Annotated in this window: 32 protein-coding genes; 16 read left to right on the top strand and 16 right to left on the bottom strand. The window is 56.4% G+C overall.

From position 1 onward, the window contains the following. The 8 genes from PMI17_RS25455 to PMI17_RS22295 form a co-directional block, all read right to left on the bottom strand. Nucleotides 1-6,022: Ig-like domain-containing protein (locus PMI17_RS25455; protein ID WP_036622064.1), on the bottom strand; the 6,022-nt coding region annotated here is incomplete at its 3' end. A 235-nt stretch (nucleotides 6,023-6,257) separates the two neighbouring features. Next, the gene (locus tag PMI17_RS22270) at nucleotides 6,258-8,309 is read right to left on the bottom strand and encodes a pyridoxamine 5'-phosphate oxidase family protein (RefSeq protein ID WP_007893067.1); all 2,052 of its coding nucleotides are present in this window, start codon (nucleotides 8,307-8,309) and stop codon (nucleotides 6,258-6,260) included. Between the two features lie 9 nt (nucleotides 8,310-8,318). Then, nucleotides 8,319-8,936, bottom strand: a complete 618-nt coding sequence (locus tag PMI17_RS22275) for a glutathione S-transferase family protein (RefSeq protein ID WP_007893070.1) — start codon at nucleotides 8,934-8,936, stop codon at nucleotides 8,319-8,321. A 138-nt stretch (nucleotides 8,937-9,074) separates the two neighbouring features. Next, complete coding sequence (locus PMI17_RS22280; RefSeq protein ID WP_007893072.1) at nucleotides 9,075-9,587, bottom strand: ferritin-like domain-containing protein; 513 nt, start codon at nucleotides 9,585-9,587, stop codon at nucleotides 9,075-9,077. 70 nt (nucleotides 9,588-9,657) lie between these two features. Then, nucleotides 9,658-9,840, bottom strand: coding sequence for a general stress protein (locus PMI17_RS25025; protein WP_007893075.1), 183 nt, complete (start codon nucleotides 9,838-9,840; stop codon nucleotides 9,658-9,660). 356 nt (nucleotides 9,841-10,196) lie between these two features. Continuing rightward, nucleotides 10,197-11,603 carry an MFS transporter gene (locus PMI17_RS22285; RefSeq protein WP_007893076.1) on the bottom strand — a complete coding sequence of 469 codons (1,407 nt, stop codon included), beginning with the start codon at nucleotides 11,601-11,603 and terminating at the stop codon, nucleotides 10,197-10,199. A 160-nt stretch (nucleotides 11,604-11,763) separates the two neighbouring features. Further along, nucleotides 11,764-12,852, bottom strand: a complete 1,089-nt coding sequence (locus PMI17_RS22290) for a tartrate dehydrogenase (protein ID WP_007893079.1) — start codon at nucleotides 12,850-12,852, stop codon at nucleotides 11,764-11,766. Between the two features lie 14 nt (nucleotides 12,853-12,866). After that, on the bottom strand, nucleotides 12,867-14,177 hold the full coding sequence (locus tag PMI17_RS22295) for an MFS transporter (RefSeq protein WP_007893082.1): 1,311 nt from the start codon (nucleotides 14,175-14,177) through the stop codon (nucleotides 12,867-12,869). Nucleotides 14,178-14,308: 131 nt separating this feature from the next. Here PMI17_RS22295 and PMI17_RS22300 point away from each other — a divergent pair, with 131 nt between their 5' ends. From PMI17_RS22300 to PMI17_RS22355, 12 genes are all read left to right on the top strand, one after another. Then, a complete protein-coding gene (locus tag PMI17_RS22300; protein WP_007893084.1) occupies nucleotides 14,309-15,217 on the top strand; it encodes a LysR family transcriptional regulator in 909 nt (302 codons plus the stop codon). 224 nt (nucleotides 15,218-15,441) lie between these two features. Continuing rightward, nucleotides 15,442-16,401 (top strand): LysR family transcriptional regulator, encoded by a 960-nt coding sequence (locus tag PMI17_RS22305; protein WP_193372792.1) that lies wholly within the window; start codon nucleotides 15,442-15,444, stop codon nucleotides 16,399-16,401. A gap of 351 nt (nucleotides 16,402-16,752) precedes the next feature. After that, entirely contained in the window at nucleotides 16,753-18,207 is a 1,455-nt protein-coding gene (locus PMI17_RS22310; protein WP_036622067.1) for an NAD(P)-binding domain-containing protein, read from the top strand. Beyond that, nucleotides 18,204-18,686 (top strand): CMD domain-containing protein, encoded by a 483-nt coding sequence (locus PMI17_RS22315; protein ID WP_007893093.1) that lies wholly within the window; start codon nucleotides 18,204-18,206, stop codon nucleotides 18,684-18,686. The genes PMI17_RS22310 and PMI17_RS22315 overlap by 4 nt, the downstream gene beginning before the upstream one ends. Then, on the top strand, nucleotides 18,683-19,249 hold the full coding sequence (locus PMI17_RS22320; protein ID WP_007893095.1) for a peroxidase-related enzyme: 567 nt from the start codon (nucleotides 18,683-18,685) through the stop codon (nucleotides 19,247-19,249). Before PMI17_RS22315 ends, PMI17_RS22320 begins: the two co-directional genes overlap by 4 nt. 10 nt (nucleotides 19,250-19,259) lie before the next feature. Beyond that, complete coding sequence (locus tag PMI17_RS22325; RefSeq protein ID WP_007893096.1) at nucleotides 19,260-19,997, top strand: amino acid ABC transporter ATP-binding protein; 738 nt, start codon at nucleotides 19,260-19,262, stop codon at nucleotides 19,995-19,997. A 20-nt stretch (nucleotides 19,998-20,017) separates the two neighbouring features. Beyond that, a complete protein-coding gene (locus tag PMI17_RS22330) occupies nucleotides 20,018-20,833 on the top strand; it encodes a transporter substrate-binding domain-containing protein (RefSeq protein ID WP_007893098.1) in 816 nt (271 codons plus the stop codon). 87 nt (nucleotides 20,834-20,920) lie between these two features. Continuing rightward, the gene (locus tag PMI17_RS22335) at nucleotides 20,921-21,607 is read left to right on the top strand and encodes an amino acid ABC transporter permease (RefSeq protein ID WP_191322179.1); all 687 of its coding nucleotides are present in this window, start codon (nucleotides 20,921-20,923) and stop codon (nucleotides 21,605-21,607) included. Between the two features lie 15 nt (nucleotides 21,608-21,622). Then, on the top strand, nucleotides 21,623-22,315 hold the full coding sequence (locus PMI17_RS22340; protein WP_007893102.1) for an amino acid ABC transporter permease: 693 nt from the start codon (nucleotides 21,623-21,625) through the stop codon (nucleotides 22,313-22,315). A 174-nt stretch (nucleotides 22,316-22,489) separates the two neighbouring features. Then, entirely contained in the window at nucleotides 22,490-23,020 is a 531-nt protein-coding gene (locus tag PMI17_RS22345) for a helix-turn-helix domain-containing protein (protein WP_036622070.1), read from the top strand. A gap of 30 nt (nucleotides 23,021-23,050) precedes the next feature. After that, nucleotides 23,051-24,316, top strand: coding sequence for a beta-ketoacyl-ACP synthase II (fabF, locus tag PMI17_RS22350; RefSeq protein WP_007893108.1), 1,266 nt, complete (start codon nucleotides 23,051-23,053; stop codon nucleotides 24,314-24,316). Between the two features lie 58 nt (nucleotides 24,317-24,374). After that, complete coding sequence (locus tag PMI17_RS22355) at nucleotides 24,375-24,797, top strand: MarR family winged helix-turn-helix transcriptional regulator (protein WP_157178898.1); 423 nt, start codon at nucleotides 24,375-24,377, stop codon at nucleotides 24,795-24,797. Here PMI17_RS22355 and PMI17_RS22360 read toward each other — a convergent pair. From PMI17_RS22360 to PMI17_RS22375, 4 genes are all read right to left on the bottom strand, one after another. After that, nucleotides 24,794-25,216 (bottom strand): ester cyclase, encoded by a 423-nt coding sequence (locus tag PMI17_RS22360; RefSeq protein ID WP_007893114.1) that lies wholly within the window; start codon nucleotides 25,214-25,216, stop codon nucleotides 24,794-24,796. The two genes, PMI17_RS22355 and PMI17_RS22360, sit on opposite strands and share 4 nt — an antisense overlap. 296 nt (nucleotides 25,217-25,512) lie before the next feature. Next, nucleotides 25,513-26,577 (bottom strand): mannonate dehydratase, encoded by a 1,065-nt coding sequence (uxuA, locus tag PMI17_RS22365; RefSeq protein ID WP_036622076.1) that lies wholly within the window; start codon nucleotides 26,575-26,577, stop codon nucleotides 25,513-25,515. Nucleotides 26,578-26,706: 129 nt separating this feature from the next. Further along, nucleotides 26,707-27,411, bottom strand: coding sequence for a response regulator transcription factor (locus PMI17_RS22370; RefSeq protein ID WP_007893117.1), 705 nt, complete (start codon nucleotides 27,409-27,411; stop codon nucleotides 26,707-26,709). Continuing rightward, nucleotides 27,408-30,551 carry a transporter substrate-binding domain-containing protein gene (locus PMI17_RS22375; protein WP_238541561.1) on the bottom strand — a complete coding sequence of 1,048 codons (3,144 nt, stop codon included), beginning with the start codon at nucleotides 30,549-30,551 and terminating at the stop codon, nucleotides 27,408-27,410. The genes PMI17_RS22370 and PMI17_RS22375 overlap by 4 nt, the downstream gene beginning before the upstream one ends. 485 nt (nucleotides 30,552-31,036) lie before the next feature. Between PMI17_RS22375 and PMI17_RS22380 the strand changes: the two genes are divergently transcribed. Beyond that, nucleotides 31,037-31,993 carry a sensor domain-containing diguanylate cyclase gene (locus PMI17_RS22380; protein WP_007893121.1) on the top strand — a complete coding sequence of 319 codons (957 nt, stop codon included), beginning with the start codon at nucleotides 31,037-31,039 and terminating at the stop codon, nucleotides 31,991-31,993. 128 nt (nucleotides 31,994-32,121) lie between these two features. Here PMI17_RS22380 and PMI17_RS22385 read toward each other — a convergent pair whose 3' ends face one another. After that, nucleotides 32,122-33,990 (bottom strand): amidohydrolase, encoded by a 1,869-nt coding sequence (locus PMI17_RS22385; protein WP_007893128.1) that lies wholly within the window; start codon nucleotides 33,988-33,990, stop codon nucleotides 32,122-32,124. Between the two features lie 147 nt (nucleotides 33,991-34,137). Here PMI17_RS22385 and PMI17_RS22390 point away from each other — a divergent pair, with 147 nt between their 5' ends. Continuing rightward, nucleotides 34,138-35,046, top strand: coding sequence for a LysR family transcriptional regulator (locus PMI17_RS22390; protein ID WP_007893132.1), 909 nt, complete (start codon nucleotides 34,138-34,140; stop codon nucleotides 35,044-35,046). Here PMI17_RS22390 and PMI17_RS22395 read toward each other — a convergent pair whose 3' ends face one another. After that, nucleotides 35,047-36,636 (bottom strand): MFS transporter, encoded by a 1,590-nt coding sequence (locus PMI17_RS22395; protein WP_036622072.1) that lies wholly within the window; start codon nucleotides 36,634-36,636, stop codon nucleotides 35,047-35,049. 217 nt (nucleotides 36,637-36,853) lie between these two features. On the opposite strand from PMI17_RS22395, the gene PMI17_RS22400 reads away from it, so the two are divergent. After that, nucleotides 36,854-37,672, top strand: a complete 819-nt coding sequence (locus tag PMI17_RS22400; RefSeq protein ID WP_007893136.1) for an alpha/beta fold hydrolase — start codon at nucleotides 36,854-36,856, stop codon at nucleotides 37,670-37,672. Nucleotides 37,673-37,922: 250 nt separating this feature from the next. Here PMI17_RS22400 and treF read toward each other — a convergent pair whose 3' ends face one another. Continuing rightward, on the bottom strand, nucleotides 37,923-39,581 hold the full coding sequence (treF, locus tag PMI17_RS22405; RefSeq protein ID WP_052013369.1) for an alpha,alpha-trehalase TreF: 1,659 nt from the start codon (nucleotides 39,579-39,581) through the stop codon (nucleotides 37,923-37,925). Nucleotides 39,582-39,997: 416 nt separating this feature from the next. Further along, a complete protein-coding gene (locus PMI17_RS22410) occupies nucleotides 39,998-40,852 on the bottom strand; it encodes an SDR family oxidoreductase (RefSeq protein WP_007893140.1) in 855 nt (284 codons plus the stop codon). A gap of 101 nt (nucleotides 40,853-40,953) precedes the next feature. Here PMI17_RS22410 and PMI17_RS22415 point away from each other — a divergent pair, with 101 nt between their 5' ends. Further along, nucleotides 40,954-41,319: a helix-turn-helix domain-containing protein gene (locus PMI17_RS22415; protein ID WP_007893142.1), complete on the top strand. Its 366-nt coding sequence runs from the start codon at nucleotides 40,954-40,956 to the stop codon at nucleotides 41,317-41,319. The last annotated feature ends 75 nt before the right edge of the window (nucleotides 41,320-41,394 follow it).

Below are 41,394 nucleotides of genomic sequence, written 5' to 3' on the forward strand. Positions count from 1 at the left end.
TTCCCCCCGCCATATCGGCTTGTGCGATAGACAGCGGTTGGGCAGCGGGCTGCTGAACGTCAGCTTCCTCACTGAACAGCGCAGGCTCCGCAGAACTCAGCAGATCGGCGGCTGAAATATTCAGCAGCGATGCCTCAGATTCCGCAGGGGCAGTCTGAACATTAAAGCTATTAGGGTAACTCTCCAGATAGAGGCTTTTTACCACAATAGAGTGCGGACCATCTTGCAGCTCAGGGACAACAAACGACCACGAGCCGTCCAGCAGGGTCTGTACCGAACCGATAGGTTTACCATTGTCCAAAATTTCCAACAGGATATCTTGTCCAGCAAAACCTTTCAGCGTAGGGGTTGAGTCAGAAGAAATCTGACCGTTTCCAATCAGAATTTCACCCTGTTGATCATCATAGACGCCGCATGAGATTGCCATATCATACGGTGACGCCAGCTCGAAGCTAAAATCAATGCTCTCAACCTGACCTTCACCAGTGACTTTCACCAGATTATTGCCCGATTTCAACGGCTCGGTGACATCGAAGTTCCAGCGACCGTACTCATTGGTTAGCGCCGTTCCATGTGTCTTACCGTTGATAGTGATGGTGACGACCGAACCTACTGCTGCAATACCGCTAAACGACGGTGTGTTGTCGTAAATCGCTGTGCTATGACCAATAGCAAAACGCTCAACACCCTCGTTGTAGGTACTCACACCTTCCAGCACCAAAATACGCGAGAATTCGGCTGGCACCACGGTGAAGGTAAATGCCTCACCGTGATATTTTTCGTTCGATCCCGCCGTGATATTGTGTTTACCCAGCGACAGCGCAGTTTCAACCTGGTACGTCCATGAACCGGTGGCACTAGCGCGCGTTTCACCAATTTGAACGCCATTATCGAAGATCTTCACCAGCGCATTGCTATCGGCTTTTCCTGCCAGGAACGGGGCATTGTCATCACTTTCACCGTTGGCTTTGATAAAGCCAGACTTAAAGAAGTTATCGTAGGCACTGGTAACTTCATACGTCGTGCCTTTCGGTAGTGGATTTTCTGGATCAGGTGCCACTACGGTGAAGACAAAGGCGGGGCCATAATGCTCGGCATCAGGTCCTGCACTGATTTCATGCCTACCCAGCGACAATGCGGGTTGAGGTTTGAACGACCAGAAGCCAGACGCTTCAGCGGTTGTTTCACCGATCTTCACGCCATTATCGAAGATATGGACCAGCGCATAGCGCGATGCCTGCCCTGAAAAACGCGGAGTTGCGTCATCACTCTCGCCGTTCTGTGGAATACGTCCTGATATCAGCTCGCTATCGTAGGCATTGCTGACTTCGTAAATGATCTGGATCGGTAATGGGTTTTCTGGATCTGGCGCAACCACGGTGAAGCTAAAGGCTGGGCCTTGATGTTCAACATCGGGTCCTGCAGTGATGTCATGTTTACCCAGCGTTAACGCAATTTCTGGTTCGAACGTCCATATGCCAGACACATCAGCGCGTACTTCACCGATCTTATTACCATTATCAAAGATCTGGACCATGGCATAGCGTGTAGCCTGGCCGTAAAGGCGCGGGGTTGCGTCATCTGTCTCGCCATTAGCAAGAACGTGGCCCCGCTCCAGTACGTCATCGCTCGCCCTGATAACGGTGTAAGTCACCTCTGGCTCAACCGGCGGTTCAACGACAGTAGGTTCGGTGATGTCGAAGGTGTACGTCTCGCTGGTATTACCTTCTTCAGCGACGGCCACGATGTGATGTGGGCCGATACTCAGCGGCTCGGTAAAGGTAAAGGTCCAGCTGCCGTCGGCTAAGGTCCTGGTTTCACCGATGAATTTGTCATTTTCATACAGTTTGATCACCACATTTTTTGGGCCGCCGCCGCGCAGATCGGGCGTGGTATCGGCGGTTGAATTCCAGCTCGACTCCTCACCGGAGTTGGCATAAACAGCATTCGCACTCACCGGTACTTTCACCACCAGCACAAACGTATCGCTATCCTGACCATTGTCGGCTTTCGCCACAAAGTTATGTGAACCTTGTCCCAGATAGTCATGAACGATGAATGACCAGGTGCCAAGATTGGATGTTCTCGCCACCCCGATTTTTACATCATTGTCATAAATGGTAATCAGGCTGTTAGGCTCAGCGAAGCCGGCAAGCGCTGGCTTGTCATCCTGAATAACATCATGCTCTTTCAGATAGCCGGTTTTGTTTCCAACCTTGGCAAAACCGTAATCAATTTTGGTTTCACGCACAGGCTGAGGTTCTGGCTCAGGCTCAGGCTCAGGTTCTGGCTCTGGTTCCGGCTCTGGTTCCGGCTCAGGCTCAGGTTCTGGCTCTGGCTCGGGTTCTGGTTCAGGTTCTGGCTCAGGCTCTGGTTCAGGCTGAGGTTCCACTGGTGCATCGATATACAGCGTAAATGGATTACTTTCGCTGCCGTCTTCACTTTTCACCGTGATGATATGCTCGCCGCCGCCCAGTTCCTGCTCGAAGTTCCAGCGTCCGCCCCAGCTTGATAAGACCGAGCCGATCTCAACCCCGTTATCGAAAATAAAGATCAGCGTATTTGGCTTCGCGGTACCGTTAAAGTGTGGTGCCGTGTCTTTGACGGTGTCATTGTTGCCGACTTCACGGTCATAGCCGAAGCTGTCATCAAATGCGCGATCGATGGTGACATCTGGCGTCTTCACCGGTGCGGTGATGTAAATCGTAAACGGATCGCTTACGCTGCCGTCTTCGGTTTTCACCGTGATGATGTGTTTGCCCGCGCCGAGTTCCTGCTCGAAGTTCCAGCGTCCGCCCCAGCTCGATACCACTGAGCCGATAGGAACCCCGTTATCGAACACAGTGATTACCGTATTCGGTGCCGCTTTGCCGTTAAAGTGCGGCGCGGTGTCACTGACGGTGGCGTTGTCGCCCACTTCGCGGTCATAACCGACGCTATCATCGAATGCGCGATCGATAGTGACGGGCGTCGCGGCGACGGTGAAATCATAGGCTTCACTCTCGCTGCCTTCGCCTGCCTTGAAGGTGATGCTGTGCGCGCCGCCTTTCAGCTCGGCGGTGTAGCTCCAGTAGCCCCAGGCATTAGACACCGCGGTACCAATAGGCTGACCGTGGTCATACACGGTGATTTTCGCATTCGGTCCCGCTTGCCCGCTAAAGCTTGGCGACGTGTCATTGATGGTGGCGTGGCGAGCAAAGTTTTGGCTGTAGCCTAACGAGTCGTCGTAAGCATCATCAACGGTGATCGGCTGGCTATCCGGCGTCACCACCGTGAAGTCAAACGGATCGGTTTGGTTATCTTCGCCTGACTTGAAGACGATCTTGTGCGCGCCGCTGTTCAGGAGAGCGGTATAAGACCAGTATCCGGTGTGATCGGGTGTAATGACGCCAATCGGCTGACCGTTGTCATATACAGTGATTTTCTTACCCGGCTCGGCGTGACCCACAAAACGCGGCGTTGAGTCGTTGATGGTGGTGTTGCGTTCAAAATCACGTTGGTAACCCTGCGAGTCGTCATACGCGTGGGTGATGGTAATCGGCATCACTTCCACGGTGAAATTAAACGCATCACTCTCGCTGCCTTCGCCGGCTTTAAAGGTGAAGCTATGCGCACCTGCCTTCAGCTCAGGTGTGAACACCCACTTACCGTTGTGATCGGACATGGTGAAGCCGATAGGCTGACCGTTGTCATATACATTGATTCTGAGATTCGCGCCTGATGTGCCGTTAAAGCGCGGCGTGGTGTCATTGGTGATGCCGTTCTCCGTCACCAGCTGCCAGACAGAATGCGCGTTGTCATACACCTCGTCCACGATGATCGGCTGGCTTTCAGCTAATACGATGGTGAAGCTAAACACCTTGCTCGCGTTACCCTGAGCATCCTTAAAGCTGATGTTATGCAGACCGCTGCCCAGTTCCGGCGTGTAGATCCACTCGCCGCGGGCGTTGGAAGTCATGCTGCCGATCGGCTCGCCGTTATCATACACGGTGATCAGCACATTCGGGCTGGCCTTGCCGTTAAAGCGCGGCGTGGTGTCGTTGGTGGTGCCGTTCTCCGCAATGCGCTCCCACACATAATTACTGCTCTGATATACCTCTTCGATGGTGATTTGCGCATCGATGGTGAAGCTGAACACCTTGCTCTGGTTGCCCTGCGCGTCTTTGAAGCTGATGTGGTGCTCACCGCCGCCCAGCTCCGGCGTGAAGACCCACTCGCCGCGAGCGTTAGAGGTGGTGCTGCCGATCGGCTGACCGTTGTCATACACGGTGACCAGCACATTCGGGCTGGCCTTGCCGTTAAAGCGCGGCGTGGTGTCGTTGGTGCTGCCGTTCTCACTGATGCGCTCCCAGACATAATTGGTGTCCTGGTTTACCGCTTCGATAGTGATGTTCGCGTCGATGGTGAAGCTGAACACCTTGCTGCCGTTGCCCTGCGCATCCTTAAAGCTGATGTTGTGCAAACCGCCGCTCAGCTCTGGCGTGAAGACCCATTCGCCACGGGCGTTAGAGGTGGTGCTGCCGATTGGCTCACCGTTGTCATACACGGTGATCAGCACATTCGGGCTGGCCTTGCCGTTAAAGCGCGGCGTGGTATCGATAGTGGTGCCGTTCTCAGCAATAGATTCCCAGACATAATTGATGTTCTGGTTCACTTCTTCGATGGTGATTTGCGCATCGATGGTAAAGCTGAACACCTTGCTCTCGTTGCCCTTAGCATCTTTAAAGCTGATGTTGTGCATGCCGCCGCTCAGTTCCGGCGTGAACACCCATTCGCCACGCGCGTTAGCGGTGGTGACGCCGATGGGCTTACCGTTGTCATACACGGTGATCTGCACATTCGGGCTCGACTTGCCGTTAAAGCGCGGCGTGGTGTCGTTGGTGGTGCCGTTCTCGGTAATCAGCTCCCAGACATAATTGGTGTTCTGGTTGACCGCTTCGATGGTGATATTCGCGTCGATGGTGAAGCTGAATACCTTGCTCTCGCTGCCTTCGCCGGCTTTGAAGCTGATGTGGTGCTCGCCGCCGTCCAGTTCCGGTGTGAACACCCACTCGCCGCGCGCATTAGAGGTGGTGACGCCGATCGGCTCACCGTTGTCATACACGGTGATCTGCACATTGGCGCCCGCTTTGCCATTAAAGCGCGGCGTGGTGTCGATGGTAGTGCCGTTCTCAGCAATGCGCTCCCAGACATAATTAGTGTTCTGGTTCACCTGTTCAATGGTGATCAGCTGGGTTTCCGGGCCTTCAATCACCGGATCTACTGGCTCAACAATCACCGGCTCTTCCGGTTCTGCGCTGCCGATGATTTCGAAATTAAACGGTTTGGTGGTATTGCCGTTGCCAGCGTCAAAGGTGAGGGAGTATTCGCCCAGGCCCAGCGTCGGGAAGAACTCCCAGATACCCTGGTCGTCAGAGGTGATGGTGGCTATTGGTTTGCCATGATCGTAGACGGTGATAGTGATATTTGGATCGGCAAGGCCCACAAAGCGCGGGGTGGTATCCTCGATTTCATCGCCGGGCACAAGGGGGATGCTTTTCTCATCCCTATCAAAGGCCTGCCCCTTCAACTCAATAATCTGCGAATCTCTAGCCAGTACGACATAATCGAACGAATCACTTGAGGTCTCTGAGCTGAAAACCAGGTGGCGCGGTCCAATCTCTAAAGGCGGATTGGGGGTGAAATGCCAGTTGCCCTCAATATTCGCGACCGCCTGGCCAATTTGTTTATCACCATCGAAAATGGTAATTAAGGTGCCGGGATCGGCGGTGCCGACAAAACGTGGCGCGGCGTTTTTATAGATGCCGTCAGGTAAAATCTGTCCTCCTTTTTCATCGTCAGCCACATACCAGATGGAAACAGGTTTGGTTTCAGCCGTTGAGGCGTTGATAATGACAGTCTGTTCTGCTGCTGGTGACGGTGCTGCATGCGCGCTGACATGGGCCGGCGCAGCGCTTAAAACGGAAACCGTTGCGTTCTCGTGACTGGAACGATGCACGCTATTTTTTTTGGATTCTTCCATGGTGTTCATTCTCAAATACTCAGCTACATCCTATACGCAGCTAACGGCGCCATAATAAGGGCCGCGAAAAAAGTATTTATGAGACGTGGCTCAAAGCCACTTTGCATCGCCTTTATTATTTGACGTTAAATTAATTAACATTAAAAACAATCAGTTGCGTATGATTCGGAGAGTTAAACTTTTCGTTAATATTTCACTGCGCACACGCTGTCTTGATGGCGGTGGATTGCCCCCCTCACAACGCCAAATGAATCGCCTGTTCGTCACCTTCCTGCTGCGCGGGCTGCGCACAGCAAATCAGCACTTCATCTTCTGCCACGCGGGCGCTGGGCGGCGCTTTATAGGTCACTGCGCCCTGCAACAGTTTGGTTTTACAGCTGCCGCAGTGTCCGGCACGGCAGCTGTAGGCCGGGCTCAGGCCGCGCGCTTCGGCCAGCTCCAGCAGTGAACCGGCTTGCGGCGTCCAGCGCGCTTCCTTCATCGAGTCCATAAACTTCACCGGTACCGATTCAGTCGCCACCGGCGGCAGCGGCTGTGCTTCTGCAACGCCATCGCGGCTACGCTGCAACGATGACGGCCCAAAAGCTTCGGCGTGAATGCGGCGATCGGCAATGTTGTAGGCGCGCAGCCCGTCGTACAGCGCCTGCGTGAATTGCGGCGGCCCGCACAGATAGAAGTCGTAGTCATTGAACGGCAGCAGCTGCGACAGCAGCGCCATATCGATGCGTCCGGCGACGTCGTAATCCAGATCCTGCTGCGCATCTGCCGTTTGGCTCAGCACGCGCACCAGCTTGAGCGCGCCCTGCGCCTGCGCCAGCAGCCGATCGATTTCGCGCACGAAAGGGCGCTCGGCTTTGCTGCGCGCCGACTGCAGCAGAAACGTCGGCCGCATCCGCTGTTTGCGCTGCCCCTCAAACACCAGATGGCGCAGCATCGCCAGCATTGGCGTAATCCCCACGCCCGCAGCAAGCAGCACCGCCGGACGCGTTTCGCTGGTATCAATAGTGAAATCACCCGCTGGTGCGCGCGTTTCCACTATGTCGCCAACCGCAAGCTGCTGGTGCAGATAGCTCGACACCGCACCCTCACGCTTAACGCTGATGCGATAAAAACCGTCGGCGGGCGCGACTGATAAGGTATAGGCGCGCATTAGCGGCTTGTCAGCGCCCGGCGGCTGGACGCGAATCGGCAGATGTTGGCCGGCCAGATGCGGCAGCAAACCGGCACCATCAGCCGGCATTAAATGAAACGAGCGGATGGTGGCGCTCTCATCGACAATTTTCGTCACCCGGAACGGCCGCCAGCGCGTTGCCAGCTCCGCCGCACGCAAACGCTCGGCGGCAGTTTGCCAGTCACCGGTCATCAGTGAAGCGGGCGCGCTGCCATCGGCTGGCGTTTGCCAGCGCAGGGCGAGGGCGGCACGACGGCGCACGATGCGGCGCGCGCGAAACGTCCACAGCCGCTCAGCCCCCTGAAAAGCGGCGATCTCCGGCGAGTCGAGTATCACCGCCGCTTCGCCGCTCATCTGCAGCGTGTCGCCGCTGGCGTAATCAATAAACAGCAATCCTGCCTGGCCATTCTGATGGATATTGCCGAGCGTGGAGAAGAACAGGTTGCCGTTGAAATCGGGAATGGTCAGCAGGCCATCATCGCCGACGCGCACGAAGCCGGGCTTGCCGCCACGATGCGAGGCATCCACCTGGCGATGCGGTTGATCGTTGTAGGTCGCCACGTAAAAGGTATCCGCTGCGGCGATGCTGGCGCGCGCCTCATCATCCAGCGCGTTGAGCGTTTCCACGGCGCCGTGATAAGGCGCGGCGGGATCGCGTGCAAACTGAAAATCACGCAGCTGAATATAGCGCGGACAGTTGCCAAAACTCTGCTCTACCTGCACGCGAAAACCGCCGCCAATCGCCTGCAGCACGCCATTCATGCGGTTACGCCGCCGCGTGTGCAGCTCAATACCGAGCAGCCCGATCGGCGCTGCATCCTGCATGCCGGCCGCCGCCGGATCGCTGGCATCGGCGTGCACGGCGATATCCAGCGTGGTGGCGTTGGGCGAGAAGATAAAACCGGGCTGGCCTTCCAGCAGCGTGGCCCAGGCATCGCCGTGCGCATCCACGCTGCCCGCGATAATAAACGGCAGCTGCGCGTAGAAATCACGATGCTGATCGGGCATGTGATCGCGCACCACCCGCTGGCCCACTTCCGCCATGCGATCCGCCACGCCCGCCTGCTGCTGCAGCGCAATTTCACCCGCATGCCACACTGACAGTTTCTCGCCCATGATCGTCTCCTAAGCCTGGCTGCGCAGGCCCGCAGCGGTTTGCGGGAAGGGCACAAAGCCCGGTAGCGCTTCAATGCGGCGCAGTAAAGCGTTCACCGCCGGGTAGCCTGAGAGATCGACGTTGCCTTCCGGCGCACCGGCAATGTAGCTGTACTGCGCGATGTCGGCGATGGTCGGACCATCGCCCACCAGCCATTCACGCCCTTCAAGGTGCTGCTCAATGCGTGACAGCACCAGATGGGCGCGGGCGATGACTTCTTCTGGATTGAATGGCCGACCAAACACGGTAATTAAGCGTGCCGCCGCCGGGCCAAAGGCGATATCACCGGCCGCCACGGTAAGCCAGCGCTGCACCGCCGCCGCACCGCGCGCATCTTCCGGCAGCCACTCGCTGCGCCCGGTTTTCTTCGCCAGATAGACCAGAATGGCGTTGGAGTCGGCAATATACACGCCGTCATCTTCCAGCACCGGCACCTGGCCGAACGGGTTCATGGCGAGGAACGCGGGCGTGTGGTGCTCGCCCGCTTTGAGATCGACATCCACAACTTCATGCGGCACATCCAGCAGCGACAGGAACAGACGAGCGCGGTGCGCATGACCAGAGAGGGGGAAGTGATAGAGTTTCATGATGCGATTCCTTAGGTGATGCTCGGGATGATCCCGAGCCTGACCATAAGGTTCGCACAGACAATTGCGGGGCAGAATAGCCGGATTAGCGAAGTCATTGTTGCGAAAAATGGAAGAGTCTCGACGGTTTGATGAGCGCTATTTCTTGGCCTCAACGCCCGGCGTGGCGTCACGAATTAAATACTGCTCTGTTACCTGCGGCAGATGCGTCAAGGTCCAATCCGCCATCGCGATTTCCTGGTCGCGAATACGGTTAAAGATCTCGGCACTTTGGTGATCGTTAAGATGCTGCGCCGCCGCAATCAGCGAGGTGTAGCTGGCGATCTCAAGGTGTTCAAACACGTTGCCGCTGATGGCGCCTTTCACCACTTCATCTTCCACCATGACACCGCCGATGGACTGGCCGAAGGCCGAGATTTTGCCGGCGATATCTTTCAATACCGATTGTGAAGTGGAGTAGCGGTCAATAACGCTCTGTACTAATACCTGGTGTTCACGGGTTTCAACCAGATGTTGTTCGATACGTAATTTAAGATCCGGATAGTGTTCAAGGCGCGACGCCATTTTTTCCAGCATCTTTTCGGCCTGTTTTTCCATCGCATGGGCATCTCTCACCCAATCGAGAAAGTGTGCTTCGCTGTTATTACTCATCGTATGGCTCCTTACTTAAAATAAAGGGAGCTGCAGCTAACGCGGATATTTATCGCTAGCCGCAGTGACATTACTCAGGGGATTTATCCACGACGCGACGGCTTTTTTTACCGCCTTTTCGTCCCGCTTCTATCGCGCGCTCGGGATTATTTCGGAAATTACCGCCGCTAAGCTGGCCGCCTTTTTTACCCGCCTCGCGGGCTCTTTCGGGGTCCATAGCAAAATTGCCAGAACCGCCACGTGGTGTTGTCATAATCAATGCCTCAAATAAGTTAGATAACTATTATTTCAGTTACCACTTAAGGCTAGTCGTTAAAGCCTAACGCACAAGGTAGGCTAATTAGGAGTTATCTTATTAGTGTTGAAAAGGCTCGCTTATTTCTCGTTATTTAATTTATTATTTTGTCGGAATGATAAATATATTCCCCTGGCTTAATTATGCGTAACATAATTACCCGTATCGCTTATATTTAATTTAATTTTCAAGCTGATGAAATTAAACACCATTAAGGTTATTTTTTTACTATACGGAGAGATGATTACTATTTGGATTATTAGCCCTTCTCTTCAAAGGGCTATGAACCATTTATTTACTTATACTGGGCAACTTTATTTCACCAGCACCTGTGCACCGGCATTTTTCTCCAGTCGACACACATCAACTAGCGAAAGCAGCACTAATAACGCGACGCCGGCGAAAGCGATGTGAATGTCGCTTTGCGCAATGGCCGTATGATCGTGCCACAGCATGGCGCCGCGCAGGAACAGCGCGGCCAACGCGATACCCGCGCTCATGCTGAACTGGAAGAAGATGCTGAATACCACCGACGCATCGCTCATTTTGGCCTGCGGCACATCGGCGAAGCCGAGGCTGTTGTAGCAGCTGAACTGTAGCGAACGCGACAGCCCGCCAATAAACAGAATCGCCGCAATTGCGAAATAGCCGAGTGACGGATTGAGCAGCAGGCAGCCCAGCATCGCCGCCAGACTGATGACGCCGTTAACCATCAGCACCCGACGAAAACCCCAGCGCTTCATCAGCCAGGTGGTCGCCGGCTTCATCGCCAGATTACCGGCAAACACCCACAGCACCATCGCGCCCGCCTGCGCCGCGCTCCAGCCAAAACCGAGCTGGAACAGCAGCGGCAGCAAAAACGGCACAGCATTGATGGAGGCGCGGAAGAACGATCCGCCCATCACCGCGTTGCGGAAAGTGGCAATTTTCAGCGCGCTAAAGGGCAGCAGCGGCTGCGCATGGCGGAAGCTGTGACGATAAGCCAGCCAGCTGCTCAGCACGCCGAGCAGCAGCAGCGGCACGCCGAGGTTGAGATGCATCTGCCCCAGCGCTTCCAGCGCGATAATCAGTGAGGTGCAGGCGGTGGCGGTCAGCACGAAGCCCTGCACATCAAAGCGGCGCGGTTGCTCGGTTTTGAACTGCGGCACCAGATAGCCGGTCGCGATCAGCGCGAGGATGCCGAGCGGAATGTTGAGCCAGAAAATCCACGGCCAGTGACCATACGTGACAATCAGTCCGCCAAGCGGCGGGCCGAGCACCGGCGCAATCAGCCCCGGCCAGGTGATAAACGCGATGGTTTTCACCATCTCTTTTTTCTCGGTAACGCGCAGCACCACCATGCGCCCGACCGGCACCATCATCGCACCACCAATGCCTTGCAGAATGCGGCTGAGCGTGAACATCGCCAGCGTGTCGCTCAGGCCACATAGAATGGAAGCGAGCGTAAAAATCAGAATGGCGCTGGCAAACACCGTACGTGCGCCGAAGCGCTCCGCCAACCAGCCGCTCATCGGGATGAAAACTGCCACCGCCAGTAAGTACGCACTCACACCCACGTTGAGCGCCACCGGGCTTGCAGCGAAATCACGCGCCATCTGTGGAATGGCGGTGGTGATCACCGTGGCATCCAGGTTTTCCATAAAGAAGGTCACGGCGACCAGCAAAGCTAACATCATGGTGCGATTCACGTTCGGACGGGCTTCTCTGCCTGAGTGCGTCATGCGGGATCCTGCAAAAAACAACGGTAGGCAGAGACTGTTAATGAAAAATGCTTAGGGTGCAAATCAAATCACAGCATGCACCCGTCGTAGCGGCGCCATTCATTGCGCGATAAATCGCGCCGCTACGGAGGGTGCGATGGTTGGACCCGCACTGGGCAAATCAGATGGCTTCTGCCACGCTGGCTTTGGACGTAATAAACTGCACTACCGCACGCGTCACCTCGGCGGTGTTGGCCGTGCCGCCGACATCCGGGGTCAAAATGCCTTTGGCGCAGACAAACTCGATGCCTTGCATAATCAGCGCCGCCGCGTCGCGCTCGCCGAGATGCTCCAGCATCTGCACTGCGGTCCAGAAGGTGGCGATCGGGTTGGCAATGCCTTTGCCGGTGATATCAAACGCTGAGCCGTGAATCGGTTCGAACATCGATGGGAAGCGACGCTCGGGATCGATATTGGCGGTCGGCGCCACGCCGAGACTGCCCGCCAGCGCGCCAGCCAGATCCGACAAAATATCGGCGTGCAGGTTGGTGGCCACGATGGTGTCGAGGCTTTGTGGATGCAGCGTCATGCGGTGCGTCATGGCATCAACCAGCATTTTGTCCCACTGCACGTCCGGGAACTCCAGCGCCACTTCGGCGGCAATCTCATCCCACATCACCATGCCGTGACGCTGGGCGTTGGATTTGGTCACCACGGTGAGCAGTTTACGCGGGCGCGACTGCGCCAGTTTAAAGGCATAACGCATGATGCGCGTTACGCCGACGCGGGTGAAAATCGCCACCTCGGTGCCGACCTCTTCCGGCAACCCGCGGTGCGCGCGCCCGCCGTTGCCGGAATATTCGCCCTCTGAGTTCTCCCGCACGATGACCCAATCAAGATCGCCAGGACCGCGATTGCGTAGCGGTGACGTCACACCTGGCAGGATTTTGGTGGGGCGCACGTTGGCGTACTGGTCAAAGCCCTGACAGATCGGCAGACGCAAACCCCACAGCGTGATGTGATCCGGCACGTCTGGTGCGCCAACTGCTCCGAAGTAAATCGCATCGAACTTCTTCAGCGTTTGCAGGCCCTCTTCCGGCATCATCACGCCGTGTTGTTTGTAGTAATCCGAACCCCAATCAAAGGTCTCGACATCGAACTTCAGCTGCGGATCCTGGCGCGTCAGCGCGTGCAAGACTTCCACACCGGCAGAGATCACTTCCGGGCCAATACCGTCTGCGGGAATTGCGGCAATCGAATAGTTACGCATGTTGTTTCTCCAGATTAATGAGTATGAGGATGAGGAAGCTCGGCCGTTTGCGGCTTATTGCCGCTGGTAGAGAGCAGCAGAACCACGATGGCGGAGATCGCCAGCAGTCCCGCCACGAAATAGAGGCCCCAGCTGTAGCTGCCGGTTTGCTGGCGAATCACGCCAATCATCATCGGGCCGACAAAACCGCCGAGGTTGCCAATCGAGTTGATGGTGGCGATGCCCGCCGCCGCCGCTGGACCGCTGAGGAACAGCGTTGGCATGCTCCACAGCGGCGGTTTGGCGGCGCTGATGCCGACGGTCACCAGCGTCAGGGCGATAATCACCGTAAACAGCGTGCTGACGTTGCCGGCATAAATCAGTCCGGCCGCCGCCAGTAAACAAGCGCCGATCACGTGCCAGCTGCGCTCTTTGGTGCGATCCGAATGGCGTGCCCACAGGATCATGCCGATCACGCCGATTACCGCCGGGAAGGCGTTGAGGAAACCGATCTGCATTGAGGATGCGCCAAAGCTGCGGATGATTTGCGGCGACCAGATGCCCAGCGTGTACAAGCCCGCTGAGGTGCCGAAATAGACCAGCGCCAGCGCTAAAACGCGCTTATCGGCCAGTCCGCGCCATGCGCTGCTGTGGCTTTGACTGGCGGCGCGCGCCTGTTCTTCCGCCCGCATAGTGTTTTCCAGCCAGGCGCGCTCCTCATCGTTCAGCCACTTCGCTTTTGCCGGACGATCGGTGAGGTAGAACAGCACCACAATGCCGAACAGCAGCGCCGGAATGGCTTCCAGCACAAACATCCATTGCCAGCCGGCGTAGCCCAGCAGGCCGTGCATCTCCAGCAGCGCAGCAGAGATTGGCGAACCGAGCGCCGTTGAAAGCGGTGCGGCAGCCATAAAGATGGCGGTGACCTGCGCGCGTTTCGCCGCCGGGAACCAGTAGCTGAGATAGAGAATGATGCCGGGGAAAAAGCCGGCTTCAGCCACGCCGAGCAGGAAGCGCAGCACATAGAAGCTGGTGGTGCCCTGCACGAAGGCCATGCAGCCGGAGACTAATCCCCAGGTGATCATCACGCGGGCGATCCAGATGCGTGCGCCAACTTTATGCAGAATTAAATTCGACGGTACTTCAAACAGGAAATAACCGAGGAAGAAAATTCCGGCGCCAAAACCAAATACCGTGGGCGAGAAACCTAAATCCTGATTCATGGTTAATGCAGCAAAACCAATATTGACACGATCGAGAAAGGCGATGAAGTAGAGCAGCATGATGAAGGGCACAATGCGTAACGTCACTTTACGCATCACCCTTTTTTCGAGGTGAGAGTTCATATTAAAGTGCTCCAGATTGTGTAGGGGTAGTATTATTTTTTTGTCTTCGCGTTCAGTATGCAGTTTTGCTTTGGCGGATCATCAGGCGGGGATTATATAAAGTATTTGCATAATCAACGGGCGAGGGAAATGTGGATATAAATCAATTGCGTTGTTTTGTCGCCGTGGGTAAAGAACTCCATTTTGGGCGCGCTGCCCAAAGAATGGAAATGATGCCTGCGTCACTTTCTCGCTTCATCCGTTTACTGGAAGAAGACCTTGGCGTGCGCTTGTTAAATCGTTCGACGCGGAATGTTTCATTAACCGCCGAAGGTGCAATATTTTTTGATGAGGCCAGCAAATTAATCGATCAATTTGATGCGCTGGCGCAGCGATTTAAAGTGGGATTAAAAGATGAACGTCGGACATTACGCATTGGCGCCATCGATAGCGCCGCACGCGGATTAGTTCCGGCTTTACTCAACTTATTTGTGCCGCTGCATCCGCACAGTGATATTCATATTATTGAAGACAAAACCATTAATTTAATCCCGAAATTAAAATCGGGCTGGCTGGATATGATTTTTATTCGCGAACCGCAAAGTATCGATGCGTCTTTAGCGGTGCGCTTTATTACCCGTGAAAGCTGCGTGCTGGCGGTGCCAATTCAGCATGCGCTGGCGCAGCGCGAACGGGTGGCGGTGGCTGATTTTCAGCATGAAGCGATGATTATTCCCGATCGCCGCACGCGCCCGCACAGCCACGATCTGACGATGAGTTTGTTCAAACTGGCGGGATTTACGCCGCACATCGCGCAGTTCGCCGAAGAGAAACAAACCATTTTGAGTTTGGTGTCGGCCGGTTTGGGATTGGCCGTGGTGCCCGCGTCGTACCGCACGATGAATAGCGACAGCGTGCGCTATATTGCGCTGGTTTTACCGGAACAGATTAAAGGTTTGCCGCTGAGCATTGCCTGGCAGAAGGGCAACGAAGACGCATTTTTACTCGAGATGCTGCGGCTGCTACATGAGAATGAATGTGAGTTGACGGAGAAGTTGTGATTTCCCTCACCCTAACCCTCTCCCAGAAGGAGAGGGAATGATTAGGTGGGAGAAAATGCTGAATTCCGCAGAGGACGGTTCCCTCTCCCGCCTGCGGGAGAGGGCTAGGGTGAGGGACAAAGCGCACTGTCCACCCAGTGGCTAATTCCCGCGACTCTCTCTATGATGAAAACTTTCCCGCGCCAATGTCGGGAGTGATCAATGAGTTAGGGAAAAATCGCGCGATGACCATTTTAAACGACCTGGATTTGCGGCAGCTGGAAGCTTTCTCGGCGGTGATCTCTGCCGGGAGCGTCACGGCGGCGGCGAAGGCGCTCAATCGCTCGCAGCCGGCGGTATCGCGCTTGATTCAGGAACTGGAACAGTCGCTCGGTTATCCGCTGTTTATCCGCAACGGCCCGCGCATTCATCCCTCGGAAGAGGCGTTGCAGCTGCATCAATACGTGCAGAAAGCGCTGCTCTCGTTGCAGCAAATCCGCCTGCGCGCGCAGGAGATCGCTCACCAACAGCATCGTCCGCTGAGTATTGCCGCCACGCCCGCGCTGGCGGCGGGGTTGCTGCCGCAGGCGCTGGCCGCACTTAATTTGCAGAACAAAGTGCAGATCATCAGTGAATCCGCGGTCAATACCGCGCATGCAGTGATCACCGCGGAGGCCGATCTCGGTTTGTGCAGCTTGCCGCTGGAGCATCATGCGGTGGAGCTGCACTGGATTGGGCAGTCGCAGTGCGTCGTGGCGCTGCCGGAGAACGATGAGCTGGCGGCGCAAACGCGGCTGTCGCTCAGCAGCCTGGCGGGACGCCGTTTGATTGCGCCGTGGAGCCCGCAGCGTCTACGCGGGCGCTATGAAAAAGCGCTGAAAAAGGTCAAAACGCCGCTGCATGAAACCATCGAGACTAACTCCTCCGCCAATATTCTCGGCTGCGTGCGCGCCGGATTGGGCGTAGCGATTCTTGAGCCGGTGACCGGTTGGGGCATGCCGCTGGCCGGTGTGGCGATTCGTCCATTGGAGGAGGATATTCCGTACTACTTTGGCGTGATCACGCCGCAAGGGCGACAAATATCCACCGCTGCACAGGCCTTGGTGGAGGCCTTAGCCGACGCTGCGGCTCATCTGCTACCGGGCTTTGAACGCCTGCCTGCCAGCGAGCATCCGCGCATTATGCGCCTGATTAATCAGGATTAAACCTCTCACCCAAATCATATTTTGTAGCGGCGCAATTTATTGCGCGATAAATCGCGCCGCTACGGAAGGTGCGTGATTTAGGTCATTAGCCAGCGTATGAAAAATCTCCTCTTAAGGCCTTATAACATTTTCGGCATAAGATATAAGAAATCCATTGGTCAAAAGCTGAGCGAGATTGTTGACTCCGTTTTAGGGCAAGAGGATTATGCGAAACCTTAGCTCTTACTATGTGATTTGGTGATTAATACCCACTAACTATGTGTTATCAGGATAATGAGAATGCATAGTCACCAACGCACTTTAGTGGTTTCGCCCGTTTGCTGGCCGCCGCTTATTTCAGGGAAAACGTGTATGACTTATGCCGCCGATGGCCTTGCCGCGCTGGAAGCACAGTTGCAGCAGGATCTGGAATATCTTGAACTGCCCGCGAAATCCTGGGTGCCAGCGCGCACCCAGGATGGCGCACCGGTGCGTGATGTGGTGGTGATCGGTGCAGGCATGTGTGGCCTGGCGGCGCTGGCTAAACTGCAGCTTACCGGCATCAGCAACGTGGTGGCCTATGACGCCGCGCCCGCCGGGCTGGAAGGTCCGTGGGTGACCTTTGCGCGCATGGAAACGTTGCGTTCACCGAAGTCACTGCATGGCCCGGCGCTCGGCATGGCGCAGCTGACGTTCCGCGCGTGGTTCACTGCGCAGTGGGGCAAAGAAGCCTGGCAGGAGCTGGATAAAATTCCCAAAGCGCAGTGGATGGATTATCTGATTTGGTATCGCAAGGTGCTGAATCTGCCGGTGCGCAACAATGTGCGCGTCACCAATATTACCTTCGAAGGTGAGTTAATCGCGCTCGATCTCAGCGGTGCCGAAACCGGCCGGGTTTACACCCGCCGTTTGGTGCTGGCTACCGGACGCTCTGGCCTTGGCGGTTTTGCCGTGCCGGACTTCCTGCAGGGTATCGAGCGTACATTCTGGGCGCACTCTGCTGACGACATTGATTTCGCTGCTTTGCAGGGCAAACGCATTGCGGTGATTGGCGCTGGTGCATCGTCGATGGATAACGCCGCCACCGCGCTGGAAAACGGCGCGGCTGCCGTGGATCTGCTGATTCGCCGCCCACAGATGCCACGCATCAACAAAATGACCGGCATTGGCAGCCTGGGCGTGGTGCACGGGATGCATCAACTGCCGGACGCATGGAAATGGAAGTTTGTGGATTACACCGCGACCACGCAAACGCCGCCGCCGCGTTCTTCGACACTGCGCGTTTCACGTCATGCTAATGCCCGCTTCTTCCTCAACTGCGGCATCAAAGCGGTAAAACAGCAGTCCGATGAGTTGCTGATCGAAACCACTCAGGGCCCGCTGCGCTACGACTTTTTGATTGCCGCGACCGGCTTTAGCAACGATTTCCACGGACGCCCAGAGTTTGCCGCCATCGCACCGCATATCCGCAGCTGGCGCGACGGGCGTTACCAGCCAGAAATGGGCGCGCCGCGCGCCAATCTGCTTGAAGCGCCGGATCTCGGTCCCGCCTTTGAGTTCCGCGAATTGACGCCAGGCGCGTGTCCCGGACTGGCGCATATTCACTGCTTCAACGATGCCGCCATGCTGACGCACGGCAAAGTCTCCGGCGATATTCCGGCGGTGAGCGCCGGTGCCGATCGTCTGGTGCGCGGCATCAGCGCGTCGCTGTTTGCCGAAGACGTCGAGCAGCATTACGCCAACTTACAGGCTTTTGACACCCCTGAATTGCAGGGCGATGAATGGGTGGATTCCACGCCCTTACTCAACCAGGAGAACGCGCAGTGAGTGACGCAATTGATCGCGCAGTCGGCTTAAACGCTGAAGATGCGCTGTACGGTACGCGCCGCCTGCGCCCGGAATTTGTAGATGGCGCAGAACAGTGCCGTGTATCGGTGCTGGCACCTAATGATGATCAGGGCTTAGCGCCGGATGTGCGTTTTGCGCTGGCGCAGCGCATGGCGAAGCTGAATGGCGATGCCGAGCTGCAACGCGATTACCAGGCGCAACTGGCGGCGTTGCAGCCATCAGACGCGCTGCTGGCGCTGGCGGCCGGTGCCAGCGATCTTGCCGAACCGCTGGCGACTATCGCGCGGCATGCCGATCTCGTCACGCAGCAGCCAATGAACGCCACCGAGCAGCACATTCGCCTGCTGGAACAGGCAGGATTGAGCAATCCGCAGATTGTGGCGCTCTCTGAACTGATCGCTTTTGTTAACTTCCAGACGCGCGTTGCGGCCGGATTACGTTTGTTGAGGTCTGCATGATTCCGTCGGTTAATCTCAAGCCGCTGCACTGGCACCCTTATATCGCGCCGGTCGAAGTGGCAGATGCCACGCCCGCGCAGCTCGATGCGATGAAAGTGACGCCATCGAACAAGAAGATCTCCGAGTATGTGCGCACGCTGGCGCACGATCCCGACAGCTACGTAGCGCGCACCGTGCTGTTTAACGCCATTATGTATGTTGAGGGCGGGCTGGATCGTGCGGATCGTGAACTCGGCGCGCTGGGCGCGTCGATCGTCAACGGCTGCAAATATTGCGCGGTGGTGCACGCACGCCGCCATGCGCAGCTGGCAGAAAGTGATGCGGTAGTCAGTGCGATTTACTTCGATCGTGCCGATGTGCTCGGCGAGCGTGATGCGGCGATCTACCGTTTTGCCCGTCGTCTTTCCGTCACGCCGTCAGAGGCCAGCGCCGAGGATATGGCGGCACTGCGCGCGGTCGGCATGAACGATCAGGAGATTATCGATCTGATCCACGCCATCGCCATTTTCGGCTGGGCCAACCGTCTGATGCATGTGCTTGGCCATGCTGACCTGAATAAATAGGGGCTGCTGCATGTTAGAACTCAACGATATTAAGCTCGCTTACGGCAGCACGCCGATTCTGAAAGGCGTCGATCTGTCGGTAAAACGTGGCGATGTGGTGTCGATCATCGGGCCAAGCGGCACCGGTAAAACCACGCTGCTGCGCTGCATTAACTATCTGGCGAAACCGGCATCCGGCACCATTCAGCTTGATCAGATCCGCATGGATTATCAGGCACCGGACAAAGCGGCGATCCAGGCGATCCGCCTGCGTACCGCGATGGTGTTCCAGCAGTTCAACGTGTTCAAAAACATGACGGTGCTGGAAAACGTGATGGATCCGCTGATCGTTATTCAACGCAAAAGCAAACAGCAAGCGCACGATATCGCCGTGCAGGAGCTGGAGCGCGTCGGTCTGGGCGCCAAGCTCGATCACTATCCGTCTCAGCTTTCCGGTGGCCAGCTGCAGCGTACCGGCATCGCCCGTGCGCTGGCGGTGCGTCCGGACGTGATGCTGTTTGATGAACCGACCTCATCACTCGATCCGGAGCTGGTGGGCGAGGTGCTGAAAGTGATTAAAGACGTGGCGTCGTCCGGCATCACCTCGCTGCTGGTGACGCACGAGATGCAGTTCGCCAAAAGCATCTCTAATCGCATCGTGTTTATGGATCAGGGCGTGGTGGCCGCGCAGGGCAGCCCGACTGAGATGTTTGATAATCCCACCCTGCCGCGCCTTGCTCAGTTCCTCAATTCAGAACGCGTATTCTAATAATTAAAGGAATCAACCACATGCCTGCAATCAAAACCACATTACGTCGCCTGGCCGCGCCTGGCATCATCGCGCTGGCACTGATCAGCGGTAACAGCTTCGCGGACGCGGTGCGCACCATCAAAATCGCTACCGCGGCGGAATCCAAACCGCTGTCGTGGGGCGCGATTGGTCACGAGCCGCAGGGCTACGAGCCGGACGTGCTGAAAGCCATCAACGCCAAACTGCCGCAGTACAAATTCGTCATGGAAGGTGCGGCGGATATCGCCCAGGAAACCGGCCTGGCGACCGGTAAATATGACATGGCGACCGGCGGTTATTATAAAGCGCCGACGCGCAGCAAACAGTTCCTGATCCCGGATGCGCCGATCGGTGCCAGCCTGATGAAGATCTACAGCCGCAGCGATAGCAATATCAACGGCATGAAAGATCTGGTCGGCAAAAACATCGTGCCGGTTACCGCAGGTGGCGGCGTGTACAAATTCGTGACCCAGTGGCAGCAGGACAACCCAAACGACAAGGTGGAGATCAAAGCGTCGAGCGCGGGCGTGCCGTATCCGGATCGTCTGAAGGAAGTGCAGCGTGGCAAATATGATGCGCTGATCCTGCCTTCTAACCTCGGCGAGCAGACGGTGATCGACAACCAGAAACTGGCGATCAAAGCCAGTGAGCCGGTTTCCATCAATAACACTTACGTGCTGATTCACCGCTCCGCTGAAAACCAGGCGCTGAACGATGACATCAATAAAACGCTGCAGCAGCTGAAGGCCGACGGCACGCTGGATAAGCTGGCGCAGAAGTGGTTTGGCGAAGACGTCACCAAGTACATGAAGTAACAGATTCACCTGAAGCCGCTGCGCCCGGTGCTGAGCCGGGCGTTGCTTCATTGTTAGCAGGAGTGTTTCACCGTGAATCTGACTTCGATGATTCCCGAGCTGCTCTCGGCGCTGCCGTTGACGCTCGGCATAATGTTTGTTGCGATGATCGTCGGGTTCTTCCTGGCGCTGATCGCCACCGTATTCCGCGTGCGCCGCATTCCGGTGATTAGCCAGTTTGTGGATCTGTACGTCTCTTACGCGCGCAGCGTGCCGGTGGTGCTGCAGCTGTTTGTCGCCTTTTATGGTCTGCCGCTGGTGGCCGAGCAGTTCGGCTTCAGCGATTTTGTCACCGCCAATATCGCGGCGATGATTGGCCTGAGCCTCTATCACGGCGGTTATCTGTCGGAAGTGATGCGTCCGGCGTTTCTTGCCGTGGAGCGCGGCCAGCACGACGCCGCCGACAGCATGGGTTACAGCTTCCGCCAGAAAATGCTGCGCATTGTCGGGCCGCAGGCGGTGCACTTCGCGCTACCGGGTTACGGCAATGCGATTATCTATCTGATTCATAACGTGGCGTTGGTGATGTACATCGGCGCGGCGGATGTGATGGCGACCGCGCATCTGATCATGGAACGCGACTACAACCAGTATCAGTTCGGTACCTATTTGGTGCTGGCGGTGCTCTATTCGCTGCTGTGCGGCGTGGCCTGGTTGATTATCCGTTTCTTCGAACAACGTCACGCGAAGTACAGCTCGAAAACCGCTGCACGCGTTAAATTCACCAGCGTCTGATAAAGGGGAGCAACCATGTTTGATCTTGAGGTTTTGCTGCCGGACTTCTGGAGCATTCTCGATGCGGTGCCGGTTACGCTGCTGATGGCGGTGACGGTGTTTATCTGCTCGACGCTGCTCGGTGGGCTGTTCGCCTTTGTGGAGCATCGCCGCATTCCCGTGCTGCGCCAGCTGGTGATCGCGTACAAGATCGCCTTTAAAGGCGTGCCGATGGTGGTGGTGATTTTCCTCGCCTATTACGGTTTGCCGCCGGCGCTGCACTATGTTGCCACCCTGTTTGGCGTGGAAGTGAATGCCCACTCGCTGCCGAACTGGGTGATCATTATCGTCGCGCTGAGCGCCTGCGTAGCGGCGTTCCAGGCGGAAGTGTGGAAGGGCGCGCTCAATTCGTTTGATAGCGGCCAATCGGACGCTGCACTGTCGCTGGGCTACAGCGGCGGCCAGCTGTTCCGTCGGGTAATGTTTCCGCAGATTATTGTGGCGGCGATCCCCGATCTGGCGAACGCCTTTATGGTGATCATGAAAGCGCTGTCGCTGGCGTTTGCTATTGAAGTGGTGGATATCTTCGCTCAGGCGCAATTGACCGCAGCGCTGAATTTCTACTACCTCGAAGCCTTCCTGATTGCGGTGGTGTTCTACATGGTGATTGCGTATGTGGTGACTAAGATTGCCGACAAGATTGAGGCGGCGCTGCGGGTGCGGACCTAAATCCTGGTCGCCATGAATGGCGACCCTACAAAACCCGCATAACCAATCACGTAGGGTGCGCATTTATGCGCACCTTTTTTATCGCCATCATAACTTTCAATCTGCAAGTCACTTGCAAAATGAAAGTCACTCTGTAACAGTATTCGACACCAAAACAATGTCGGATATCCAGCCTTGAAAAACCAACCGCTTTGCAACATGCCTTGTCCTGTCGCGCGCAGCCTCGGCCGTATCGGCGATGGCTGGAGCATGCTGATCATGCGTGATGCGCTGGCCGGTTTTACCCGCTTCGATGAGTTCCAGAAAAGCAGCGGCGTGGCCCCCAACATTCTGTCGCGTCGGCTAAAAGAGCTGGTGGAGGATGGCCTGCTGCAGAAGGTGTGTTACAGCACCAGTCCGGCGCGCTACGAATATCATCTCACGCCGATCGGACGCGATTTTCGCGGCGTGATTCTGGCGCTGACGGAGTGGGGCAGTACGCACTTTTCGCCGGAAGGTCGCCAGATGCAGCTGGTGGAAACCGCCACTCAGCGTCCGGTGAAGATGCAACTGGTCGATAGCGAAAATGGTCAGCCGCTTAGCCTGGACAAATATCAGATGGTACCCGGCCCGGCGGCGGTGCCGATGATGCACTATCGCCATGACTATCTGCAGAAAAAACGCGCTGGAGACAACGCAGTGAAATTCGCACCGCCGGTTCTTTGATGTAAAGCCGGCGGTTTAAAGGAGTTATTTATGAGCAAACGTATTGTAATCACCGGCATGGGGCTGGTCTCGCCGCTTGGCTGCGGCACGGAGGCGGTGTGGCAATCGCTGCTGGCGGGAAAATCGGGCATCAGCGCCCTACCGCCAGAGATGGTGCAGGATATCGCCTGCAAAGTGGCGGGGCAGGTGCCGACGCTGGAGCAGGATGCGCAGCACGGCTTTAATCCCGACGGCATCATTGCCGCCAAAGATCGTAAGAAAATGGATCGCTTTATCGAGTTCGCGCTGGTGGCCGCCCATGAAGCGCTGGCGCAGGCCAACTGGTCGCCGCAGGATGTGACGCAGCAGCAGCGCACCGCCACGGTGATCGCCACCGGCATCGGCGGCTTTAACGAAATCGCCAACGCGGTAGAAACCACCACTGCGCGTGGGCCGCGTCGGCTGTCGCCGTTTACCATTCCTTCGTTTCTCGCCAACCTCGCGGCGGGACACGTCTCGATTGCACATGGTTTTCGCGGGCCGATTGGCGCACCGGTGACCGCCTGTGCGGCCGGGGCGCAGGCGATTGGCGATGCGGCACGACTGATCCGCAGCGGCGAAGCGGATATTGCGCTGTGTGGCGGCGCTGAAGCGGCGATCCATCGCGTTAGCCTGGCGGGATTTGCCGCGGCGAAGGCGATGTCGGGCGGTTTTAACGATCGTCCTGAGCAGGCTTCGCGCCCGTTTGATCGTGACCGTGACGGCTTTGTGATGGGCGAAGGCGCGGGTTTGCTGGTGATTGAATCGCTGGAACATGCCCAGGCGCGCGGCGCCACGCCGCTGGCGGAGCTGGTGGGTTACGGCACCAGCGCGGATGCTTACCATCTCACCGCCGGGCCGGAAAATGGCGAAGGAGCGCGCCGGGCGATGGAAACCGCGCTGGCGCAGGCCGGGATTTCCCCTGCTGAGGTGCAGCATATTAATGCGCATGCCACCTCGACGCCGGTGGGTGATAAGGGTGAGCTGGCGGCGATTGCTGCACTGTTTGCTGGCAGCCAGGTGGCGATCACCTCAACGAAATCGGCCACCGGGCATCTGCTGGGTGCGGCGGGCGGCGTGGAAGCGATCTTCTCGATTCTGGCGCTGCGTGACCAAATTGCCCCGCCAACCCTGAACCTGCAACATCCGGATGAAGCGGCGGCAGGGCTGAATTTGGTGGCGTTGACCGCACAGCCGACGGCGATGACCTATGCATTATCTAACGGCTTTGGTTTCGGCGGGGTGAATGCCAGTTTGCTGTTTAAAGCCTGGCGTTAGCGCAGATTTATCGCGATTCCCTATAATGGGGCGAAGATATTTTGCCGGAATCGCCAACTTGACCACTGAAACCTCAACCCAGCAGCTGGCGGAAGAACTCCGCCAGCTTGTCAGTCATCTGGTGCGTAATGTGCGTGTTGCCACGGCGACCGTACGCACGTCGCAATATGAAACCCTCGATCTGCTCGACAGCCATCAGGCGCTCTCCATCGCGGACCTCGCGCGACTGCGCGGCGTGAAGCATCAAAGTATGCGTCTGGTGATTAACGAGCTGGAGTCACAGGATTTGGTGCTGCGGCAAAAAAGTGCGCTGGACGCGCGGGCCCAGGTGATCGTGCTGAGCGATCAGGCACGCGCTGCTTTGGCCGCCGCACGTCAACAGCGCGCTGAGTGGATTGCGGCGCGCATTGATGATCGGCTTAACGAGCACGATCGCGACGATCTGCAGCAAGGCCTGGCTGTGCTGCGCAAGTTGCTTTAGCCGGGCGAATTGGCGCTGCGCAGCTGATTGATCACCGCCTGCAGCGTATTCATGCCCCAATGTTCGGCGTATTTCCCCGCTTCGATCCGCACCATATCGATCACCGCGATCGTCACCGCTAGACCGGTGGGTGCGATCCCCATCAGCGATCCGCTGTGTATGCCGCGAATAGTTTTACGCGTGGTGACCCAATCACGTTCGGCGATTTGATCCTCAATCTGCACCTGTAGTTCTGAGAAAGCGGGACGCAGGATCTGATCGAAAGTGTGCCACAGGCTTTCGCGATCGTTAGGCGCGCCGGCAGGTGCGGAGCGGTTGATAAAGTTTTCTGCGACGAGTTGCTCGAATGCCTGGCGATTGCCGTCGGCAATCACCTGCTGATTGAAGTGGCGCACTACGGCTTTGTTCTGTTCTGACATGCTGATTCCCCTCTGAATATATACAGTTAAACTGTATATATTTAACGGTAAGCGGGGGAAGGGGTGTTAGTTATGTTGTGCTTTGTGCGGAGTTTACTGCGAATAGAGTCTGCTGCGTGCTGATGCCCTCACCCCAGCCCTCTCCCACAGGGAGAGGGAGCAAAAAGTGCCCTTATCCGCGTAGAAAAGGGAGGTGCTGGTGTATTGATGGAGTTAGATAAGGTTAGATGGGGCGCGGTCGGTTCCCTCTCCCGCGGACGGGAGAGGGTTAGGGTGAGGGGAAAAACGCACCAAACTTAGCGCTTACCCAGCGCTTCCCACAGTCCCAGCAAATAGGTGGTGCCCAGCGCGCGGTCGTATAAACCATAACCGGGACGTCCGGTTTCGCCCCAGATAAAGCGGCCGTGATCCGAGCGAATGTAGCCATCGAAACCGTTGTCATGCATCGACTGCAGCACTTTATACATATCCAGCGAGCCATACTCGGTTGGGTGCGCGCACTCGTAGAAATCTTTGTCCTGAATAATCTTGATGTTACGCACATGGGCAAACGGAATACGTTTGCGGCGCGAGAACTCAGCCAGAATGGCGTAGACATCATTGTTCGGATCTTCCGCTATCGATCCGGTGCACAGCGTTATGCCGTTGGCTTCAGAATCCACCACGTTACAGATCCAGTCGAGATCGTCGCGGTTTTTCACCACGCGCGGCAGGCCGAAGATCGAATACGGTGGATCGTCCGGATGAATCGCCATCTTCACGCCAACCTCTTCACACACCGGGATCACCGCTTGCAGGAAGTAAGCGAGGTTCTCACGCAGCTTGTTGTCATCCACATCTTTATATTGCGCAAACAGATCCTGCACTTTCGCCAGACGCTCAGGTTCCCAGCCCGGCAGGGCGAAACCGTTTGAGTTGCCTAACACTTCCTGCACCACTTCATCGAGGCTCTTATCAATGCCTTTCTTCTCGAAAGCCATGGTGAGCGAGCCGTCTGGCAGCACGTAGTTCATGTCGGTCTTCATCCAGTCGAACACCGGCATGAAGTTGTAGCAGATCACTTTTACGCCGGCGTCCGCCAGGTTGCGGATGCTCTGCTTATAATTTTCGATATAGCGATCGCGGCTCGGCAGGCCAATTTTGATATCGTCGTGAATGTTAACGCTTTCAATCACTTCGACGGTTAATCCGGCGGCATGCACCTGCTCAACCAGCGCGTTGATCTTATCGACCGGCCAGGTTTCACCCACCGGCACGTCGTACAGTGCGCCAACCACGCCGCGTACGCCCGGCACCTGGCGAATATATTCCAGCGAAACTTTATCTTCTTTCGGACCAAACCAACGCATTGTCAGTTGCATAATGTCATCCACCGTTATCGTCTGTGATAACTGATAAACTACCATTCTAGTAAACATCATGATAGCGTGACGCATGGAATATGCCTTGATCCGCGTCACAGAACACACTTTATCCCCGCCGGTAGAGCCTTAATGCTGCACCACCAGATCATTGAAATGATCTTTGTATTTGAACAACTCCAGATCGGATCGTAAGCCTAATTTGCGCAGCGCGGTCTGTTTTTGTCCGCTGATGGTTTTGCGACTGCGCGCATATTTGACCGCGATCTGCGTGACGCTTAAGCCATCCAGATAGCAGCGGATCACTTCGAGTTCACGAGGGCTCAGCTCGCGCAAGATCAGCGTGATCTCATCACCCATCTGGCGCGGCAGTAGGTAGTCATGCATTTCGCGATCGCTTTCGTGGAACTTATCCATCTCCATCAACATATCTGCGGTGAGAAAATGCTTGTTGCGACACACCTGATGCAGCGCAGTAATCAACACTTCCTGGTCTTCACTTTTACCGACAAAGCCGTGCACGCCGGCTTTCAGCAGCAGCTGCACGATGGCCGGTTTCTCCACCGCCGAGGAGACCAGAATTTTCAGTTCGGGATAGCGCACGCGCAGTTGTTTAACCATCTGCAGGCCGTCGAGCTCGTCCTCGCCGAGCATGTAGTCAAGCACCAGCACATCGACCGTATGGCGCTGTAAAAACGCCATCAGCTGCTGGCGCTGGGAGAAAGCACCCGCCAGGTCCAGATCGGCCTCCTGCGCCAGACGATACTGAATGGCTTTACCGATCAGCGGATGATCGTCTAAAACCGCCACCTGCCAGATTGCACCTTCTTTCATGAGTTCACCTCTTCATTGTCATTGTTTTCTAATGCGCGCTGGAACAACGTATTCAGCTCTGCCACTGCGGTGACAACCGCGGGCAAATGATGTTGTAGTTGCGCACTGTCGTGTTGTTCTGCTGCCTGTTCGCTGGCGAAGCAGCTGTGCTGTAGGGCTTCGGCATGCAGCAGTTTGGCGCTGCCGAGCAGTTGATGTGCGGCATGACGCGCGCTGGCGAAATCCTCTTCTTCTACTGCTTGCTGTAACTGAGCGAGGTCGCGCGCATTTTGCTGCTGGGCGGTGATCACCAGATCGCGCCAGGCTTGCGGATCGTTGGCCGCCAGATTTTCCAGCGTCAACAAGGTGTCATGGCGGGGTTGATGCGTCGGCGCGCCCGTCACCACCTGCAGCAGTTGCGTGCGCTCCAGCGGTTTAAACAGGCAGCCATTCATACCGGCTTGGGTAGCGAGTTGCGCGACGCGCTCCTCCGCCATCGCCGTCAGGCCGTAAACCGGCACGGCACGACGATTGAGTAATTTCTCCTCGGCGCGCAGCTGACGCGTAAAGGCGAAGCCATCCATGCCGGGCATGTTGCAGTCGGTGATCACCCGATCGAGTTCATGTTCGCGCCACAGGGCCAGCGCCGCTTCGCCGCCGTCGGCCACCAGCACATGATGTCCGGCGTAACGCAGCTGCTGGGCCAGCAGCATGCGATTGGTGGCGTTGTCATCCACAATCAGCATGCGCAGGGCAACCTGAGCGCTCGAATCCACCTGCGGCGTTTCTGCCTCGGCTGCAGTTATCGTGGTGGGTTGAGCGGTGAAACGCAGCATAAAGACGCTGCCGGCATCGGGTTCGCTCTCCACGTGCAGCTCGGTGCCCAGCATTACCGCCAGGCGGCGACAGATATTCAGTCCAAGTCCAGTACCGCTCACGCGATTCGTGCCCTGATCGACCTGAATAAAGGGTTCGAAAATCGCCTGCTGCTGTTCAGGCGTGAGACCAACGCCGCTGTCACACACTTCCAGCACGTACTCGGGTTTGCTGATATCAGCCTGATACAGCGCCACTTCCACTTCGCCCTGCGCGGTAAACTTAATGGCATTACTCACCAGGTTCGCCAGAATCTGCTTCAGCGCCACCGCATCGAACAGCACGCAATCCTGATCGATCTCCAGCATCACCTTGAGTGCCAGGCCTTTATTGTGTGCAACCTGGCGGAACAGCGCTTCGGTGTCGTACACCACATCGCTCAAGGACATTGGCATCAGGCGGATGCTGAAGTGGCCGGATTCGATTTTCGCCAGGTCGAGAATATCGCCCACCAGCGATAGCAGTGAACGCGAGGATTGCCACGCCAGATCGATGTTCTTCTGCCTTTGCTGTTGATCGCTCTGACCCAAATGCTCGATCTCCAGCAGGCCAATCAGGGCGGCCAGCGGTGTGCGGATTTCATGGCTCATATGCGAAAGGAAGGTACTTTTGGCTTCGCTGGCACGCAGCGCTGCTCGTTTCGCTTTGCGTACATCATCCAGCAGCGTTTCGATGTAATGCAGCTGGTTGCTGATTTCACGCTCGTGCTGACGCTGTTTCGCCAGCGAAGATTTGAGTAAATGGTTGCGCCACAGGAAAAACAGCAGGCAAGCACCCGTAATCGCGACAATGCGTAATATGTAGCTGCGATAGCTTTGCCACGAGGTGCTGGTGGCCGGCGGCGTGTATTTAATCCAGCGCTCCATCAGCGACTGCAGCGTGGGTTGGGGAATATCGGACAGCGCTTTATTGAGGATGGCAATCAAGTGCTCATCCGCCGCGTTGGCGGCCATCGCCATGCGAAACATCGGCAATGGCGCCACAAATGCCACTTTGAAGCGATCGTTAAAGTGATTGTTGAGTAGATACTGCGCCGACTCATACGGCACGATAAAGCCGTCTACCTGCTTCTCCTGCAGTTGCCCGAGTGAATCAATCGAGACGGCATTTTCATTGAAATCGATCTCTGGCCAGCGACGACGCAGGTCAAAGCGATAGTAAGAGCGCTCATAAATGCCGATACGTTTGCCCGCCATCTCATCAAAGCTGCGCCAATGGCTGTCGCTGCGGGTCATCACCACCCAGGGAGAATAGATATAAGAGCGGGTGTAGCTGATGTGCTGACTTTGCTGCGAGGCGGCATCGCTGACCACAATCAGTGAATCCCGCTGATTCACCAGCGCATCGCGCATGTTGGCCAGGCCTTGCATCGGCTGGTAGTGAAAACGGATGCCGGTGCGCTGCGAGATCAGTTTCAGCAGATCGACGCTCAAGCCCGCCACGCGCTGCTTTTCATCAAGAAAGGTGAAAGGCAGATGCATGGGATCGTATTTGACGGTGATATCGCGATGCTGCGCCAGCCAGCGGGCTTCTGCTTCAGTCAGATCCAGCGGATGATTTTTCACTACGGATTGATAATCCAGCCCCCAGGCTTCGGCGATTTGTACCGCATTGCGCAGCGGGATATTGATCAGGATTTCGTTGATCGCGGCGATCAGCGCTTCGTTGCCGGCGCGGGTGGCAAAGCGCGCGTCGACATCATTGGTATATGGCGTGCTGTGTGCTTCGATGATGTTCTGCAGGCCGCGCTGTGACAAATAGCGCTGGGTAGCGGAATTGCTCCAGAACACCGCGTCTTGTTTAAAGGCGGTATCGGTGTAGGCCCACAGCGGGGGCGAGGCCGGGATTAACGTCGCCTGTGGATAGCGCTGGTGCAGCAGCGCTTTCAGTTCGTCATCGCCGTAGTACATCAGCTGATAGCGGCTATCTTTCAACTCGCGATCAAACTTTGCCTGGCGACGGCTAATCAACACACTTTGCGCCAGCGAATAGGGAATGCTGAGCGCCAGTTTGGTCTGGTGATTGGCGGACTGCGGGTAGTAAGGAATTAAATCGACTTGCTGATTATTCAGTGCATCAACCAGCTCTAAGCGGCTATCGAATTTTTTGATCTCTACCGGCAGGTTCAGCGTTTTGGCGATGATGGCGAGATAGTCGGCCGATAAGCCTTCGAAGGCATCTTTTTCCAGCTCAACCGAATAGGGCGGCAACGAGTGGCTCCAGATGCCAACGCGTAACACCTTATGGCGCGTTTGCCATTGCTGACTGGCAGGATTCAGGGTCACTTCCGGCGCCACTAAGCCATAACGCGGTGTGAAATTGAGCGGGGATGCACTCCAGGCCAAGAGGGAAAAGCCCAATAGAAAAATCATGCTCAGAATGCGTTTGCCCACGAATCAGTTCTCAGTCATCAATGCCTGCGTCATGCACGGCCAGCGTGGCGGTGCAGCCTATCGACGCGACTTCAATGCGCCAGATGACTTCTCACAGCGGCACGCAGCGCAACAATAATTAAATAAAACTAAGAATTTTCTTAGTTGCGTATGAGGACGGTTTGTTATGAAAAAGTGCAGCCGCGCACGAGAAGGGGGAAGTGATGTACTTATGGCTGGTACTTAATTAAGTTAAGTCAGCTGTTTTTGCTGCATAGTTTCGACGTTACTCCTGAAGTCGGCGCAATTTACCGCTGCTAATCGGCTTTTCATTTGTTTTATTTACAGAAACTTCCTGGCAGGCAAAATAGCGCTTATTTCTTCTCCCTCAGCCAATCATGTCCGAAGAAGCGCTGCGTCAGCAGATTCAAAACCTGAAAAAGCATAATGCGCGATTGAAGCGTATAGCGCATGACGCGCGTAACAAGCTGAGTGCAGCGCTGGACGGAACCGGTCTTTGTTTGTGGCAGCTGGATATTCCCAGCGGCAAGCTGGTGATCTTTAATCGTCGCTGGGGCGCAATGCTGGGTTTCCAGCCGAAAGAGACCAAAGCGCAGTTCGACGTGTGGCGCGAACGCCTGCATCCGGACGACGCTGACGAAGTGCTGAAAGCCTTTTACGATCACATTGAAGGGCGCGCGCCTTACTACGAAGCACTGCACCGCATGCTGGGCAAGAATGACAAGATTAAATGGGTGCTGGATCGCGGGCGCGTCACCGAATGGGATGAGGCAGGCAACCCGATCAAGGTCACCGGCACGCACATTGATATGACCAAAGAGAAACAGTACGAAGCGCAGCTCTCGTCTTTGGCGCATCACGATCCGCTGACCGGGCTGACCAACCGCCACGCGTTGCACACGCAGTTCAGCAAGCTGAAAGCGCAGGGACCGCTGTGTGTGGCGTTTATTGATCTCGACAACTTTAAACACGTTAACGACACGCTGGGACACCGCAGCGGCGATGAGGTGCTGATTCAGCTTAGCCAGCGCATCATCGACGTGGTGCCACCGAACGTGGTGATTGGCCGCCTCGGCGGCGATGAGTTTGTGCTGCTGATGCCGTTTCTTATCGACTATCCCAAAGTGCGGATTATGCTGCAGGCGGTGCTGGATGCGGCGCTGACGCCGTTTGATATTGATAACGGTCATGCGCAGATTGGTGCGTCGATTGGTATTGCCCAGGTGCAGGAGCGTGACGGTTTTGATGATGCGCTGACGCGTGCCGATGAGGCGATGTATCAGATTAAGAAGAACGGTAAGCAGGGGTTTGGGTTGGCATCCTCTGCGCTTTGATGCCCTCACCCTAACCCTCTCCCGCAAGCGGGAGAGGGAACAGACCGGGCGAATACGTTATTACATGTGGCAGCGTTTCCCTCTCCCTGTGGGAGAGGGCCAGGGTGAGGGCACCAGCCCGCAGAGGACTAAAACGCAAAACACGAACAGCCCAGCGCGCCCCAGAACGCATTATTATCCGACACCGGCACCGATGACTGGCGTGCGACATCGTGCGCGTGACTATGCACGCCGCACGGTCCGCTGCACTGATGCACTTTCGGCATCATCGCGGCGCGGCCATTGGCCTGCGGCGGGGCGCTGCGATAGTGGCCTGGCACCGTTACCACCGGCGACCACTCGGGCAGCACCTGCACCGGCGGCGGTGACAGCGGCGTGAAGCCACCCGCGGCATACACCACTTCGCCATCCACCAGCGTCAGCACCGATTCAATGCCTTTGATCTCCTCTTCCGGCACGCTGAAGAAATCTTTCGACAGCAGCACCAGATCCGCCAGCTGGCCGACTTTGATCTCGCCCTTAGCGCTCTGCTCATTGGAGAACCAGGCGCTGCCTTTAGTCCACAGCATCAACGCGGTTTCGCGGTCAATGCGTGCATTATCATCGTACAGTTGCATGCCGCCAACGGTGCGACCGGACACCAGCCAGTAGAGCGCGGTCCACGGGTTGTAGCTGGCGACACGCGTGGCATCGGTACCCAATCCTACCGGCACCCCGGCTTCCAGCATGCGCGCCACCGGCGGCGTCTGTTTTGCTGCCTCTTTGCCGTAGCGATCGACAAAATATTCGCCCTGAAACGCCATACGATGCTGCACCGCCAGGCCGCCGCCGAGCGCCTTCACGCGTTCAATATTGGCTTCAGTGATGGTCTCCGCGTGGTCGAAGAACCAGTGCAAACCGTTAAACGGAATATCGCGGTTCACTTTCTCGAAAACGTCGAGCATGCGGCTGATCGATTCGTTATAGGTGGCGTGCAGACGGAACGGCCAGCGGTGTTCCACCAAATGGCGCACCACGCGCTCCAGCTCATCTTCCATGCCGGGCGCTAAATCCGGACGCGGTTCGAGAAAATCTTCAAAATCGGCGGCTGAGAACACCAGCATTTCCCCGGCGCCGTTGTGACGCAGGAAATCAGTGCCCTGGCCGGGCTTCAGCATATCGGTCCAGCGTTCAAAATCCTGCAGTTCATGGCCGGGATTCTGTGTGAAAAGGTTGTAGGCAATGCGCACCGTCAGCTGCTTTTTGGCATGCAGTTCGGAAATCACATCGTAATCATCTGGAAAGTTTTGGAAACCACCGCCGGCATCAATGGCGCTGGTCAGGCCGAGGCGATTTAGCTCACGCATAAACTGACGCGTCGAGTTCACCTGCTGCTCCAGCGGCAGTTTTGGACCTTTCGCCAGCGTGGCGTACAGCAGCATGGCGTTAGGACGGGCGATCAGCATCCCGGTTGGATTGCCGTTGCTGTCGCGCTGAATCTCGCCACCCGGCGGGTTCGGCGTGTCTTTGGTGTAACCCACCACGCGCAGCGCGGCGCGGTTGAGCAGGGCGCGATCGTACAGGTGCAGGATAAATACCGGCGTGTCAGGCGCGGCGGCGTTGATCTCATCCAGCGTCGGCATGCGGCGTTCGGCAAACTGGAACTCGGTCCAGCCGCCGACCACGCGCACCCACTGCGGCGACGGCGTGCGCAGCGCCTGGTCACGCAGCATGCGCAACGCATCCACCAGCGACGGCACGCCTTCCCAGCGCAGCTCAAGATTGTAATTCAGCCCGCCGCGAATCAGGTGCAGATGCGAATCGTTGAGGCCAGGAATACCGGTGTGACCTTTGGCATCAATAATTTGTGTGTCACTTCCGGCGAAGCGCATCACCTCGGCTTCACTGCCGACCGCGAGAAATTTGCCGTCTTTAATCGCCACCGCTGTGGCCAGCGGATTGGCACGATCTACCGTGTGGAACTTGCCGTTAGTGAAAATCAGTGAGGCCGTTGTCATGGTTTTTCTCCAAAAGATTTCGCATTGCGTGGCTGAGTCAGTGTTAAAGCGCTTGCTTCGTTGGTTAAAAAAATACGAAATGAGAGCAGTTATTGATAACGGATTGTTTTTGGTTTGTTGTTCAACAAATTTTGGGGAGGAGGGGCAATGCGTTTAAACCTTGAGGCGCTGTTGATTCTGGACGCGCTGGATCGCCACGGCACCTTTGCGGCGGCGGCCGCGCGACTATTCAAAACCGCCTCGGCATTGAGTTACACCGTGCAGAAGATGGAGAGCGACCTGAAAATCACGCTGCTCGATCGTTCTGGTCATCGCGCCACCTTTACGCCGACCGGGCGCCTGATGCTCGATAAAGGGCGCACGCTGCTGCGCGCGGTGAATGAACTGGAACAGCAGGCGCGCTACGTGGAGAGCGGTTGGGAAAGCCAGCTGGTAATAAGCGTAGATGCCTCCGTGCCGTTTAGCCTGCTGACGCCGCTGATTGATGCGTTTTATCAGCAGCATCCACATACCCAGCTGCAGTTCCGTCAGGACGTGCTCTCCGGCTGCTGGGAAGCGCTTAACTATGGCGAAGCGGACATTGTCTTTGGCGCGGTGCAAGAGCCCGCCACGCGCAAAGAGATCGTATGCCAACCGCTGGGCTGGCTGGAATACGTGTTCGCGGTTGCGCCCGGGCATCCGTTAGCCAGTGCAGCGGAGCCGCTGCAGCGCGAACTGATTCGTCAGTATCGCGCCGTCACCGTGCACGACTCCTCGCGTCACGGGGTGGGCGTTGATTTACGCGTGCTGGATGAACAGAAAACCTTGAGCGTGCACGATTTCCCCACCAAGCTGCAGGCGCAGCTGGATGGCCTTGGCTGCGGCTATTTGCCGCTCTATCTGGCACGTCCACATCTGGCAAGTGGGGCGCTGGTGGCGCGCCAGCTGGATAGCGAATGCCGTCGCGATATGGCGTACCTGGCATGGAACGAAAGCGCCTGCGGTAATGCCGCAACCTGGTGGCGTGAGCATCTCCTCACGCTGCCAGGTTTGCATGATATCTACCTGCCTGCGTAATCAGATGGCGATATGGTGGCTGACCTGTGGGGCATCTTCGCCCTGATGATATTGCAGCACCGCCTGTTGCAGCGCAGCATCAGCGTGGGAAACGCGCTGGTGCTGACGCAAATGCTCCTGCCACGACTCCACCAGAAACCACTCCAGCAGCGCGTTGGGGTCGTCAGTTTGCGCCATCAATCCCCATGAGTAAGCGCCATCGCGGCGGCGTGACTGCGCCAGCTTATGGATAGCCAGTTTGAACGCGGCGCGATCTTCTGGCATCACGCGATAGCGAATCTGAATCAATACCGGCCCCTGACGCACATCGAGGTTGGCATCCACCTGCGGTTCCACCCAGTGCAGCGCCGGCTGCAGATCGGCTTCACCGGCTGGCAACACCAGACGTTTCAGCAGCAGCGCGCTGATAATCAGGCCCGCTCCGGCGATCAGCAGCGTATTGGCCAGGCCGATATGTTGGGCGATTAAGCCCCATGCCAGGCTGCCGCCCGCCAGCGTGCCGTTGAACACCATCAAATAGACCGCTAAACCGCGACCGCGCACCCAATCGGGCAGCACCGCTTGCGCGACGCCGTTCAACGTCGTGAGCGCGATAATCCAGCCCACGCCCAATACCAGCATCAGCAGCAGCGCCAGCCACTGCGGCGGACTCATGGCTAATCCCAGCATCACTAGCGCGCTCAGCACCGCAGAGAGCAGCAGCAGGCCATCATGGCTCATTGCGCTGCGCAGACGCGGCAGCAGCAGCGCGCCGGCAATGGCACCGCCGCCCACCGCGCCGAGCAGCAAGCCGTAGAAGCCAGCGGTGCCTTGCAGCATGTTGCGGGCGACTAACGGCAGTAACGCCCAAATGGCGCTGGCGAAGGCGAAGTACAGCGCGGCACGCAATAACACGCGGTGCAGATCGTGGCTGGCGCGCACGTAACGTAAGCCAGCCCGGAACGCGCCGAAGAAGTGTTCATTTAGCTCGGTTTTGGCTTTCGCTGGACGCTTCCAGTACAGCAGCGCGGCGATAACGAAAAAGTAGCTCGCCACATCCGCTCCGTAGGCCGCCATCGCCCCAAAACTGGCCAGCAGCAATCCGCCCGTAGCCGGACCAATGGCGCGCGCGATGTTGATGCCGAGCGAGTTAAGCGCCACGGCGTTTTTCAACTCATGACGCGGTACCAGCTCCGGCACAATCGCCTGCCAGGCAGGACCAAACAGCGCCGCGCCGATCCCGCCGACGAAGGTCAGCCCGATTAACCATTCGACGGTCAGCCAGTGGTTATGCGACAGCAGCAGCAGGGTGCCGCTGACGCTGGCCATTAATATTTGCACTACAATCAGCAAGCGGCGGCGGTCAACAATATCTGACAGCACGCCCGCGGGCAGCGCCAGCAGGAACACCGGCAAGGTCGCAGCGGTTTGCATCAGTGCTACGGCGGTGGGGTTATCCGATAAGCCGGTCACCAGCCAGGCGCTGGCGACATCGCGGATAAAGCTGCCGGTATTGCCGAGTACCGAGGCGGTCCAGATCAGGGCGAATAACCCGTAACCGAAGGGAGAGAAGGCACCGCTGCGCGGCGTGGCTGATTGGGGCTGGCTCATCATCATGTTCCTGTAAGAGTGCGATGTAAGCACCTTACGAAGCCTGCAGTCTGCTTGATAGCGGAAAAAATCCATCAACTTGTCCAGGCTTTTTTAACAGCGCTTGAGCCGCAAAAAAGATTGAACAAGTTGTCAAAATCTCTGCTTTAGGTTTTTCCCCTCGCTCGATGTAGTTTGATTGGCAGACACAATATCACTCACTTACGGAGCAAAAAACATGAGCACATTCAAGACGAAAGACGGCGTTAATCTCTATTTTAAAGATTGGGGTAAAGGTCAACCGGTGCTGTTTAGTCACGGCTGGCCGCTGGATGCCGATATGTGGGATAGCCAGCTGAATTTCCTGGCTGAACGTGGCTACCGCGTTATTGCTTTTGACCGTCGCGGCTTTGGTCGCTCCGAGCAGCCGTGGGAAGGCTACGACTACGATACCTTTGCCGACGATATTCATGGTCTGATTGAGCATCTGCAGTTGAATGAGGTGACGCTGGTGGGCTTCTCAATGGGCGGCGGCGATGTGTCGCGCTATATCGGGCGCTACGGCACGGAGAAAGTGAAAGGGTTGGTGCTGCTGGGCGCGGTCACGCCTATCTTCGGTAAAACCGCCGATCATCCCGAGGGCGTTGAGCAGTCGGTGTTTGATGGCATTAAAGATGGCTTACGTAAAGATCGGGCGCAGTTTATCAAAGAGTTCGCTACGCCGTTCTATGGCATCAACGCTGGGCAAACAGTTTCTGACGGCGTGCTGACGCAGACGCTAAATATTGCGCTGCTGGCATCGCTAAAAGGCACTATTGATTGTGTGACCGCCTTCTCCGAGACCGATTTCCGCGCAGATATCGCTAAGGTTGATGTACCAACGCTGGTGATCCATGGCAGTAACGATCAGATCGTGCCGTTTGAAGCCACCGGTAAACTGGTGCATGAGCTGATTAAAGGTTCGGAATTGAAGGTTTACGAGAACGGCCCGCATGGCTTTGCGGTGACGCATCAGGATCAGCTGAATGCAGATTTGCTGGCGTTTTTACAGAAGTAAGGTGCGGTTTTTCCCTCACCCTAACCCTCTCTCGCAGGCGGGAGAGGGGACTGATCCAGCGAATACGTTATAACTGTCTGCTGCAATATTTAATCTTCTCACCCCTAATTATTCCCTCTCCCGCAGGCGGGAGGGGGGACTAATCCAGCGAATACGTTATGACTGTCTGCTGCAATATTTAATCTTCTCACCCCTAATTATTCCCTCTCCTGCTTGCGGGAGAGGGCCTTTAAGGCATCAGCGCACCATCTCAATCCGCCAGTAAATGCCCATACATCGTCATTAACCGGCGGGTAACACCGTTGGTCCAGCCGAAACCATCCTGCAGCGGATATTCGCCGCCGCCGCCCGGACGGGCACGATCGCCGCTGATGTCATATTTCTCTACCAGCTTATGGTGCAGCGTATAGAAATTATTCACCGTATTCAGCCAGTTGACGGCAATTTCCGTCGCCAGCGTCTCTTCGCCGTAATGATTCAATCCGACCACCGCCATCCACTGCAGCGGAGCCCAGGCATTTGGTTTATCCCACTGCTCGCCGCTCTCCACCATCGACGTTAACAAGCCGCCTTGCGTCAACAGCAAATGACGCAGCGCCACGGCCTGCAGGTGCGCCTGTTCGGGCGACGCGAGGCCGAGGAACAGTGGCACCACTGCAGCGGCGGTGAAGGCGCCAAAGCGCTCGCGACGCCAGTCGTAGTCACGATAAACCCCGGCGGTGTTATCCCACAGGTAGCGGTGAATTGCCTGCTTACGCGCATCGGCTTTTTTCTGCCATGCCAGCGCCGTCAGCTCCTCGCCCTTGGCATGCGACAGCGTCGAAATCATCAGTTCCAGCTTGTAGAGGAACGCGTTGAGATCGATCGGGATAAATTGTGTGGTGCGAATACTCGCCAGACGCTGCGGATCGCGCAGCCAGCGTGAAGAGTAATCCCAGCCTGATGCGGCACCGGCACGCAGATCGCGATACACTTCGTTTGCCGGACGTCCCGATTTTTTCGCGGTTTCAATATCTTCCAACCATGACTCATCACGCGGCGTGTCGCGGTCATCCCAGTAACGGTTCAGCAGCGAACCATCTGGCATGCGCACCACGTGGCGATAGGCCTGATGCGGCATCAGTTCTCCCGCGCCATCCATCCAAAATTGATACTCTTTCATTAACTGATCGAGATAGCGTTTCGCGCCGCGAATGCCATCCTCTTCGAACAGTTCCACCATCAGCGCAAACACCGGCGGCTGCGAACGGCTGAGATAGTAAGTCCGGTTGCCGTTTGGCACGTGACCGTAGTTATCAATCAACCAGGCGAAGTTGTCCGCCATATGGCGCAGCAGATCGTCGCGTCCCGCATCGGCGAGGCCAAGCATGCTGAAATAGGAGTCCCAGTAATAGGTTTCTCCAAATCGACCGCCCGGCACCACATAAGGTTTTGGCAGTGGCAGCAGCGAGGAATGCGCTAAATGTTGCTGCGGCATTTTGGTTAACACTGGCCACAGGTCGTCTATATGTTCCGTTAAGGTTTTATCCGGATTAGAAACATAAAAGCTCTCATTCACCTGCGGTGAATAAAAATGTTCGTGCACGAATTTTTCCAGATCAAAATCCGCTGCACGTTTACGCCGGCGAAAGCGGATTAAAATATCCAGCGGGTCGAATTTAGGCGCACAGTCCGGGAAGGTTTTGCTGTCGGCAAATATGTGCGAAGTCTGCACCTGCTCAAACAGTTCCATGTAGCGATCGGCAGGCGTCAGCGCATCCGGCGCGGGAAGACCTTCGATCAGCTCAGGTTCCGGCTCCGAATCTTGCATACCTTCGCGGACAAATTCATGAGGATTATATTGATACTCCAGTTCAGCATCTGCGCGTCGATCCTCGAAAGCGTTATATTGCTGTTGGTTAGTATTAATAGCAGCCTCCTGGTAAATTCTTGAATGCGTAAAGAACAAATTATAGAGCTCTGAACGGGCGAAACAACAATGCGAATTATCTATGAACGTAATAAATCATGTCGATGGATCGCGGGTTTTTACGATTTTTCAGCGATTACAACGGACTATATTTCAGGAATTGAAAGCGGCTTTTAGGATGGATGTTTAAATAACTGCACAGAATTATCTGTAATTAAGAAAATCGCTAATATTGGCGTGAAAAAGGGCGGAATGGCTTGATCAATTTATGGCAAACGCAGCGGGAGCTGAGCGGTTTTTCCCTCACCCTAACCCTCTCCCACTTGCGGGAGAGGGAATGTTTAGGGCTGAAGCGGACTCGATCGGCTCCCTCGCCCGCTTGCGGGAGAGGGCTGGGGTGAGGGACCAAGCGCACCTTACTTCTTCAACGAGGCTTTAATCACATCCGCATACGGCGTGGTTGGGCGACCAATCAGTTTGCTCAGGGTATGACTATCATCGAACAAACCGCCTTTCTCGGCACCGGCATCGGAATCCGCCAGCATCTCGGACAATCCATCCGGCAGCCCGGCGCCTTTCAGCGCGGCGGCGAACTCCGCCTGCGGCAGGTTGATGTAATCCACTGGCTCACCAGACTGTTTGGCGATCTCGGCACTAAATTGCGCCAGCGTGTAGCTGTCGTCACCGGCCAGCTCATACACTTTGCCAGCCTGATCGTCACGGCTAATTACCTCTGCCGCTGCGGCCGCATAATCGCTGCGTGCAGCCGATGAGATGCGACCTTCGCCCACCGCACCAATAAAGGCATGATGCGCCAGCGCTGGGGCAATGCTCGCGGCATAATTCTCGGTGTACCAGCCGTTACGCAGCAGCGCAAACGGAATGCCCGACGCTTTCAGCTGCGCTTCAGTAGCGCGATGCTCAACGCCTAAACCCAGTGGTGAAGACTCGGCATGTAGCAAGCTGGTGTAAGCGATAAAGCTCACGCCCGCTGCCTTGGCCGCGTCGATCACGGCTTTGTGCTGTGCTTCACGCTGGCCGACTTCGCTGGATGAAATCAGCAGCAGCTTATCAACACCGGCAAATGCGCTCTGCAGAGTTTCCGGTTTGCTGTAATCCGCCGCACGCAGCGTGATGCCTAGCGCTTGAAGATCGGTCGCTTTCTCAGGTGAACGCACCGCTGCAATCACGTCGCTGGCGGGCACTTTTTTCAATAACTCGTTAATCACCAAACGGCCCAGTTGGCCAGTGGCGCCGGTAATCGCAATCATGATGTTCTCCTTCAGTTTGAGCTGGAATGAAAACAGCCTACGGGATAAGCTAACTTATAGTAAGTACTTACAGATTTGTTAGTTTGCAGAAGGCAAGATAAATGTCTGAAAAGATGAGTGAAAAATTTACGCGCGGCGAGTTGCTTAACGTCAATTGTCCTTCGCGCGAAGTGCTAAAACGCATTACCAGTCGCTGGAGCGTACTGATTTTACTGGCGCTGCGCGAAGACACCCTGCGTTTTAGCAAACTGCGTCGCAAGATTGGTGGCGTAAGCGAACGCATGCTGGCGCAGACGCTGCGCTATATGGAAGAGGATGGTTTTGTTGAGCGCATCGCCTATGAAGTGGTGCCGCCGCATGTGGAATATCGCTTAACGTCGCTAGGCCGCGAAGTGGAAGGGCAGGTGACTGGGCTGGCAGATTGGTTAGAGAGCAATGTGCATCGGATTCTGAAGCCTGCGCATTAACAGGGTCGCCATGAATGGCGTAATGCCGATTAGTTAAGCGCTGAGCAACTTTCGTTCGCCATCGGCTGGGGGGGG

Source organism: Pantoea sp. GM01 (assembly GCF_000282675.1).
In the GTDB taxonomy this organism is placed as follows: Bacteria; Pseudomonadota; Gammaproteobacteria; order Enterobacterales; family Enterobacteriaceae; genus Pantoea; species Pantoea nemavictus.

Coding starts and splice junctions, on each gene's coding strand:
- PMI17_RS22270 (WP_007893067.1), bottom strand. CDS start 8,309: ATGGGCGAGAAACTGTCAGTGTGGCATGCGGGTGAAATTGCGCTGCAG.
- PMI17_RS22275 (WP_007893070.1), bottom strand. CDS start 8,936: ATGAAACTCTATCACTTCCCCCTCTCTGGTCATGCGCACCGCGCTCGT.
- PMI17_RS22280 (WP_007893072.1), bottom strand. CDS start 9,587: ATGAGTAATAACAGCGAAGCACACTTTCTCGATTGGGTGAGAGATGCC.
- PMI17_RS25025 (WP_007893075.1), bottom strand. CDS start 9,840: ATGACAACACCACGTGGCGGTTCTGGCAATTTTGCTATGGACCCCGAA.
- PMI17_RS22285 (WP_007893076.1), bottom strand. CDS start 11,603: ATGACGCACTCAGGCAGAGAAGCCCGTCCGAACGTGAATCGCACCATG.
- PMI17_RS22290 (WP_007893079.1), bottom strand. CDS start 12,852: ATGCGTAACTATTCGATTGCCGCAATTCCCGCAGACGGTATTGGCCCG.
- PMI17_RS22295 (WP_007893082.1), bottom strand. CDS start 14,177: ATGAACTCTCACCTCGAAAAAAGGGTGATGCGTAAAGTGACGTTACGC.
- PMI17_RS22305 (WP_193372792.1), top strand. CDS start 15,442: ATGACCATTTTAAACGACCTGGATTTGCGGCAGCTGGAAGCTTTCTCG.
- PMI17_RS22310 (WP_036622067.1), top strand. CDS start 16,753: ATGACTTATGCCGCCGATGGCCTTGCCGCGCTGGAAGCACAGTTGCAG.
- PMI17_RS22320 (WP_007893095.1), top strand. CDS start 18,683: ATGATTCCGTCGGTTAATCTCAAGCCGCTGCACTGGCACCCTTATATC.
- PMI17_RS22325 (WP_007893096.1), top strand. CDS start 19,260: ATGTTAGAACTCAACGATATTAAGCTCGCTTACGGCAGCACGCCGATT.
- PMI17_RS22330 (WP_007893098.1), top strand. CDS start 20,018: ATGCCTGCAATCAAAACCACATTACGTCGCCTGGCCGCGCCTGGCATC.
- PMI17_RS22335 (WP_191322179.1), top strand. CDS start 20,921: ATGATTCCCGAGCTGCTCTCGGCGCTGCCGTTGACGCTCGGCATAATG.
- PMI17_RS22340 (WP_007893102.1), top strand. CDS start 21,623: ATGTTTGATCTTGAGGTTTTGCTGCCGGACTTCTGGAGCATTCTCGAT.
- fabF (WP_007893108.1), top strand. CDS start 23,051: ATGAGCAAACGTATTGTAATCACCGGCATGGGGCTGGTCTCGCCGCTT.
- PMI17_RS22360 (WP_007893114.1), bottom strand. CDS start 25,216: ATGTCAGAACAGAACAAAGCCGTAGTGCGCCACTTCAATCAGCAGGTG.
- uxuA (WP_036622076.1), bottom strand. CDS start 26,577: ATGCAACTGACAATGCGTTGGTTTGGTCCGAAAGAAGATAAAGTTTCG.
- PMI17_RS22370 (WP_007893117.1), bottom strand. CDS start 27,411: ATGAAAGAAGGTGCAATCTGGCAGGTGGCGGTTTTAGACGATCATCCG.
- PMI17_RS22380 (WP_007893121.1), top strand. CDS start 31,037: ATGTCCGAAGAAGCGCTGCGTCAGCAGATTCAAAACCTGAAAAAGCAT.
- PMI17_RS22385 (WP_007893128.1), bottom strand. CDS start 33,990: ATGACAACGGCCTCACTGATTTTCACTAACGGCAAGTTCCACACGGTA.
- PMI17_RS22390 (WP_007893132.1), top strand. CDS start 34,138: ATGCGTTTAAACCTTGAGGCGCTGTTGATTCTGGACGCGCTGGATCGC.
- PMI17_RS22395 (WP_036622072.1), bottom strand. CDS start 36,636: ATGAGCCAGCCCCAATCAGCCACGCCGCGCAGCGGTGCCTTCTCTCCC.
- PMI17_RS22400 (WP_007893136.1), top strand. CDS start 36,854: ATGAGCACATTCAAGACGAAAGACGGCGTTAATCTCTATTTTAAAGAT.
- PMI17_RS22410 (WP_007893140.1), bottom strand. CDS start 40,852: ATGATTGCGATTACCGGCGCCACTGGCCAACTGGGCCGTTTGGTGATT.
- PMI17_RS22415 (WP_007893142.1), top strand. CDS start 40,954: ATGTCTGAAAAGATGAGTGAAAAATTTACGCGCGGCGAGTTGCTTAAC.